Annotated in this window: 50 protein-coding genes (1 of these 50 only partly in view); 37 read left to right on the top strand and 13 right to left on the bottom strand. The window is 53.8% G+C overall.

All coding sequences use genetic code 11. The features are described from left to right. Positions 1 to 13,420, top strand: the 3' portion of a protein-coding gene (locus MKD49_RS05550; protein ID WP_252695696.1) for a hypothetical protein. It extends 4,760 nt beyond the left edge of the window; the window shows 13,420 of its 18,180 coding nt (coding positions 4,761-18,180); its start codon lies beyond the left edge, outside the window; the stop codon is at positions 13,418 to 13,420. Positions 13,421 to 13,781: 361 nt separating this feature from the next. Here MKD49_RS05550 and MKD49_RS05545 read toward each other — a convergent pair. Next, positions 13,782 to 14,881, bottom strand: a protein-coding gene (locus MKD49_RS05545) for an IS3 family transposase (RefSeq protein WP_252695695.1) whose coding sequence is annotated in 2 segments (ribosomal slippage) — positions 13,782 to 14,626 and positions 14,626 to 14,881 — 1,101 coding nt in all. Because the reading frame shifts where the segments join, the coding sequence is not laid out codon by codon here. A 318-nt stretch (positions 14,882 to 15,199) separates the two neighbouring features. Between MKD49_RS05545 and MKD49_RS05540 the strand changes: the two genes are divergently transcribed. Genes MKD49_RS05540 through MKD49_RS05420 form a run of 25 tightly spaced genes read left to right on the top strand, consistent with a single transcriptional unit; the run spans position 15,200 to position 35,434 of the window. Continuing rightward, positions 15,200 to 15,466 carry a flagellar biosynthetic protein FliQ gene (locus tag MKD49_RS05540; RefSeq protein WP_252695694.1) on the top strand — a complete coding sequence of 89 codons (267 nt, stop codon included), beginning with the start codon at positions 15,200 to 15,202 and terminating at the stop codon, positions 15,464 to 15,466. 10 nt (positions 15,467 to 15,476) lie between these two features. Further along, on the top strand, positions 15,477 to 16,286 hold the full coding sequence (locus tag MKD49_RS05535) for a flagellar biosynthetic protein FliR (protein WP_252695693.1): 810 nt from the start codon (positions 15,477 to 15,479) through the stop codon (positions 16,284 to 16,286). Continuing rightward, positions 16,286 to 17,395: a flagellar biosynthesis protein FlhB gene (locus MKD49_RS05530; protein ID WP_252695692.1), complete on the top strand. Its 1,110-nt coding sequence runs from the start codon at positions 16,286 to 16,288 to the stop codon at positions 17,393 to 17,395. The genes MKD49_RS05535 and MKD49_RS05530 overlap by 1 nt, the downstream gene beginning before the upstream one ends. Continuing rightward, positions 17,395 to 19,440: a flagellar biosynthesis protein FlhA gene (flhA, locus tag MKD49_RS05525; protein ID WP_371925438.1), complete on the top strand. Its 2,046-nt coding sequence runs from the start codon at positions 17,395 to 17,397 to the stop codon at positions 19,438 to 19,440. The genes MKD49_RS05530 and flhA overlap by 1 nt, the downstream gene beginning before the upstream one ends. Before the next feature lie 16 nt (positions 19,441 to 19,456). Continuing rightward, the gene (locus MKD49_RS05520) at positions 19,457 to 20,218 is read left to right on the top strand and encodes a flagellar hook-basal body protein (protein WP_252695690.1); all 762 of its coding nucleotides are present in this window, start codon (positions 19,457 to 19,459) and stop codon (positions 20,216 to 20,218) included. Positions 20,219 to 20,275: 57 nt separating this feature from the next. Continuing rightward, the gene (gene flgG / locus MKD49_RS05515; protein WP_252695689.1) at positions 20,276 to 21,073 is read left to right on the top strand and encodes a flagellar basal-body rod protein FlgG; all 798 of its coding nucleotides are present in this window, start codon (positions 20,276 to 20,278) and stop codon (positions 21,071 to 21,073) included. Next, the gene (flgA, locus tag MKD49_RS05510; protein ID WP_252695688.1) at positions 21,073 to 22,053 is read left to right on the top strand and encodes a flagellar basal body P-ring formation chaperone FlgA; all 981 of its coding nucleotides are present in this window, start codon (positions 21,073 to 21,075) and stop codon (positions 22,051 to 22,053) included. Before flgG ends, flgA begins: the two co-directional genes overlap by 1 nt. Before the next feature lie 16 nt (positions 22,054 to 22,069). Continuing rightward, positions 22,070 to 22,666 carry a flagellar basal body L-ring protein FlgH gene (locus tag MKD49_RS05505; protein ID WP_252695687.1) on the top strand — a complete coding sequence of 199 codons (597 nt, stop codon included), beginning with the start codon at positions 22,070 to 22,072 and terminating at the stop codon, positions 22,664 to 22,666. Positions 22,667 to 22,668: 2 nt separating this feature from the next. Then, the gene (locus tag MKD49_RS05500) at positions 22,669 to 23,829 is read left to right on the top strand and encodes a flagellar basal body P-ring protein FlgI (protein ID WP_252695686.1); all 1,161 of its coding nucleotides are present in this window, start codon (positions 22,669 to 22,671) and stop codon (positions 23,827 to 23,829) included. Positions 23,830 to 23,861: 32 nt separating this feature from the next. Continuing rightward, the gene (locus MKD49_RS05495) at positions 23,862 to 24,245 is read left to right on the top strand and encodes a flagellar basal body protein (protein WP_252695685.1); all 384 of its coding nucleotides are present in this window, start codon (positions 23,862 to 23,864) and stop codon (positions 24,243 to 24,245) included. A 9-nt stretch (positions 24,246 to 24,254) separates the two neighbouring features. Then, positions 24,255 to 24,707: a flagellar basal body rod protein FlgC gene (flgC, locus tag MKD49_RS05490; RefSeq protein ID WP_252695684.1), complete on the top strand. Its 453-nt coding sequence runs from the start codon at positions 24,255 to 24,257 to the stop codon at positions 24,705 to 24,707. After that, positions 24,704 to 25,021, top strand: coding sequence for a flagellar hook-basal body complex protein FliE (gene fliE, locus MKD49_RS05485; RefSeq protein WP_252695683.1), 318 nt, complete (start codon positions 24,704 to 24,706; stop codon positions 25,019 to 25,021). Before flgC ends, fliE begins: the two co-directional genes overlap by 4 nt. A 56-nt stretch (positions 25,022 to 25,077) precedes the next feature. Continuing rightward, on the top strand, positions 25,078 to 26,532 hold the full coding sequence (gene fliF / locus MKD49_RS05480; protein WP_252695773.1) for a flagellar basal-body MS-ring/collar protein FliF: 1,455 nt from the start codon (positions 25,078 to 25,080) through the stop codon (positions 26,530 to 26,532). Next, positions 26,532 to 27,119: a hypothetical protein gene (locus tag MKD49_RS05475; RefSeq protein WP_252695682.1), complete on the top strand. Its 588-nt coding sequence runs from the start codon at positions 26,532 to 26,534 to the stop codon at positions 27,117 to 27,119. The genes fliF and MKD49_RS05475 overlap by 1 nt, the downstream gene beginning before the upstream one ends. Further along, entirely contained in the window at positions 27,116 to 27,949 is an 834-nt protein-coding gene (locus tag MKD49_RS05470; RefSeq protein ID WP_252695681.1) for a FliH/SctL family protein, read from the top strand. Before MKD49_RS05475 ends, MKD49_RS05470 begins: the two co-directional genes overlap by 4 nt. Then, positions 27,946 to 29,274 carry a FliI/YscN family ATPase gene (locus MKD49_RS05465; protein ID WP_252695680.1) on the top strand — a complete coding sequence of 443 codons (1,329 nt, stop codon included), beginning with the start codon at positions 27,946 to 27,948 and terminating at the stop codon, positions 29,272 to 29,274. The genes MKD49_RS05470 and MKD49_RS05465 overlap by 4 nt, the downstream gene beginning before the upstream one ends. Further along, positions 29,271 to 29,759: a hypothetical protein gene (locus tag MKD49_RS05460; protein WP_252695679.1), complete on the top strand. Its 489-nt coding sequence runs from the start codon at positions 29,271 to 29,273 to the stop codon at positions 29,757 to 29,759. The genes MKD49_RS05465 and MKD49_RS05460 overlap by 4 nt, the downstream gene beginning before the upstream one ends. Then, the gene (locus tag MKD49_RS05455; RefSeq protein ID WP_252695678.1) at positions 29,756 to 30,481 is read left to right on the top strand and encodes a hypothetical protein; all 726 of its coding nucleotides are present in this window, start codon (positions 29,756 to 29,758) and stop codon (positions 30,479 to 30,481) included. The genes MKD49_RS05460 and MKD49_RS05455 overlap by 4 nt, the downstream gene beginning before the upstream one ends. Next, the gene (locus MKD49_RS05450) at positions 30,481 to 30,879 is read left to right on the top strand and encodes a flagellar hook capping FlgD N-terminal domain-containing protein (RefSeq protein ID WP_252695677.1); all 399 of its coding nucleotides are present in this window, start codon (positions 30,481 to 30,483) and stop codon (positions 30,877 to 30,879) included. The genes MKD49_RS05455 and MKD49_RS05450 overlap by 1 nt, the downstream gene beginning before the upstream one ends. Positions 30,880 to 30,892: 13 nt before the next feature. After that, a complete protein-coding gene (locus tag MKD49_RS05445) occupies positions 30,893 to 32,080 on the top strand; it encodes a flagellar hook-basal body complex protein (RefSeq protein WP_252695676.1) in 1,188 nt (395 codons plus the stop codon). A 2-nt stretch (positions 32,081 to 32,082) separates the two neighbouring features. Then, complete coding sequence (locus tag MKD49_RS05440; protein ID WP_252695675.1) at positions 32,083 to 32,949, top strand: FliM/FliN family flagellar motor switch protein; 867 nt, start codon at positions 32,083 to 32,085, stop codon at positions 32,947 to 32,949. 33 nt (positions 32,950 to 32,982) lie between these two features. Further along, positions 32,983 to 33,351, top strand: coding sequence for a FliM/FliN family flagellar motor switch protein (locus tag MKD49_RS05435; RefSeq protein ID WP_252695674.1), 369 nt, complete (start codon positions 32,983 to 32,985; stop codon positions 33,349 to 33,351). Positions 33,352 to 33,355: 4 nt separating this feature from the next. Beyond that, positions 33,356 to 33,781: a flagellar biosynthetic protein FliO gene (locus MKD49_RS05430; protein ID WP_252695673.1), complete on the top strand. Its 426-nt coding sequence runs from the start codon at positions 33,356 to 33,358 to the stop codon at positions 33,779 to 33,781. Next, a complete protein-coding gene (fliP, locus tag MKD49_RS05425) occupies positions 33,778 to 34,581 on the top strand; it encodes a flagellar type III secretion system pore protein FliP (protein ID WP_252695672.1) in 804 nt (267 codons plus the stop codon). Before MKD49_RS05430 ends, fliP begins: the two co-directional genes overlap by 4 nt. Before the next feature lie 10 nt (positions 34,582 to 34,591). After that, positions 34,592 to 35,434, top strand: coding sequence for a sigma-70 family RNA polymerase sigma factor (locus MKD49_RS05420; RefSeq protein ID WP_252695671.1), 843 nt, complete (start codon positions 34,592 to 34,594; stop codon positions 35,432 to 35,434). A 20-nt stretch (positions 35,435 to 35,454) separates the two neighbouring features. Here the strand turns inward: MKD49_RS05420 and MKD49_RS05415 are convergent, their stop codons facing one another. From MKD49_RS05415 to MKD49_RS05380, 8 genes are all read right to left on the bottom strand, one after another. Continuing rightward, the gene (locus tag MKD49_RS05415) at positions 35,455 to 35,832 is read right to left on the bottom strand and encodes a hypothetical protein (RefSeq protein ID WP_252695670.1); all 378 of its coding nucleotides are present in this window, start codon (positions 35,830 to 35,832) and stop codon (positions 35,455 to 35,457) included. Between the two features lie 48 nt (positions 35,833 to 35,880). Next, on the bottom strand, positions 35,881 to 37,002 hold the full coding sequence (locus MKD49_RS05410) for a hypothetical protein (protein ID WP_252695669.1): 1,122 nt from the start codon (positions 37,000 to 37,002) through the stop codon (positions 35,881 to 35,883). 51 nt (positions 37,003 to 37,053) lie between these two features. Then, positions 37,054 to 37,632, bottom strand: a complete 579-nt coding sequence (locus MKD49_RS05405; RefSeq protein WP_252695668.1) for a M48 family metallopeptidase — start codon at positions 37,630 to 37,632, stop codon at positions 37,054 to 37,056. Between the two features lie 214 nt (positions 37,633 to 37,846). Continuing rightward, positions 37,847 to 39,313 carry a tyrosine-type recombinase/integrase gene (locus tag MKD49_RS05400; RefSeq protein ID WP_252695667.1) on the bottom strand — a complete coding sequence of 489 codons (1,467 nt, stop codon included), beginning with the start codon at positions 39,311 to 39,313 and terminating at the stop codon, positions 37,847 to 37,849. A gap of 6 nt (positions 39,314 to 39,319) precedes the next feature. Further along, positions 39,320 to 39,850 (bottom strand): hypothetical protein, encoded by a 531-nt coding sequence (locus MKD49_RS05395; protein ID WP_252695666.1) that lies wholly within the window; start codon positions 39,848 to 39,850, stop codon positions 39,320 to 39,322. After that, positions 39,847 to 41,961, bottom strand: coding sequence for a hypothetical protein (locus MKD49_RS05390; RefSeq protein WP_252695665.1), 2,115 nt, complete (start codon positions 41,959 to 41,961; stop codon positions 39,847 to 39,849). The genes MKD49_RS05395 and MKD49_RS05390 overlap by 4 nt, the downstream gene beginning before the upstream one ends. Then, positions 41,954 to 44,299: a hypothetical protein gene (locus tag MKD49_RS05385; protein WP_252695664.1), complete on the bottom strand. Its 2,346-nt coding sequence runs from the start codon at positions 44,297 to 44,299 to the stop codon at positions 41,954 to 41,956. Before MKD49_RS05385 ends, MKD49_RS05390 begins: the two co-directional genes overlap by 8 nt. Before the next feature lie 34 nt (positions 44,300 to 44,333). Next, positions 44,334 to 44,849: a type IV pilus twitching motility protein PilT gene (locus tag MKD49_RS05380; protein WP_252695663.1), complete on the bottom strand. Its 516-nt coding sequence runs from the start codon at positions 44,847 to 44,849 to the stop codon at positions 44,334 to 44,336. A gap of 72 nt (positions 44,850 to 44,921) precedes the next feature. On the opposite strand from MKD49_RS05380, the gene MKD49_RS05375 reads away from it, so the two are divergent. The 4 genes from MKD49_RS05375 to MKD49_RS05360 all read left to right on the top strand — a co-directional run bounded on the left by MKD49_RS05375 (position 44,922) and on the right by MKD49_RS05360 (position 47,568). Continuing rightward, complete coding sequence (locus MKD49_RS05375; RefSeq protein ID WP_252695662.1) at positions 44,922 to 45,623, top strand: YggS family pyridoxal phosphate-dependent enzyme; 702 nt, start codon at positions 44,922 to 44,924, stop codon at positions 45,621 to 45,623. 85 nt (positions 45,624 to 45,708) lie between these two features. Beyond that, positions 45,709 to 46,521 (top strand): pyrroline-5-carboxylate reductase, encoded by an 813-nt coding sequence (gene proC / locus MKD49_RS05370; protein ID WP_121043767.1) that lies wholly within the window; start codon positions 45,709 to 45,711, stop codon positions 46,519 to 46,521. Beyond that, positions 46,521 to 47,279 (top strand): peptidoglycan DD-metalloendopeptidase family protein, encoded by a 759-nt coding sequence (locus MKD49_RS05365; RefSeq protein ID WP_252695661.1) that lies wholly within the window; start codon positions 46,521 to 46,523, stop codon positions 47,277 to 47,279. Before proC ends, MKD49_RS05365 begins: the two co-directional genes overlap by 1 nt. Positions 47,280 to 47,340: 61 nt before the next feature. Then, a complete protein-coding gene (locus MKD49_RS05360) occupies positions 47,341 to 47,568 on the top strand; it encodes a hypothetical protein (RefSeq protein WP_134136588.1) in 228 nt (75 codons plus the stop codon). A 7-nt stretch (positions 47,569 to 47,575) separates the two neighbouring features. Here MKD49_RS05360 and MKD49_RS05355 read toward each other — a convergent pair whose 3' ends face one another. Both MKD49_RS05355 and ubiA read right to left on the bottom strand, forming a co-directional pair. Beyond that, positions 47,576 to 48,235 (bottom strand): thiopurine S-methyltransferase, encoded by a 660-nt coding sequence (locus tag MKD49_RS05355; protein WP_252695660.1) that lies wholly within the window; start codon positions 48,233 to 48,235, stop codon positions 47,576 to 47,578. Between the two features lie 64 nt (positions 48,236 to 48,299). Next, positions 48,300 to 49,154 carry a 4-hydroxybenzoate octaprenyltransferase gene (gene ubiA / locus MKD49_RS05350; protein ID WP_252695659.1) on the bottom strand — a complete coding sequence of 285 codons (855 nt, stop codon included), beginning with the start codon at positions 49,152 to 49,154 and terminating at the stop codon, positions 48,300 to 48,302. A 296-nt stretch (positions 49,155 to 49,450) separates the two neighbouring features. Here ubiA and ugpB point away from each other — a divergent pair, with 296 nt between their 5' ends. The 6 genes from ugpB to MKD49_RS05320 all read left to right on the top strand — a co-directional run bounded on the left by ugpB (position 49,451) and on the right by MKD49_RS05320 (position 54,597). After that, positions 49,451 to 50,764: a sn-glycerol-3-phosphate ABC transporter substrate-binding protein UgpB gene (gene ugpB, locus MKD49_RS05345; protein WP_252695658.1), complete on the top strand. Its 1,314-nt coding sequence runs from the start codon at positions 49,451 to 49,453 to the stop codon at positions 50,762 to 50,764. Between the two features lie 175 nt (positions 50,765 to 50,939). Then, complete coding sequence (gene ugpA, locus MKD49_RS05340) at positions 50,940 to 51,824, top strand: sn-glycerol-3-phosphate ABC transporter permease UgpA (protein ID WP_088755676.1); 885 nt, start codon at positions 50,940 to 50,942, stop codon at positions 51,822 to 51,824. Positions 51,825 to 51,876: 52 nt separating this feature from the next. Further along, entirely contained in the window at positions 51,877 to 52,728 is an 852-nt protein-coding gene (gene ugpE / locus MKD49_RS05335; RefSeq protein WP_034341291.1) for a sn-glycerol-3-phosphate ABC transporter permease UgpE, read from the top strand. A 34-nt stretch (positions 52,729 to 52,762) separates the two neighbouring features. Further along, the gene (locus MKD49_RS05330; RefSeq protein ID WP_252695657.1) at positions 52,763 to 53,857 is read left to right on the top strand and encodes a sn-glycerol-3-phosphate import ATP-binding protein UgpC; all 1,095 of its coding nucleotides are present in this window, start codon (positions 52,763 to 52,765) and stop codon (positions 53,855 to 53,857) included. Between the two features lie 90 nt (positions 53,858 to 53,947). Beyond that, positions 53,948 to 54,238, top strand: coding sequence for a nucleotidyltransferase family protein (locus tag MKD49_RS05325; RefSeq protein WP_034341294.1), 291 nt, complete (start codon positions 53,948 to 53,950; stop codon positions 54,236 to 54,238). Positions 54,239 to 54,252: 14 nt separating this feature from the next. Next, a complete protein-coding gene (locus MKD49_RS05320; RefSeq protein ID WP_338033861.1) occupies positions 54,253 to 54,597 on the top strand; it encodes a DUF86 domain-containing protein in 345 nt (114 codons plus the stop codon). A 36-nt stretch (positions 54,598 to 54,633) separates the two neighbouring features. Here the strand turns inward: MKD49_RS05320 and MKD49_RS05315 are convergent, their stop codons facing one another. Beyond that, positions 54,634 to 55,581 (bottom strand): LysR substrate-binding domain-containing protein, encoded by a 948-nt coding sequence (locus MKD49_RS05315; RefSeq protein WP_252695656.1) that lies wholly within the window; start codon positions 55,579 to 55,581, stop codon positions 54,634 to 54,636. Positions 55,582 to 55,825: 244 nt separating this feature from the next. Here MKD49_RS05315 and ppk2 point away from each other — a divergent pair, with 244 nt between their 5' ends. After that, positions 55,826 to 56,737 (top strand): polyphosphate kinase 2, encoded by a 912-nt coding sequence (gene ppk2 / locus MKD49_RS05310; protein ID WP_209534339.1) that lies wholly within the window; start codon positions 55,826 to 55,828, stop codon positions 56,735 to 56,737. 109 nt (positions 56,738 to 56,846) lie between these two features. On the opposite strand, the gene MKD49_RS05305 is transcribed toward ppk2, so the two are convergent. Beyond that, positions 56,847 to 57,389: a hypothetical protein gene (locus tag MKD49_RS05305; protein WP_034341298.1), complete on the bottom strand. Its 543-nt coding sequence runs from the start codon at positions 57,387 to 57,389 to the stop codon at positions 56,847 to 56,849. Positions 57,390 to 57,671 lie beyond the last annotated feature (282 nt).

Below are 57,671 nucleotides of genomic sequence, written 5' to 3'. Positions count from 1 at the left end.
TGTAGTTGAGCGTATCGCCTATAGTAAAAAGCCAGCGGTTACTGATGCAGCAGATGCTGCATTACTTGCGACAGCACTTGCACAAATCATTGACCCCGCCCATGACATGCGCACCCGGATGGTCTACGACGGCGTTGGCAGGCTAGAGTTTGAGATCAATGCACAAGGGGGCGTGACTGAACACCGTTATGATCGTAACGGCAATGCGCAGCAACAGATCGTCTATGCAACCCTCCTTCCAGTCCAAGTATTGCAGGGTGCGCTGACCGAGGGAGCAATCAAGGCTGCCCTGGTCAGCAGTTCTAAAGATAGAGTGACGACCAGCCTCTATGATGCCGCTAATCGGGCCAGCTACCAAATCGATAGTCTTGGTTATGTCACGCAACAGAGCTACGACGCAAATGGAAATGTCAGTAAGACGACCCGCTATGCTACAGCGGGTGTTCTTTCACGCGATGCAGATGGTAATTTGCAACTGAATACGCCGGCTATATCAGCACAAGATGTTACGGAAAGCCGTCTTTATGATGCAGCGAATCGCTTGCGTTTCAAAATCGATGGTATGAGCTATGTCACCGAGAATCGGTATGACAACCTTGGTCATGTCACGGGAATATTCACATACAGTCAGGCTTTAGATGCCGCTGTAGATCGCAATAGCATCGGCGCCATTCAGTTGGCACTTGGTATTTTCATTCCAGCTCCAGTTTCCAGTGCTCAGCCAGACCCTGGAGCGTCATCGCCGTCGACGGGAAATGGATCGAACACCTCGTCATCAGCGCAAAGCGGGGGATCCAGTTCGCCTGTGTCCAGCACGCAGAACGGTAATAGTGATACGCCCCAAGGCTCTCAGCCCAGTACTTCCAATACTCAATCGGCGCAGCCCCAAGTATCGGGAGGAAGCACTAACCCCAGTACTTCCAATACTCAATCGGCGCAGCCTCAAGTATCGGGAGGAAGCACTAACACGAGTCCTACGCAAGCCAGCGTTTCTAGTGGTGGTTCGTCGAGCTCTCAGTCCGCAAGCGCAGGAGCTAGCCAAACCAAAAATTCTAGCGTAGTAGCGCAAGCCAGTAATTCGAATGCCTCGGCACAAGCCGCTGGATCGGCTGATGCTCCACCTCCGGTGGCGGAAGATCCTATTGTCACAGCAATGAAGCCCGGTGACGAATATAAGCTCCAGGGATATGACAACGCCCTGAAACTTACCTATCAGGCTGGAAAACAAAACTATATTCAGCGGGCGTTTGGCAATACTTATTACAAATACATCGTTTCCGCTCAATTCAAAGGGAGTTCAAAAACTAGTGCACATATTGAGATAGTCACCGCCAGCGGGCAGGTTGTTGGGCGATCCGCTACGATCGTTGGTACAAGCCAATGGATTGATCTCAATTACACATTAGATGTAATGAAAGGAACGTCTTATAACGTTCGCTTAGTTGTTGATGGGGCAGATCCAACAAGCAATGCAGATAGTTTTGTACTGTTCGATAACTTCAACATTTCGGCAAAGACGACTGCTGATGGAAAGGCAGGTGAGAACTACAACTATGGAATGGAAGACTCTACGGTTAATGCGCTTGGGAGTCCCGTCTCTATTGAAGTTGTTGAGCGAGAGGCATCGCGCGCTAGTTTGGTCGGGAAAACCATTAGCAATCCTGTAATTAAGTTAAACACCTCATTAATACGTGGGCTTGGTGCGTTTAAGACAGGTGACACGGTAACCGTTAGCATGCGTGTTAAGGCCGCCAATGCCGCCCCATTGCGCACGGCGCTCTTCAATTCTGATACTTATGTATCATCCAACGCCACGTCCGTTGTGGCCGAGAATAGGGGGTTGGCTACAGGCGAATGGAAAACCGTCAAGTTAATTTATACCCTCACTAAAGATCAGAATCTCATGTTGTTGACTGAGGGGGGGCTGTATTATGACGATATTGCTGTGAGCAGCGTACAGCGTGGGGTGATCTTTGATCATCCGGAGGATTCCGCGATGAAATTCACGCAGACACCTCCCTTGTCCAATACAAATAACGCCGTCTTGGCGGATGCTTGGGTCGCTGCGTCCACTATCCAGCGCGTGCAGATAAAGCTTGATGCAGCAGTTACGACTCCGCCTGTTGTTCCCGCGGATCCAGGTGCCTTTGATAACAACGGCATCATCCAGAGCATGAAGCCTGGTGATGAATATCTGGCGCAAAATTTCAACGACGTCCTAAAAATCAACTTCCAGCCAGGTAAGGCAAATTATATCCAACGGGAGTTTGGGAGCCCTGCGACAAAATTTAATATTAGCTTGCAATTCAAGGGAACCGCAAAGACATGGATGCACCTTGAAGTTGTCAATTCAAAGGGAGTCGTTGTTGCCACGACGAATCCAGCGAAAGGCAATGGCAATTGGATGAGCTTGACGTTGAATACAACGCTCGCGGCACCTGTGACATTGTCTCATACCGTACGGCTTGTCTTTGACGATGCTGACGATCAGTCACCAACGGATAGTTTTGTTTTGGTGGATGATTTCAATATTTTAGGGACCCCATATGCAGCCTCCTACAATATGGAGGATGGGATGGCTATGGGGGGGACCGTTTCAACGGAATTCGTACCGCGAGACCCATTGCCATTGACATTGATTGGCTCCCAGATCAGCTCCCCTGTGGTTAAAGCATCTTCTCTTTCGCGCAATCTAGGCGCATTTTCAAATGGAGATACGGTCACTGTTACATTGAAGGTGAAAGGTACAAGTGGGACAGCTATTCGTACCGCGTTGACAAATGCAGATACCGCAGCAGTTATCACTGAGGTTAAGGGAATCGCTACGGGTGATTGGAAGCTAGTTACGCTCACGTATAAGCTAACCAAAGATCAAAATGTTTCGCTGATAACGGAAGGTGGAGGTTACTACGACGATATTGTGGTCAGCAGTGTTCAGCGAGGGACGTTGATCGATCATCCCGAAGACATTGCGATGAAATTCCTCCGCAATGTTGCGACCAACAAGAGTGTGTTGAGCGATTTTTGGACTGTCACCGGAACAGTGCAGCGCGTCCAAATTCGATTGGCTGAAGCAGTTATTGCCCCAACTCCGTCTACGCCAACAACGGCACCCGCGCAAATTGACAACGATGCAGTCGTCGCAGCGATGACATCGGGAGCTGAGTATCTTGTACAGGGTTATAACGATGTTCTGAAGCTGACATACCAGTCGGGTAAAGCGAACTACATACAAAGTGGTATTGGATTTAGAAATCAGAAAATTGACGTTAGTGTTCAAGTAAAAGGCAGCCCCAAGACTTGGATGCATATTGAGGTATTGAATGCGAAGGGGGAGATCGTTGCCAGTACCGCACCAACCAAGGGAACGGACCAGTGGTCATCGCTCTCATTATCTAGCGCGCTTAACGTCGAGAGCGCACACAGCATTCGAGTTGTAGTTGATGATGCAGATAGCGCGAACGTTGACGATAGCTTTGTGCTGATTGACGATTTTGTCGTTCGAGCGACGGGCACCGGTGATGGCTATGGGGGCGGGGTTTGGGCCTACAACATGGAAGACAGCCGCTATCCGGGAAGCACGGTACCGATAGAGATCGTGTCGCGTAATCCGGCGAGCCGCCTTTTGACCGGCGCAGATATCAGTAATCCGGTTATCAAGACCACGGGACCACTTACGCGCAATTTGGGGGCATTTAAGGCCGGCGATACCGTGTCTGTCACGTTGCGCGTGAAGGGGAATTCGGGGGCGCCAATTCGTACTACGCTCTCGGATGCAGATGCTCTTTCCACTATTTATGAGGTTTCGGGTATTGCTACCGGTGAGTGGAAGGCTGTTACGCTGACCTATACGCTAACCAAAGATCAAAATGTTTCACTGACGACGGCTGGTGGAAATTTCTACGACGATATTTCGGTTAGCAGCACGAAAAAGGGAACACTCATCGATCACCCTGAAGATGGGGTGATGAGATTTTCCCGTGCTGCTGCTACGAATAAAGCCGTTCTTAGCGACTTCTGGACTATCTCGGGAAATGTTGAACGCGTCCAAACTAAGCTGGGTGCTTCCGTCATTGACCCTACTCCACCGGTTTCCAATCCGTCTGCGCCTCTAACGCCTGCGGAGAATGATGCGGTCGTCAATAACTTGCGTCCTGAAGAAGAGTATCGGCTTCAGGCTTACAACGACGCAATGAAGCTGACATACCAGTCTGGTAAGCCGAATTACATACAAAGTGGTATTGGATTTAGAAATCAGAAGATTGACGTTAGTGTTCAAGTAAAGGGCAGTCCCAAGACTTGGATGCATATTGAAGTATTGAATGCGAAGGGAGAGATTGTTGCCAGTACCGTACCAACCAAGGGAACCGGCCAGTGGTCTTCACTCTCATTATCTAGCACGCTTAACGTCGAGAGCGCACACAGCATTCGAGTTGTAGTTGATGATGCAGATAGCGCGAACGTTGACGATAGCTTTGTGCTGATTGATGATTTTGTCGTTCGGGCTACGGGTACCGGTGATGGCTATGGGGGCGGGGTTTGGGCTTACACCATGGAGGATGGTGCGAACCGCTTGGGCAGCACCGTACCGGTCGAGTTCGTTCAGCGTGATTCAGTGCGGGCGCCGTTGACAGGGCAAGATGTCAGCAACCCAGTTATTAAAACCGGACAGTTATCTCGACTACTCGGTGCGTTCAAGGCTGGAGATAAAGTCACTATTACCTTGCGTCAAAAGGCCGGAAGCGGTGCGTCGATGCGCACGGCTCTTTATGATGCGGATAAATATGTATCGTCATTCCAAACAGCGCTGATCAGCGAAACCAAAGGACGGGGAAATGGCGATTGGCAAGTCGTCACGCTCGTCTACACCTTCACCAAAGACCAAAATGTCATGCTGGTAACTGAGGGAGGGAATTTCTATGACGACATCTCTGTAAGCAGCCAACAGCGAGGAATCCTCTTCGAACATCCTGAGGATGCATCGATGAAGTTTTCTCGTACATATCCAACAGCTACATCCGATAACCGCCTGTTGAGCGAATACTGGATTCCTGCGAACGTGGTGGAGCGGGTGCAGTTGAAGAAGAGCGCGGTCGTCGACGGATCGGGTAGCAATCCGACCAATCCGACCAATCCGACCAATCCGACCAATCCGACCAATCCGACCAATCCGACTAATCCGACTAATCCGACTAATCCGACTAATCCGACTAATCCGACTAATCCGACTAATCCGACTAATCCAGGCACGCCAGGCACTCCTGGTTCGCCAGGTATTCCGCCCACCTCATTAGAGGTCCTGCCAACAGCTTCGCATCAATTCACCCGCTATGTGTACGATGCGGTCGGGAACCTCATCTGGGGTGTTGATGCGCTGGGTAATGCGGAAAGTTATACCTACGATGCTCTCGGACAACGTACGAGCTTTACCAATAAGCTCGGAGCCACGACAAGTTATTCCTACGACAGTCGCGGAAATATCGTGAGTACTACCGATACGCTTGGAAAATCCGATACCGTTTCTTATGATGCGTTCAACCGGCGTATCAGCGTTACGGACCGCCTGGGAGCTACAACAAATTATTCGTACGACATTCAAGGTAATCTTGTTCGCGTCACAGATGCGCTTAACAATAGCGAGAGCTACGCCTACGATGCCCTTGGTAATCGCATTAGCACAACCAACAAGTTGGGCGGCGTTACTTTGGCAGCCTATGATTCTCTTGGAAGAAAGATAAGCGAGACACTTCCTGTCACAAGTCGTGATTCAGGTGGCGTCAGCCGACCTGTTACCAACGAAATGCGTTATGACGCCTTCGGCAATCGCATTGCTACAATCGAGGCTGTCGGATTGGCTGAAGAGCGCACGACACAGTACACGTTCGACGCTCTCGGACGACCGCTCAATCAGATTGGTCAGGCGACCCAAATTTATGTTGCGGGCGCTGGTTGGCAGACGGTTAATCCGACGGAAACAACGCGCTACGATAGCCGCGGCAATATCGTCGATAAGGGTGATGCCAACGGTAATCACGCTCGCCTGTATTACGACGCAGCGAACCGCGTTATTGCCGAAGTGTCCCCCGGTGGAACACTAACAACCAGGACTTACGATGCGTTCGGCAATGTACTTGGTCAACGCATCTACGGGGATCTTTTGTCTCCGTCAGATATGCAGGCCACAGGAGACTTACCACCAGTTCCCCGTAATGCGGGAAATTATCGAGAAACGCGTTACATCTATGACGCCAATAATCACTTGACCGATACGATTTTGGCGCAGGTTGGTTTCGCAGAACTTAACGACGTTACGGGTAACTTCACCTATGCAGTAGGTGATGTTATTACCCATACAAAGTACAACGCCCAAGGCCAAGCGATCCTGAATCAAGATGGTAGCGGACATAAAAGCTACTTGTATTACAACTCCTTGGGCCAAAAAGTCCTTTCTATTGACGCCGCTGGCTACGTGGTTGCTTGGCAGTACGACGCGGCTGGGAACGTTGTTCTGCAACGAGCTTATGCTCAGCGCTTGCCAGCTAACACGCCTTATACCGAAAGTAGCAATTTCTTGACGCTGCTGGCGCTTTTGCCAGCTGATGCTAAAGATCGTGTCACAAGCTTCACCTATGACGTCTTGGGGCGCATGACCGCGCAGACGGTTCTGAACGTAGCCACTTCAAGCATCAATGGCAATGGGAAATTGTCCAATCAAACCAGTGATGTGGTGACGCGCACTGGCTATGACGCCATGAATAACGTCGTTAGCCAGACAGATGCGTTGGGAAATGTTGTCAATTCGGAGTTCGACTTGCAGGGAAGGAAGACCGGGATATTGCTGCCGGCATTTGTTGACTACAACGGTCAGACTATTCGAAAAACTACGCATTATCAATATAACGGCTTGCATCAAGTCACACGGGAAACGCAAGAAGGAAGCGGGACAGACGTTGCACACGCCACTATCAGTCAATTTGACCGATCTGGGCGTCGAATCAGTCAAACGCTGGCGAACGGTGACGTCATTCGTTACGGTTATGATGCGCAGGGCAATACCACGGCCGAGATTGTTGATCGCCGAGAGGCCAACGGTAATGTCGTCCATGAAATGACGAGCATCACCTACGATGCGAATGGCAAGGAGATACGACGCAATGTCGGGACTGTTGGTCAAGACAACATCTTGGGTATCAACAGTGGCAGTGTTAATAGCGTGCGCTATGACGCTTACGGCAATATCGTCGGGAAGAAGACAGAAAGCGGAAATGTCAACGGGGATGCGCAGCAGTTCACCGACTATGACGCCGCCGGTCGTATTTGGCGTAGCAATGTAGACAATGGCATTACCAAGGTGTACTTCTACGATCGCAACGGTCGACCCACAATGACATTGCAGTCGCAGACACTGGATCTGCGCAGTATGACTCTGGAGCAAATTCAAGCCGAGATGAGTCTGGCTGAGAGTCGCATCGCAACTACCATTACCGTCTATGACGAGCGTGGGCAAGTGGTACGTGTCGTTCAGCCCAAGATGACAAACACCAGGCCGACGGCGAGTCTCATGGCCCAACAGGGGGGTGGAACATTCGAGGGAGTACAACTGACGTCTGGTACGACGTTAGTACGCGGTGCTGATGCGAGTTATTTGCCACAGGCGCCGGCAGTATCCGATTCCGCCTCCGTGAGCGGGACGCTGGGTACGTTCTCTGCGATGACGAAGACTTACATTCCGCCTCGTAACGAATGGGTGGGAAGTGGTACGGATCGAAAGTTAATGAAGACTGATTTCACTTTCACTATCCCTGATCTCACTGCAGTTTATGGAAGGCATCAGATCGAAGTCCGTATCAAGATAACGGGCATCTCCGAAGAAGGGATGTACAAGGATTGGGCGTCGGCCTATACCTGGGATCAAGGGCGTGCACTGGAGTGGTATTACGATAAGAAAGATGACCTCGAACTCGTCTACATCTTTGACAGCCCAGGGACGTACACGATTTCCCAGATGCTGAGTTCGCGAACCAAGAATTACACGATGGACTTCACTGTCAAGCCAAGTAACGGCAGCGACGTGAATGTTGCACATCTATCCCACTATGCATACTGGAATAGCACCGTCCGGACTGGGACGGTGCAACCAACCGGATCAAATCAACTTCGCCTATCTAACCAGACGCTCAAGGGCGCTGCGAATGTCGACTTGTACTATCGTCCGACAGGCAGTACGGGGCCTTATTCCAAACTCAGTACGACTACCTTGGCTAGCCAGCCTGGCACATACATTGCCGACGTTAGTGGCTTGAATGGCATCTACGATATGTTGATGGTGGCGGTAGATCGCGAGGGGAAGCTGCTGCGCACAGATGCTCTTACGGTTAATCGGATAACAAATACGGTTACCCGCAGAAGCGGCGTGCCTAATACCGCCATATATGAGGGCGGGAACATGCGCATGGTGGGCTTGCGCTTAGGAAATGGAAAGCCTGCTACTTCTGTTGTCTATAGGCTTGGTAACGGAACAACAGGACGTATCACTACGCAAATTCCTGGTGTTTTCGGCATTCCCGTAGGTCTTGCTGCGTCCAATATCGAGTTGCAACTGACCGATGCCGATGGTGGAACAGATAGTCTGATTGGTTCTATTAATCCAGCGACCGGGATGACCAACCTGCAGTATCTGAAATACGCAGACTCGTCGCTTGTGTTCAGCAATCTGGATATGAATGCAACACGGCTGGAGATTCGTTATCGCGAAGAAGGCAAGACCGATTGGATCACCAAGGTTCTTACCCGTAATGGTGAAAGCACGACATGGGTATGGGATACCCAAAGCGCGGGTCTTGTACCCGACAGGACCAAAACCTATCGTTACGAAGTGCAGTTCGATGCCTACGACAGTGATGGCACTAAGGTTAATAACGGGAGTGCCACGATTGCTGCCGGCAGTCTTGCTAGCGGAACATATACTACCGGAAGCATCACCGGATCGGCTCGTCCGCGCTGGATTGGTTTCAATCCGAATACGAATACGGCCAATACGATGGCGATTCGCTATCGCCTGAAGGGAAGCGCAGATGCCTTTGCGACTACCGTATTAAATCGACTGCCTAGCGGGACCTTCAAGCTCGACATCTCTGCATTGCCCATCGGCCAAGAGTATGAATTTGCATATGATGCGAAAAATGCCACAGGCGATATCGTTGCAAGCAGCAATGGTTACTTCCGTAGCGAAGCTGATCAGCAGGCCAGCGATGGTACCAACGTCAAATGGATGATTGGCCTTGACAACGATATACATAGTGCGACGCAGATCCGTCGTAGCCAGTCATATGACGCCTTCGGCAACATCATCAGTGAGACTGACGGAAACGGTAATACTGTCAACTTTGAATACAATGCATTGGGTCAACTGACAATCAAGCGCGATGCAGCAACCGACATCACTTTGGAAAATGGCTATGTGGTCAAGGGACAGCGTACTGAAACACGCTATTCCTATGATTCTGCTGGCCGGCTGATTGGGATTCTCGATGCGGGTGGGAATCTGAACACCCAGAGCTGGAATGTTGGTGATGACGTTGCTCACATTGCCTCAGAGTGGCATGCGGATGGCGGCGTCAAAAAGAACTCCTATGATGTCTTTGGAAATTTACGTAGCACGATTAATGAAGATAATTGGAAAACGGATTATCGCTACGATGCAAATAACCGCCTGGTTGCAATGGACCGTCAGGTGTCGGGCGCTGCCAAAACAACAGATAGTTATGAGCTTGACGTAAGAGGCCAACGCATTGCTTCTACCAATGGCTTAGGCTTCCGGTCGAGTACGCGTTACGATAGCGTCGGTCGTGTGATTGAGACTGTAAGTGCAGAAGGCCGCCGCACGGCATACAGCTATAACTACGACAATACAATTGCAGGGCTCGGCACTGGCGCTAACTTATCGCAGGCTGGCGGATGGCGTCGCGTCATGACAGATGCAAACGGTCGCACGATGACGGATGACATGGATGTCACGGGTCGTGTGATGCTTCACGTCGATCTCAGTGGAAGAGTCTTTACCTATCGCTATCATTACAGTGGTCTGGTAGCAAGCCAGAGCAGCTCTAATGGTCAGGATGTTGATTACAGCTACTATGGAAATGGCTATCTGCGCCAAGTTAATGATCGCGGAGTTGGGACTACGGCGACGTATGAGTACGATAATAACGGTAACCGGATCTTTGAAGGTTACATGGCTGAAAACGGTCAGTTCGCCTTCCAGCAGCAGACAGTTACTTATGACGCGAAAAACCGAGTGGTTAGCATTAGCGACCCACGCTATAACATCGTCTACGAGTATGATGCGCTAGGTAATCGGCGTTTCATGCAGAGCACTTACACCAACGGTGTTGGCGGAAAAATTGCAAACCAAATCTATTGGTATAAGTACGATAGCATGAGTCGGTTCACGATCAGCATGGGACAATTGTCCGGTCCGCGTGCAACAACGGCGAACGGTGCTGCAACAATAGTGCGCGGATCGCAAGGTGATGGCGTATTGCTCACCTACACGCAGGCTGGGTTGCGGGCGTCTGCGAACTATGCTGGGAATTCCAGCACTACCGAACATACCGAGGCTTATTACTACGATGGCCGCGGACTATTGACGCAAACTCGTCTATCGGATGGAACTATTATCTCGCGTGATACTGATCTGGCTGGGCGTGTTACCGGAGTGCGTACATTTGATGGCAATAATAAACAGCTCCAAAACGTTACTCGGATCTGGGATAAAGACAACCTTCTTCTGCAAGAGCGTGACAATCTCTTGAGTAAGGGGACGCGCTATGAGTTGATGGCAGACGGAACGGTGCTCGCCAGTCAGACTTATAGCTCGGACCCCGCAGAGACTACGTTGCGTACATCTTTCGATTACGAGTGGTGGGACACTGCCAAGCAAAGCCGTATTACCGTGCAAGCCAGAAATAAGCAGGTCGACGACTGGAATCGAGTGTGGCAGCCGGGATTTAGCTTATTTACTTATGACGTAAATGGTCACAGTAAGTTGGCCTATGACGAGGCTGCCAAGCGAGCGTTCACATATTGGACCGACACTGATGGCCAAGTATTGAAGCGCCAGGAGCTGATTGGGGGAAGCTACGACGCCGGTACTGGTAAGGTCAACGGCGCTAATAAGGCGCGGGAGCATAGCTATTATTATCTCGATAGCCATCGCATCGGTGACGTGGGTAATGATCAGACTGAGCGAACTGACTATGCGCAGGAACTGACCAGCCTACGAGCAAACGATGGCCGCCGTTCCTATGAAAAATTTACTCCTAGTAATGCTGCGGACTTTGATGCAAATTACCAGCCAATTAATAGCGAGTATCCGAGTAGTGCCCCAGGGACTTACACGGTAAGAGCTGGAGATACGCTATTGAGCGTTGCGCGATCTCTTTGGGGGGATGCGACACTTTGGTATTTGCTTGCTGAAGCCAACGGTATTTTGGACGGACAGCCAAGTGATCCACTAGTGGCTAATAGTACCCTCCGGGTACCCAATAAGGTCACTAATTTCCACAATACAAGCGCGACTTTTAAGCCCTACAATCCCGGCAAGGCTTTGGGTGATACTAGCCCGACTTTGCCAGCTGCGCCCCCACCGCCACCGCCGCCATCTCCCACAGAGGGAAGGGATGGCTGTGGTGGCGTTGGGAAAATACTGGCGTTAGTTGTTGTGGCCATCGTTGCCGTGTATACGGCGGGCGCTGCCCTGCAAGCGCTGGCACCGATAATGACAGGAGCGCTGGGGTCTGCAGCTGGGACCGTTGCAGCAGGGGCTCTGGCAGGAGCAGCGGCGAGTGTTGTTAGTCAAGGAGTTGGCATCGCATTAGGTGTCCAAGAGAACTTTAGCTGGAATGCAGTAGGCAAGGGTGCTCTTATGGGGGGTATTTCTGCGGGGCTGGCCAAAGCTGCAGGCTTAGATATAGGTACCTCATCTGGTACGAGTACTTCTAGCGATGGCTGGTTAGCAGCTGCGGGCCGTGGAGCTGCGATGAATACGGCTTCGCAAGGCATCCTGATTGCGATGGGTAAGCAAGACAGCTTTGATTGGCGGGCTGTGGCCGCAAGCGCGGCAGGTGCTGGAGCCGGGCAATACGCTAAGACTAGCGGGTTTGGCAGTTTTGGACAAGGTATCGCCCGCGGCGTCGCAAGCTATGCCGCGACCGGTGGTAATTTCCAGCGCGCTTTGCCAAGTATCGTTGGTAGTGCTATAGGAGACCAACTCGCTAATTCATACAATCGTGCTCCTCAAAAGTCTCAGTTGGAGCAGGTGGTTGAGATGCGTCAGTCAGAAGCCGATTTGGGCAGAGGAGTTCGTCTCTCATCTGAGCAAGCACAAAAGTGGGGGCCACGATTCCCCTCCGAGAATATCTATTCCCTCGACCGCTCGGACTATAGTTTGACTGCAGAGGGAGCGCCCAAATTGCAGCTTCAAATGGGTAATGAGTCAGACGAGATTGCATCCGGAAATGAGCTAAATGCCGCGTTCTATTTGTCTGCGGGAAAAATAGGTCCTGTGCTGACGCGGGAATTGATTAGTAACCCGAAGTTGGATGCTGCCATGAAGGAATTTCAGGCGCAGTCGGAGGCATCGGCAACGGGCGGGAAGTGGCTCTTAAGCAAGGTCGATAAGATGAAAACCGCCGTTACAGGAGATGGTGGTGTGGTAGATAACGCGATCGGGATCTTGAAGTGGGGGGGCAATACTGTTAGTTCAACGCTCAACACGCTTGCATCTGGTAGCTACTATGCGCAGCTGGATAAGGCGGGAATTGATTCCCGGGACGTGCCGGGGCCGCTGGAAATACCTGAGTGGAAGTACAGTAATGCCCGTCAGGCGGGAACGGCTACAGCGGCGGATGCTGCGTTGTTGTTGTCGGGATTTGGTGGGGCAGCTAAACTGCTGGCGACGCCTAAAATACTATCTGTTGCTGAATTTAACCTGGCGTCGGTGCGAGGAGGCTCTGGGGCAGAGAATGCATTCCAGACTGGAGCTCGGCAGGTACTTAATCCGAATACGGTGAAGGGATGGGACGAGGCAGAAGCAGCCTATAACGCCATTCGTGCCAACAGTGCTGACGTTTCAGCTATTGCCAACAATTCAGGGATGTCAGAGGCCAGCATCGCTCGGATCAAAAACCACGTGTTCTTCAATGATCATCAGCTCAATTCTGGGCTGCGTCGCTTTGACGCTGATCCTGACATCGTGAACGCTTGGGACCGTCTAACGACCGGCGATTGGGTAAAATCGGACCTCCGTCTACTGCAACACGAACGTTTCGAATCGAAGTTCGAGGCGATTTACAAAACCGACTATCGTACGGCGCATGATGCCGCCATTCGATCTGGGCGGACTTGGACTCCGGAGTAAGGTCATGGCTTTCTATGTGAAGATTGAGAAATGTGCTGAGGACGAGCTGGCAGCCAGATACAGGTTCTGGAGCGTCATGGATAACTGCGGTGAGCTTGAGATAGACAAGCGGTCAGGTGAAGTGCGACTACTTGTGCAAATCAACGGAGATCAGCAGGGACATCTGTTCAATCGAGCAGCCGTCAAGATAATGCGTGAGTGGAGGGTGGGTAGTTTACCGGACATGACTGAGTGGGCTTCATAACAGTACTTGTGCGGTAGTGCATCGGGGGGGGGCTGATAGCCCCAACGTACTGTTGCGCCAGAGGGGGGCAGCGACGGAAGATGGCGCAGGTGACCTGCGTCGGTAATTTGCAGCCAGTTAGGCAGTGAGTCGGTTGTCGACCATATTCGATTCCAGCCAAGCTTGACGGACCGTAGCTGTTGGTTGGTAGTTAAGTGCGCTATGCGGCCTGCGCTGGTTGTGGAGCTGACGCTGTCTTTCGATCTGCACTTTTGCTTCGGCCCAACTGCGGAACCACTCCCGATTAAACAATTCGTCGCGCAGCTTGCCACTGAACCTTTCCACGAATCCGTTCTGCCATGGACTGCTTGGCGCGATGCCGGCCGGACCAACTGAGGCATCCCGCAGCCATCGCATGACCTTGGTCGCTGTGAACTCAGCGCCGTTGTCCGACCGAACGTAGACCGGCTTTCCATGTAACCGCATCAATCGCGAGAGTGTCAGGATGACATCCTGGGAGCGCAAACTGGCAGCAACTTCTATAGCCAGGCATTCCCTAGTGTATTCATCGATCACGAACAGCATCTTCAATGAGCGTCCATCCACCATCTGGTCATGAACAAAGTCGTAGCTCCAGAGTGAATTAGGCTTGGTTGCTCCAGGTAACCGAATGCCGTTGCCGCATCGACGCCTGCGAGGCCGCTTTCGTGGAATGCCCAGTTTTAGCGCGCTCCAGAGCCGTCGCACTCGGGACTCGCCCAAGGCCAGCCAGGCAGACATACGCCGATAGCCGAATCGAGGGACCTCTTGCGATACCGCGATCAGCTGCTGCGTCAGGCTCCGATCCTTTTCGGGTTGTAGTAACTGATAACCTACTACCCGCCGGCTCAGTTCCAGATAACGACATGCCTTACGTTGCGACAGCCCCCGACGAGTAAGGACTTCCAGCGCTTCGCGCCGGCCCGCGAAGGTCATCATTTTTGTCGGCTTAACTCTTTCAAGCCATCAATCACCAGCAGCTGGTCCGCCACCATGCGTTTGAGCTTGTCGTTCTCGGATTCAAGATCTCTGAGCCGCCGCGCGTCCGAGACATCCATACCGCCAAACTTGTTTCTCCAGCGGTAAAAGGTCTGCTCAGTAATGTTGTGGCGCTTGCACAGATCTACCGTCGCAATCTCCTTGCTCTCTGCTTCTCGCAAGATGCTGATGATCTGTTCGTCCGTAAATCGCTTCTTCATTGAGTTCTCCTTGGCGTTAGCATAAAGAACTCACTTATCCGCTGGCTACAAAATTCGTTTCAGGTCAGCGCAATTCAAATGGGATTGCAAAATAGATAACTAAAATCAAATAAATTGCGTACTTTCTCAAAAAATGATAATCTCGTGCGGTCAACATAAATTACGTAAAGTTTCAGCTATTTACTAATATTTACAGCCGCCACTTCCGATTTGCTAGCCTCGTCATGCCACATCTTTCGGTAGTAAGTGTTAGTTTTCACGCGTAATCCCTGACAAATTCTCTTAAGATCAATTAATTGCTCGCGCTGCGAGGGGATTATGCACGCCGATTTGGCCTTGCAGATGATGGCGGACATGCTATGGACGGGGCTGCTGGTCTGTCTTCCCGTTCTGGCGTTGAGTATGCTCATCGGTATCATCATCAGCGTTCTGCAGGTGGTCACCCAAGTGCAGGAAGCATCGCTCACTTTCGTTCCTAAATTGCTCGCCGCGGGCTTTGCGCTGATCGTTTTTGGGCCGTGGATGCTGCATAAGCTGGCGCAATTTTCTTCCCGCCTGTGGGTCGGTATTCCAGGATTGTTTTGAGAGTACTGCGGTGCCCATCATTTCTACTTTCGCTCTAAGTGCGCTCCCCACCTTGATTGATCCAGCGTGGATTGCCACGGTGTTGCTGGTGGCAACGCGTCTTGCTGCGGTGCTGTTGATGACCCCGGTGCTCTATGCATTTCCGATGCCCAATATCGTGCGGATGTTGTTGGTTTTGGCGTTCTCTGTTCTTTTTGTGCTTACCTTTCCGAACATGCGGGCACAGGAAGTTTTCGAGCCCGGTGCATTGATCGTGTCTATTTTGAGTGAGTTGATGCTGGGCGCCACTCTCGGATTAAGCATCCTTCTTGCTTTTGCTGCCTTCTCGGTGGCGGGTTCCTTGCTTGACGTGCAAATTGGTTATGGCATAGCGCAGGTCATCGATCCAGCGACTCGACGGCAGATACCAATCTTGACGTCGCTCTTTAATCAGGTCGCCGCTGTGGTGTTCTTCCTGGTAAATGGTCACCATGCGCTGCTACGTGGATTGGCGTATAGCTTCGAACGTTTTCCGGCCGGGCAGGCTTGGCCTATAGCTCAGGCGGCGGGGCCATTGGCGCGACAGATCGCCGGGATCTTCTCGATTGGCTTTGCATTGGCGGCCCCTGTGGTCTTTTGCATCTTGTTGGTGGAAGTCGGGGTGGGTGTGTTGGCGCGCAATCTGCCCCAGATGAATATGTTCACCATGGGTATCCCGATCAAAGTCATCGTGGGGCTGGGCGCATTGTCCCTCTGGATGGCAGGTTCTGGAGATGCAATGTCGCGCGTCTACTTTTCTATCTTCAACGCCTGGGAAGGCTTTTTTGCGGGGAGTGTCTGATGGCTGGTCAGGACATGGATCGCAACCAAGCAGCCACACCACATAAGTTGCGTGAGGCACGTAAGCGTGGGCAGGTTGCCAAAAGCCCAGATTTCACCGGAGCCGTCGTGTTTGTTGTCGTACTGGCATACCTTTCTTGGCAGGGATGGGAGAGTGTGCGTGACCAATTTCGCTTCGATCAAGCGGTCTTGGGAATGGCTGGCCGGCTCGAAGGCGGTGCGCCCGTGTTGTGGCAATTACTGTTGAGTGGTATTAAAAGTAGTCTCATCCTGCTCGGACCGTTCTTTATTGCACTAATGATCGCTGCCATCGTGGGCAACCTGGTTCAAATTGGGCCGATACTCTCCTCCAAGCCGTTAGGGCCAGACTGGAGCAAGTTAAATCCTGCGACTGGATTCAAACGGCTGTTTTCTCTGCGCACTTTATTTGATACAGCACGAGCATGTTTGAAGTTGGTGTTGTTGGTCTGGGTCGTTTATTACGCGCTTAAGAAAATGTTGCCGCAATTCGGGGCATTGGGGCAGTACAGTCCGACAGGTTATTTACACGCTTTACTGGACGATATCGCCTCGATGTGCATGAAGATCGCTTTGATGTTGGTGATCATCGCAGCCGTAGATTGGATGTACACTCGACGCGAGTTCGCAAAGAACATGCGTATGAGCCATCGTGATATTCGCGATGAGACAAAGAACCGGGAGGGGGATCCTCGGATTCGGGCGCGTTTACGTGAGCTGCGCCGCGAGATGCTGCAACGTAGTCTCGCCGCAAGCAAAGTTCGTGAGGCCGATGTATTGATTACTAATCCAACGCACTTGGCGATCGCTTTGCGTTACAAGCACGGGGAGATGAATTCGCCTCAAGTCCTGGCCAAAGGCGCGGGTATCCAGGCTGCAGCGATGCGGAAGGTTGCCGCCAAGCACAGGGTGCCGGTTGTTAGGAATCAAACCTTGGCTCGAAAGTTATATAAAGAATTGGATTTTGATGACTACGTGCCGCCGCATTTATATGCGGAGGTGGCACGTATTATCGTCTGGGTTTTCGCGATGCGTAAGGCTTCTGATGCGGCGCATCGTGCTACGGCGTCTGCATCAGGAGCTATAGCATGATGGCCAATTTGCGTTCATTCTTCGGGCGCCATGCAGATATTGCCATGGTGTTGGTTGTGTTAGCAGTGCTGTTAGTACTGTTTGTTCCCATTCCTAGTCCGCTATTGGATTTCCTGATCCTGGCGAATTTCAGCTTTGCATTCCTGATTTTGCTGCTGACTTTCTACATGGCTCGTCCAGTAGAGTTCTCCACATTCCCGTCCCTTTTGTTGCTGGCGACCCTGTTTCGCTTGGCGCTGAATGTGGCTGCTACTCGCTTGATCCTCTCTGATGGTGACGCTGGACGCGTAATCGCTGCAATCGGTTCCTATGTGGTTGGGGGCAACTACGTTATTGGCTTAATTGTGTTCTTCATTCTGATTGTTGTGCAATACGTTGTGATTACCAGCGGCGCACAGCGTGTTTCAGAGGTGGCAGCACGTTTTACCTTGGATAGTATGCCGGGTCAGCAGATGAGTATCGACGCTGATCTGAACATGGGTTTTATCGATCAAGCAGAGGCTCAGCGTCGCCGTAAGAACTTGGAGAAGGAGTCGGGTTTTTACGGTGCCATGGATGGTGCAAGTAAATTCGTCAAGGGTGACGCTATTGCCGGCATCATCATCTTGCTGATCGACATCGTGGGTGGCCTGGTAATCGGCATCATGCAACGGGGCATGCCTTGGGGGCAGGCCTTGCAAACCTATACGCTGCTGACCATTGGTGACGGCATTGTGACGCAGGTGCCTGCACTCGTCATTGCCTTGGGGACGGGCATTATTGTTACCCGCTCCTCATCTGATACCAATTTGAGTCATGCGGCGTTACGCCAGGTAACTTCATTTCCTAAGACGTTACTGTTGGTGGCGGCAGCGCTTGTTGCCTTGATACTGCTGCCTGGCATTCCAGCGTTACCAGCAATGGCGCTTGCCGGAGGCGTGCTTCTAGTGTGGTGGTTCGCGCGCAAGGCCACGGTAGGGGATGATGATAAGGCCAGTGCTACCGTTGATGGGGAGGATGCAGATGCTCAAGCAGATGATCCCTACGCCCAACTGAAAGTTGAGCCAATCGAAATCTTCGTGGGAAGTCATTGGGTGCCATTGGTGCAGCAAGGCAGCCTCTTTATGGACCGTATCGCGACATTCCGTAAGCAGCATGCGCAAGAGTTGGGGCTAGTTCTCCCTAAAGTGCGCTTTCGCGAATTGTCGAAATTGGGAGCTGACCGATATGAAATCCACCTGGATGGCGTGTTGACGGCAAAAGGGGAGGCGCGCGCCGAACGTCTGCTGGCAATTCATCCAGCGGGAGATCTTAAGGCTGTTCCAGGTGAGCCGACCAAAGATCCTACTTATGGGCTTCCCGCGCTGTGGATAGAGGAATCACAGCGTAACGCGGCGGTTGCAGCAAAATTTACCATCGTGGATGCACAGACGGTATTCATGACGCATCTCACGGAGGTATTGCGCCGGGAATCCGCAAGATTGTTGACGCGTGCTGAAACAGAGCGCCTTTTGGCACGAGTACGAGAGTCGAATACCAGTTTGATAGAGGATCTGATTCCCACCTTGCTGAGCATGAATGATGTGCAGAAAGTGCTTCAGAACTTGTTGCGAGAGAAGGTCAGCATACGTCATATCGAAGCAATTCTTGAGGCGCTTAATGATGCTGGTCGAGGTAGCAAGGATGCGCAATATCTTACCGAGGCCGTTCGCCATCGCCTTGGACATGCAATCTGCCAGCAGCTTTTGGGAGAGGCAACTGCGCTGCATGTCATGACGCTCGATCCAAATATCGAAAGTCAATTGATGCAAAATCTCCGTAGCGTAGATGGTTCGCAAGGTTTTGCGTTGGAGCCTCGCTTGGCAGAGCAAATGGTCGCGCGCCTGGTGCAGCAGGCTGAACGCATGATGAAAAGCAATTTGCTGCCGGTGTTGCTGTGTGCGCCCGAGCTACGGAGGCATGTGCGCATGTTGAGCGAACGAGTGATGCCGCATTTGCGCGTTCTTTCAATGACAGAAGTGCCTCAAACAATCGAATTGAAGTCCTATAGCGTGGTCACGTTATAAAGAAGGGAATCTGGAGATGGATGACGTACTTGGAGTAAGCCTTATCAGCATGCATCAAGATATGGCTCGCATGCAACGAGTGGCGATGAATATGAGTAATGCACTAACGCCAGCCTATAAGCGAGAAGTGAGCGTGGCTCGTGCGACCTTGGGAGCGCCAGGTAGCACACCGTTTGGTAGCTTATGGGATGCGGGCATGGCTGCAAGCATCAACGGCAGTGGCACGGTCGATCCCCATGCGGTTGTCTCGCGTAGCGATATGCGTGCCGGGACACTTAAATCGACTGGGCAGCCACTGGATTTGGCATTGTCCGGACCAGGATTTTTCGAGGTACAGACCGAGCATGGTCCCGCCTACACCCGGCAGGGTAATTTCCGTATGGACGAGCGCGGCCGTATTGTCACTGCGCAAGGCTATCCATTGATGGGTAAGGGGGGCGAGCTCTTTGTCTCTACTGCTAACCCGACTATTGATGCAGCAGGTAATATCGTTGAAAACAAGCGTCCATTGGGGCAGCTAAAGGTAGTCCAATTCGAGCAGTCAGAGACACTTCGACGCTTAGGCGAAGGCTTATTTGCCGAGGGCATAGGGATGCGTCAATTGAATGATGCTGAAGTGCAGGTGCGTCAGGGTTATCTGGAAAATGCCAATGTCAGTTCTGTACACGAAATGGTCGAGATGATGCAAACGATGCGTCATTTTGAATCTATGCAAAAAATCACTCAAGCTTATGACGATATGTTGGGCAATGCGATTCGTCGACTGAGCGACGGTTGATGCTGCCTGCAGTGATAGATACCGTCCGAAAGAAAAGTATTCATCGAAAGGCAAAACATGCATGACGCACTTTACATTGGCGCCACCGGCATGCAGGCGCAACAACTCAACGTCGATACCATCGCCAATAATCTGGCCAACATCAACACCACCAGCTACAAAAAGAGTCGGGTGAACTTCTCTGATCTAGTTGTCAGTGGTGGTCAAGCCCCGGTGTCTGCGGGATTGATTGACCCGAATGCAGGGGTGTTTGCTGACGCGTTTCGAACCGGAGCGGGTGTAGGAGTTTCTAATCTTGCAAAAATGTTCGATCTCGGTGATATCAAGAAAACCGACGCTGCTCTTGATGTGGCAATCCAGGGCGATGGTTTTCTGGAAGTGACGATGCCTGATGGTAGCCACGCCTATACACGAGGCGGAACCTTGAAAGTCAATGCAGATGGCCTATTGGCGACGCAAGCTGGCTATCCCTTGAGCCCAGGTATCACTATCCCTTCCAATGTCAAAAGTCTGACGATCGGTACGGACGGTAGGGTGACGCTGGTCACCGCAGATCAGCCAACTGCCGTTGAGGCTGGTGTGCTGGAGATGGTACGTTTTACTAGCCCCGGAATGCTCAGCGCGCAGGGTGATAACTTGTATCGCGCTACAGAGGGGTCTGGCGAGGCCATTGCTGGAAAGCCAGGTGAAGACAGCATGGGACTGGTGCAGCAAGGCTACCTGGAAGGCTCTAACGTGAAAATGGTCGAGGAAATGGTCAACCTGATGGTGGCCCAGCGTGCATATGAGGCCAGCGTCAAAGTCGTGCAGGCTTCCGATGAAATGCTGGGGATGGTGAATAACCTGCGTCGCTGATGAACATCATTCTTCGACACTCGCTTGGCGTGGCACTGCTTTTTAGCGGTGCCGTTTATGCCGGCCAGCTAGTCGAAATCTCCCTTCGCTCGAATGTCCAAGTCAGGCACTCACAGGTGTTGTTGGGTGACATAGCGGACATGAGAAGTGCGGATACAACACTGTTGAGTCAACTGCGAGAAATTCCTCTGGGTTCTCTGCCCAGAACGGGGCTGGCCATATTAAATCGTAGTGAAATCGAGCGCTGGATTCGTACACGTACAGGTAGTCAGAAACCAGATATGCATTGGGCAGGCGCTGAACGAGTTGAGGTTGTTGCACAGTCTCAGCGTATCAATGGCAGTCAGTTGGCGGACGCTGCACATCTGGCCTTGGAGAATTGGCTGTCGGGTCGTAGTGAACGTAGTGAAATTGAATTGCTATCTGTTCCAGCTGATTTTTCAGTGCCCATGGGGATGGCACGAATCGTGGTAAGGGACCCTGGTGATGCGCAACCCTACAGTCGTATGGCGCTCTGGACTGACGTCTACGTAGATGATCTTTTCGTCCGTAGCGTTCCTGTGCGTTTTCGCGTTCGCGCTTATCGCACAGCTTATGTTGCTCGACAAGATATTGGAGTCGGGCGTGCCGCGAACGAAACGCAATTCGAGAGCCGCCAGGTTGATATCGCTCCGGTAAATGGCGCTGCGATCCCAACGAGATCTTCTAGCACAGAGCCTGAAACACAATGGCGAGTTAAGAAGGCCGTAGGGCGTGGGGATGTTCTGGTGAAAAAACAAGTAGATGCCGCACCAATGATGCAACGAGGTCAGATCGCTACATTGCGCGCCGGTGCAGGTGATCTCACGATCGAAGGCGTCGTGGAGGTCCTCCAGGACGGCTACTTAGGGCAGTTGATCCGCGTAAAAGGAGCTGCATCAACAGGTGTCGTAATGGCACGGGTCGTGGGACCAGGTTCGCTGGAAATGACAGAGCGTTGATATTCGAAGACAGCTTATGAAGATTGCGAAGAAAACAAAGTCGGTCATAGTCTTGCTTGCAGCCCTGTGCTCAAACTTTTCGATTGGGGCAGTGCGCGCCGAAAGTCTGTATAGCGAAAGCAGCTTTCGTCCTTTGACGGCTGACAATAAGGCATTTCGTATCGGAGATGCAGTGACGGTTCAGGTGCTGGAAACCTCCAGTGCGAGTACAAACGCAGATACCACGACCCGCCGTAAGAATGGTGTGAATGCCGATTTTAGTCTTACCCGTAACCCAAACATCACTGCAGGTGTCAATGTGGGCGGCGATTTTGATGGCGGAGGGCGCACCCAGCGTGCCAGCAAGCTTTTGACGCAACTGACAGTCAGCGTGATTGCAATCCAACCAAATGGAGATCTGCAATTGGCTGGGGAGCAAATCCTTTATGTCAATGACGAGGAGCAGCGCGTCAAATTAGAAGGCCGAGCGCGTCCGCAGGACATTTCGGACGGCAATATCATTTTGTCCACTCGTTTGGCTGATGCACGCATTACCTATGTTGGCGATGGGGATTTATCGGAGCGTCAGCGGCGTGGGTGGTGGCGTCGTTTTGTTGATTGGCTGGGGTTCTAACGATGATCGAGAACAACAAATTGACCAATCTTTGGCGCTACTTGTTGATCGTAACTGTCAATGGAGTATTGCTCGGGTACACCGCATGCACTTTTGCTGCCGGTGCAGTTGACAGCATTCGTATCAAAGATCTTGGGCGTATGCAGGGGTGGCGTGATAACGCAATCGTTGGCTACGGAGTGGTGACGGGTTTAGCCGGTACTGGCGATTCCTCGACAAATAAGGCTACACGCCAGGCGCTGGCTAATGTTTACTCCCAGTTCAACCTTACAGTCGCACCGGAACAAGTCCAAAGTCGTAACGTAGCGGTGGTGTTGGTGACAGCCGCACTACCTACCTTTTCTCACGAAGGTGACACTCTCGATATAACAGTCACTTCTGCAGGCGATGCACGCAGTCTGGTCGGGGGATCGCTGCTGATGACGCCACTGAAGGCTGCCAACGGAAAGGTATACGCCTTGGCGCAAGGGCCGCTCTCAGTAGGGGGATATCGCTACGACGCCAATGGGAATGTTGTGCAGAAGAACCACCCAACCGTTGGGTCGGTGCCGGGCGGGGCAATTGTGGAAGTTGGTGTCGATGCTCAGGTGCTGAGTGCCCGCCAAGACGTGACATTTTTGTTGGCTGAGCCCGATTACACGACGGCGACGCGAATTGCGGATGCCATCAATGCCCGGTTAGGTGCGGGACTTGCACATGCTCGTGATGCATCAGGCGTGACCATTCAGGTGCCAGAAACACAACGTGCCGATCTCACCAACTATCTGACGCGTATAGAAAACGTGTCAGTTGTTCCGGATCGCCGCGCTAAGGTTGTCATCAATGAGCGGACCGGCACAGTCGTGTCTGGAGGCGACGTTAGGATTTCTAAGGTGGCCATTTCTCACGGTGACCTGAAGATCGCGATCAGCACTCAGAATACTGCGTCACAGCCTCTTTTCATTGGTAGCGCAGGACCAGGGGTACGTACTGAAATCGTGAGTAACACGCGTGTCGATGTAGAGGAACAAAATGGGCCGGGGTTTGTTGGACCAAATAACAACACAGTAGCGGATCTCGTGCAGACGTTGGCGCGCATGAAGACCAATACGCGCGACATCATTTCGATTTTGCGAGCGGTGAAGGCCGCCGGAGCGCTGCATGCAGAACTGGTCGTGCAGTAGAGCGTTGAGATTGTAGATAAAGGGGAAAGTGCATGAGTAATGCTATTGAGTCAATTACGACCACAGCATTGGGCTTGGCATTGGATGCCGCGAGCCAGCGTCAACAAGTTATTGCTACCAATATTGCCAATGCTGGAACGGTGGGATATACGCCGGTGCGGCTAGGGTTTGCGGACCAGATGCAAGATTTGCAGCGCCGCCTGGATGCGGGTCTCCCGTTGGATAGCTATTCATTGGCAGCCTTTCAAACGCGGATGACGCCAGTGTTAGATGCGAATAATCAGCCTGCCAAGGTGCAGCTAGACGAGGAAGTCGTAATGATGTCGCAAAACTCGGTGCAATATCAGGCATTGGTTAGAGGCCTTAGTCGCCATCTGTCCATTTTGGGTATGGCGGCCAGCGACGGAAAGCGCTAAGGAAAGATCATGGATTACACACAAGCATTTGCTATTAGTGCCGCCGGAATGACTGTCGAGCGTACCCGAGTAGATGTGGCCGCGATCAATTTAGCCAATGCCAACACAGTGCAGGATGCCCGAGACGGCGTCTATCGTCCATTGCGCGCGGTCGCGCGCACGACCGGCCCGGCAAGTTTTGCTGGCCTTGTTGACGCTGGTGTTTCGGATGCGCCGGGATTGTCTTTACCCGCGCTACCTAACGTCACAGTTGAAGCTGCAGATGTCGCTCCGCGCATGGTATACGAGCCGGGTCATCCGTTCGCCAATACAAAAGGATTTGTGGCCTATCCAGGCGTAGATAGCGCAGTGGAGATGGTCACCATGATGAGCGCGACACGTGCTTATGAGGCCAACGTGTCCGCGATGAACACGGCGCGAACGATGGCTCTAAAGGCGCTTGATATCGGAGGAACAACATGAGCGTGGACAGTATTGCAGCGGTCGCTGCATTAGAACCATCCCAATTGCTGGCAGTAAACCCGGCCAACACGGGCTCTTTATCGCCTGCGGTGCAGAACGATTTTACGCACATGGTGAGCCGAGGGCTTGATGAGGTCAATACGCAACTATTGGCTTCCCAAGTTGATCTTCAGCAGCTCGCCGCCGGTAATGTGCAGAATTTGCATCAGGTGATGATTCGTATGGAGGATGCGCGCATGTCCTTCCAATTGCTGCTGCAGATGCGAAATCGAGCATTGGAAGCCTATCAGGATCTGATGAAGATGCCTGTATAGACCGGTGTGACTAGCGTATTGATAAAAAGACTGAGCTGGGGCTGACTGTGAAGCAGATGTGGGAAAAATTAGGAAGAGGGGCGCGTATTGGCTTGATCATTGGTGTTCTGGTGATCTTGGGCGCGACCGTAGCGGCCATGTGGTTGGTACGTACGGACTATCAGGTGCTTTTCTCCGATCTGTCACCCCAGGATGCGGGAGCGATGGTTGGTGAGCTGGACAAGATGAAGCAGCCTTATAAGCTTGCTGACGGAGGTCGAACAATTCTCATAGATAAGGATGTCGTTCATCAGACTCGCATCAAATTGATGAGTAAAGAATTACCTCTGCACGGCACGATCGGTTTTGAGCTATTCAACAATACCGACTTCGGGATGACCGAGTTCGCGCAAAAGATCAACTACCAGCGTGCATTGCAAGGAGAAATCACGCGAACCATCCTATCGCTGTCCGAAATTCAATCAGCGCGCGTTCATCTTGCTCTTCCTGAAGAGGGTTTGTTCAAACGAGCCGGCAGTGTACCAAAGGCATCTATCACCTTAACGATGAAACAGGGCGAGAAGCTGCGTCCTGAACAAGTGAGTGGCATACAGCGCTTGGTTGCTGCAGCTGTTCCTGGAATCAGTCAGGCCGAGGTTACTATCATTGACCAACACGGCGTGGCGTTGACGCGCGCGATGCAAGGTGATGGTGATGGCAGTTCGGCGCGATTGGACCTTAAAAAGGAGATGGAGGCCTATCTAGCGAAAAAAGTCGGCGTCGTTTTGGATCGCACCTTCGGCGTAGGCCAAGCAATGGCCACGGTTGATGTGAGTCTTAACATGGATCAGATTCGCACAACGACCGAGGATGTCCTGGCGCCGCCGGCCAAGGATGGTATGCAACCTGCAGGTACCTTGGTACGGGAGCGTGAAACGGTGCGGGAAGGCAGTGCGCCCCTGGATGCAAAGGGAGCAGCGGGTGGAAGCTCTCAGCGCGAGTCTGAATATAGCGTGGGTCGGCGTGTTGAAAACATTGTGGCGGCACCTGGCTCAGTGCGTCGGATTAATGTGGTTGCGGTTGTGCGCAAACCATTGGATACGGCTCAACAAGAGCGTATAAAAAGTGTTGTTGCAGCTGCGGTCGGTGCATCGTTAGAGCGTGGTGACACTGTCATCGTGCAGCCGTTGACGGCCTTGGTTTCGTCAGAAGGTCTTGTGGCAGAAGGAGTTGTTTCTCCCGAAGTTCGCGCAATTGCCGATAGTGCCGTCACACAGGAGAGCGGTTTGCAAGGAAAGCAAAACGATCCATCTCTTGGCGCTGCAAGTTGGTATTCCAACATCAGTGGAAATTCGTTGTTGATTGTTGTTTTGACTTTATTGATCTTAGCGATTACCGCGTTAGCAGGTGTACTTTTCGTTCGCAATCGGGACGCATCGACGCTGACTGATGAACAACGGCGCGCGCTGTTGATTCAATTGCAGTCGTGGATGCAAGAGTCCGAGGCACCTGCAACGCAAGGGAGACGGTAATGGAGGTAAGTTCCGGTATACGTCGTGCGGCGTTGCTTTTGCATACATTGCCGTTGCGCGAACGTCAGCTGCTGTTGAATGCCTTCACCGAAGATCAACGTAGCTCGTTACAAGAACTGCTTACGGAGCTGGATTCATTGGGTATTCCTCATGACCGTGTATTGTTGGATCAGACCCTGGCAACGTTGCAAATCTTGCCTTCTGCGGGAGCGCATCAGCACGATCGGATTTGGTTGCAGGCAATTTCCGGGGACCGAGTAGGCCAATTAGCTCAGATCCTTATGGACGAGCCTGCTGAACTGATAGCACGCCTGCTAGCCGCGGGGCCATGGCACTGGAGCGGCGATTTAATGGCAGCACTCGAATTACCCAAACGACGTCAAGTGCAATCCATGGCCTATGAGATGCGCCAACCGTCTGGGAGATTGACCAACGTTCTTTTGAGATCAGTGCGTATTGCGCTTGAAGAACGAGGAAATGAACAACTAGTTACAGGCAGACCAGCTCTTTATTCTCTAACGGGCTGGTTTGGCCGGTGGATTCCGACCAGTATGCTGAGGATAAAAGCGAAAGGAATACAACGATGAGCACGCCGCTTACGACTGTTTCTCCTATCTTGTCGCAAGCCTCGGTTCAGCGCCATCCAAGGTTGCTCGGGCGGCCGCAGTCCAGTAAGGCTGTTATAGCGGATGAAACTTCGTTGCAGGCTATGTTGCCAGTAGCCCAAGTCGCCACACCCGATGTGCGGTCAGAGGCGTCACTGAATACCTTAGATCTTGTCGAATTGCGCGAGCAAGCATGGAGCGCCGGCTTTAAACAAGGCGAAGCAGCCGGCAAAGAAGAGGGGCTTCAGCGAGGACGAGAGGAGGCATACCAGGACGGGCTGCTGGAAGGGAGGGAGGCGGGGCTTCGCCAAGGATTAGAAGAGGCTCAGTTGCGAATCAAGCGTGAGCTGGATGAACATGCAAAGGCTTTACGCGAGAAAGAGCAGCAGCTTGAACATTTGCTTCAAGCGATTCCTGCACAGTTGGCCCGTCGGTTTGAATCTTCTGAGGAAGATATGGTGGCGCTGTCACATGCCGTTGTATTGCAAATCCTTGGTTCTGCCTTTGCTTCTCATGAGGGAACCAGGCTGGTACTCACGGAACAACTAAAGAAGCTTGCGCAGAATCAATTGGTGGCTGTGCGGGTACATCCTCGGGATTTATCACTTCTTGATGAGACGTCCCAGATCTCTGAGTTGGTCAAGCAAGGAGTGCGCTGGGAAGCGGATGATCAAGTTGCTCTGGGCGGCTGCATTATTGACACCCGCGAAGGTAGCTTGGATGTGCGTCTTGAAACTCAATTGCGGCTGTTTGCCGAATTGTTGATACAGACAAGGCATAGCTCCGTAGATCTCCATAGGGCCGACAAGTGAATTCCGCTTATCTCCAGGCAGTTCGGGATGCTTCGCTGGTACGCCGACTAGGGCAAGTGTCCCGCTTGTCTGGCCTCGCGATCGAGGCGAGCGGTCCCGATGTCGCGATCGGTGAGTTGTGTCGAGTCATCCCGAGGATGGGGGGGGCGGCGATCTTGGCCGAAGTGGTGGGGCTGCGACCTGGCAATGTGACGCTGATGCCATATGGTTCGGTGCAAGGACTTGCCGCGGGTTGCGATATTGAAGCGGTGGGGATGCATTCTGAAATTGGGGTGGGACCGGCGCTGCTGGGGCGTGTTATTGATTGCTTCGGGAGTCCTTTGGATGATCTCCCTATGCCCCGCGTCGACCAGCAATGGCCTTTGCGTCCTCAGGCCCCCAGTCCCATGCGACGCCCACGCATCGAGCACGTTCTGGAAACGGGAATCCGTGCCATCGATGGTCTGCTGACCTTGGGCAAGGGCCAGAGAGTGGGAATATTTGCAGGTAGTGGAGTGGGGAAGAGTACCTTGCTTGGGATGATTGCACGTCATGTGACTGCGGACGTGAACGTGATTGCTCTAATCGGCGAGCGCGGGCGTGAAGTCCTTGAATTCATTGACAAGCAACTAGGAGAAGATGGTCTACGTCGTTCCGTGGTGATCGTGGCTACGGCGGATCAGCCTGCCGCCGCGCGAGTCCGCGCCACGCATGCAGCCATCGCGATATCCGACTATTTCCGCGCTCAAGGCAAGCAAGTACTGCTGACGATGGATTCGGTTACTCGCTTTGCGATGGCTCGTCGTGAAATCGGACTATCAGCGGGCGAGCCTCCAACGGCGCGCGGTTATACACCTTCTGTATTTGCTGAGTTGCCTGAATTATGTGAGCGTTGCGGTACGGCTCCCTCCGGTGGATCCATTACTGCGCTCTTGACAGTGTTGGTTGAAGGTGACGATTTCAATGAGCCAATTTCCGACAGCTTGCGCGCTATCTTGGACGGACATCTGGTACTTAGCCGTGACCAAGCACATCGGGGGCAATATCCAGCCTTAGATGTACTTAAGAGCGCCAGCCGCTTAATGCCTGACCTCTGTGATAACGCCGATCGTTCGTTAGCGCAAGAAGCAATACGTGTCTTGGCTTTGCTGGAGCGTAGTCGTCAAATGATTGATTTGGGCGCTTACGAGACTGGCAGCAACCTAGAATTGGATCTCGCGTTAGAGAAGCAAGCCGGCCTATTGGCCATATTACGTCAGCAAGAAGGTGGCGTTGCCCGTGCTGAAGCGATACGGCAGTTGCGATCAGCTTTGGGCATATCGGCCGAGCAAGGGTGGCAAACATGAGTATGGCGGATGTTGATTTACGCGGCTTTGAATATCCCTTGGCTCCTTTGCTGTTGCGGCATAAATGGGCGTTAGAAGCGTTGCAGGTGAGCATGGCGCGAGTCCTGAGAAAACTGAATGATTTGCGTAGTGAAGTTCACAACGCCGAGCAGGCACGCAATGCTCAGCAGGAACACCTCAAGCAGTTTCCTCAGCGTTATCTGGATCCTTTCTTGCGTCGCCGCGCCCTGGACTATCTGACGCACACGCGAGAGGCGATATCGGCACTTCAAGAACGTGTTGAAGCGGCCCAGAGCGAGCACAAGGCGTTGCTTTCTCAATGCCAAAAGGAGCAAGTGCAAATTGATTTGCTGGAGCAGCATCAAAAGCAGCAATTGTATGACTACGCGTTGCGGCAACGCGCGAAGACCGCGGCTGCCATGAACCATGAGTGGATTGCACGTAGCTTATGGGAAGACCTCCAGCGCGGGGAGGCCGTATCGTGAATGTGATGATGCCTAGTGTCGGTCTTGACCACATGCAATCAAGTGGGGATTTGACGGATATGCCGGCGCCTGAGGCAGCGCAAGCATGGCAGCGCGAGATGGAACGCGCACAAATGCAGGGATGGCTTGAGCATGGCCTGGCCAATCGGGCTCGCCAAGCTCCCGATCTGACTGATCAATATGCGCAAATAAATGATCTGATGGGGGAGTCAGGTGGCAGTCGCGTCGCAGTGAGCACCATGGCTGCGCGTCTAGCACTGAGCCACGAAGTGCCTAAATTCTCATCGATAAATGAAGACGTAACAATATCTGACAGGATCGCCTTCGTAGCGAAAGCAGATGAGCGAGAGATGGCATCGCCGATAATGATTGAAAAGTACTTGAATTCTCTTTTTATCTATGGAAATACCAATAGCACGGACCAAGGCCAGATATCTGTAGGGGGGCGCGGCGCGACGGGGAAAACGATGGTGTTGCCTCGAATTACGTTGGAGCGAATGGGACTCGGTATGCGAGTTTGGTTGGGATTAGATTCGCACGATGCGCAAGATCCTGTGGTTCTGAATAGGTTGGTGCAGACCATTCAGGAGGCGCTTGGCGCAGCTGGTATTCGCTTAGATAGCGTGATATGCAATGGGCGTCCGTTGGCATCGTCCCTAATATCGGGAAGCCGAGATCGACCGGCTTCCCCTTTATTTATGAATTACCTTGAGGAGATGTGATGGTGATCGACTCCGTCAACAATGCAACCATGAGCCAAGCAAATAGCTTGAACATGCAGGATTTTCTGAAAATTCTTCTCACGCAGCTGAATTATCAAGATCCGATGAAACCGGTGGACAATCAGCAATTCATGGCTCAGTTGGCTCAGTTCACTTCGTTGGAGCAAACTCAGAAGCTCAACACCAAAATCGATCAATTGATTTCTACGCAAGCTGCGCTCCAGTCGGTGGGGCTGATCGGCCGTATGGTAGATATTACTGACACTAGTGGAAGTACGGTGACTGGCACGGTAAAGGCCCTGTCGTTGAGTGGTGACTCGCCGCAATTGACAGTGTTAAGCAGTAGCGGGGAGACCTTAACCGGTATTAGTCTGGCTCAGATTGCCGCAGTGCGCTAACCAGGAGATCGATATGCTTGATTCTATCTATACCGGTATGACTGGGCTGCTTGGTTTTTCCAGTGGCTTGCGCACCATTTCCAACAACACTGCCAACATGAATACGCCGGGTTTCAAAGGCTCGACCGTGCAATTTGCAGATCTGTTCTACTCGGATGGGAATCTCAATGGCGGACATAATGGTGGACAAATTGGATTCGGTCTAGGAACCAGAGGAACGTCCATTAATTTCAAACAAGGAGAATTGCGTAATAGTGATAATGACCTTGATCTGGCTATCGATGGACTAGGTATGTTCGTAGTGAGAGATTCAGCAGGCCAGCTTCATCACACACGTGCGGGGCAATTCGAGTTTGATTCCACGGGCATTTTGGTCGACAAGCTAGACCGCGCCAAAGTATTGGGCCTAGACGGTGGCGGAAACTTGGTCGAGATTAGTGTTGCTGGGCTTCGCACCAATTCGGCACAGGCCACCGGCTCTGTTAAATTCACCGGTAACCTCTCTAGTACGGCGACTACTCAAAACGCCACTGCCACGGTGCTGGACGCCGCGGGTGCGGCGCACTCACTTTCCCTTGCTTTTACGAATATCACCGGCAGTAGCAGTGCGACCAACAGCATCTGGAGCCTAAGTGTCACCGATGGATCCACTCCAGTAGGCAGCGGTCTGCTCACTTTTACAAACGGCAACCTCAATTTGGCGACGGGGCGAGTAACATTTTCCTACGCACCGGCTGGTGTAGCATCGAAAGTGGTCACATTCGATTTTAGTAGTGATGTCACTTCGTTTGCATCGGGAAATGTAACGAACTTGGCGATGGCCAGTCGCGACGGGCATACAGCTGGTGGATTGGTCAAATCTACCTTTGATGCTGACGGCGTCCTCACACTGACCTATTCCAATGGGCAGACGGTGCAAGGTGCGTCGCTAGCAGTCAGTCACTTCGATACGATTGATGCTGTGCGCGCAATTGGTGGCAGCCGTTTTGATGCTATCGACCCCAAAGCTTGGCACATCGGCCGGGCAAACAAGGATATCTTTGGCTCAATTAGAAGTGCGACATTGGAGGCATCGAATGTCGATCTATCCTCGGAATTTAGCGAATTGGTGATTATGCAGCGCGGTTATCAATCATCCTCTCAGGTTATTTCGACAGCTAACGAGATGCTACAAGAGCTCTTCACCATGCGAGGTAAGTAAAAATGGTGAATGCGGTGCAGTCACGAAATGAAGTGGTAGAAGATGGGGTGGTGAAAGCGTTGCGTTGGCCCGGAGCAAGCCGATTGGAAAGACTGGGAAAGCTAGCTCAAATTGCGCTCGAAAAATGGTGTTTGGAATGGCGGGACGATTCTGTGTCGGCTGACGTGAAGGCCCGCTGCATGATGGCGCACGAAGAAGAAAATGCCGTCGAGGAGCCTCGTCATCAGCGTCTACTCTATTCAGGCGATAGCGATGACGACTGCATTTGGCTAGAACGTATATCTTCCGTGCGTGAAATGGCTGAATTATTGGGCCTGGTGGGGCGATCTGGCTCGGCTTCTGGCCAGTTATTGCTGGACACTGCTGGCGAGGCGCTTGATGACTGTTTGAATACGATTCTGGAAGCCCTTGTGGGTCATAAAGTAGCTCAGGACAGATCGTGCCTAACACAAAGCCTCTATCCAGGTGGAATCCCCGTCTCTCAAAAGAGGCCGTGGTCTGGAGCTGTGCGTCTGGACCTTAATATTGAACACGTCGTCATCAGGCTGCATATAGGACCGCAGCGAGCAGAGTCGCTCGCTGCCTTGAAGGCAGAGAAGAACTACGAGAGAGTCACTCTCGTTCCTTTGCAAGATGCATTGGAAGGTCGTCTGACAAAACTTCGAGTTGAGTTGACCGAGGTCGAGTTGACGTTAGGTCAGCTGCAGGCTTTGCGTGAAGGTGATGTGCTCATCCTTCCACATTTGCTGACGCAGGCACTTCATGTTTCAACGTCACAAGGTCACCCAGTTTGTGGTGCCTATTTAGGGCAGGCGCATGGCAACAAAGCGATTGAATTCACGAGAGAGACTGCTCATACAGCTCTCTAAGAATCGCGGAATATCATTCTATTGGAATAAAACATGAGTAAGTTGACACCTCTTTCCCCTACGCTGGCCGTTGCAAGTGAGGAGCAAGCGCAACCGACGGCGCAGATGTTGGCGTTTTCGGAGTTATCTGGTACTGGCCAAGAAGGCAGAAAGGTCCTGGATAACGTTAATCCTTTGCATCAAATTAAGACGCGACTGTCTGTTTCCGTTGGAGAGGTCGAATTGACTGTTGGCGAACTATTGTCGGCGCGTGAGCAACAAGTCGTACGTCTTGATCGAACAATTGAGCAGCCAGTTGATCTCTTGCTGGATGGCCGAGTGGTGGCGCGAGGCCAGCTTGTCGCTGTAGATGAGCATTTTGCGGTACGTATTACCGAGCTGCCGGTTTCGCTGAAAGTTTGACGCCATGTCGGTTTTGTTTTTGCGCTTTATCGCTGCACTGGTCTGTATATTACCGATGACCGACATATCGTTGGCGGCAGATACATCGTTGCAGTTTAAATCCGAAGAAAGTACTGCGTTGCCTTGGAGCGCGGTGGCAACGTTATCGGTATTAGTGCTTATCTTGCTGGGCGTGCTGAGCTTAGCGGCGCGTCGCCGCCGAGCGCTCGGCGGTAGAGTACTGGCAGATCGCTTCAAGTGGCTGACTATTCCATCTGAACAGAACGAAATTACTGTCGTCGCTTCTCGACGCTTGGGTGGACGAGTTTCTTTGCATGTCGTGGAGTGGGAGGGCGGCCGAATACTTCTTGGCGTAAACGAGCATCAGTTGGTGCATTTAGGCGAACATCTTGTTCCCTCGAAAGGCGCTATCGAGGAGCCGCCGCAATGAGGGGATATGTGGCGCGTTTTGCCAATTTGCTGTCGGTGGCACTAGTTATTCTCGCATGTTGGGCCAGTGCACCTGCGGTAGCGGCAACTGCTACCCCGTCGGAATCGACCGTGGCGAGAGCGGAGCAGCTACGACCTTCTGACTTTCTGCCTGGCGCTCAGTCGAAAGACGGGCAAACTGCACTGGCGCTACGTATTGTTGTCGGATTGACACTCATGGCATTGATTCCTGCCATGCTGATGTCTCTGACGGCGTTTTTGCGCATCGTTATCGTTCTTTCGATGTTGAGGCATGCTGTTGGCATGCAAGAGACTCCTCCAAACGCAGTGCTGATCGGACTAGCGCTATTCTTGACGATGATTACCATGTCGCCAGTGCTTCAAAAAGTCAATCAGGATGCATTCCAGCCATTCATGGCAGGAAGGATGTCGCTGGATAGCGCTTATGAGAAAGGTATTCGGCCGGTACGAGAATTTATGGTCAAGCAAACACGTGAGCAAGATCTGGCGCTCATGGTGGAATTGTCGAAGGCAACCAAGCCAGCAAATATCGATGAAGTTAGCAACGTACAGCTGATTCCTGCATTTATGCTCTCTGAGCTTCGTGCAGCTTTTCAGATTGGCTTCGTGATCTTTATTCCTTTCCTATTGATTGACCTGATTGTATCCAGCATCTTGATGGCGCTGGGTATGATGATGATGCCGCCAACTACCATCGCACTTCCTCTGAAGATTTTGATGTTTATTATTATCGACGGATGGAGCCTGGTATTGAAGGCACTAGTCGGATCGTTCCATTGACTGCTGATCAATGCAGATGCGCGGCCCTCTTTATTCTTCGATCGACGACGTGGAGTTGCCGTCGGATATCTCTGCATTCGAACCGACCGGCTTGCTGGAAGAGGGCGATGGCCTGGGGCCAACGCTTAGCGGAGAAAAATTGCTCTGGGGCGCTTGGCGAATGAGGCAGGACGCTAGCGCTCGCGCACGTCTGGTAGAGCACTACCTCCCTTATGCACGTATTGTAGCGGCGTCATACTATCGACGCCGTTTTCATGACGAAATTGAGTTCGCGGAGTATCTGCAGTTCGCTTCAGTTGGCTTGCTGGAGTCTATTGATCGCTATGATCCCGGACTCGGTGCCGGTTTTAAGACGTTTGCGGCGCGTAGGATGCACGGTGCCATTCTCAATGGATTGGAGCTCGTCACAGAAAAACAGCAGCAGATTTCTGTTCGGAAGAAATTGCAGGCTGAACGCCAAGAGTCGCTTAAGTCATCAGAAAAGAAGCAAGGTAAAGACACTACTGACACACTGTTTCGAGAATTGGCAGATGTCGGTATTGGGCTGGCTTTGGCGTATCTTCTCGATGGCACCGGCATGATCGAGGGATCGACCGAGCTCGATGAACGTCATGGGTATTACCAGCATGTAGAGTTGAAGCAGTTACGACTGCGTGTACGTGCCTTGGTCGATGATTTATCGGAGCAGGAACGAACCGTCGTACATTGTCATTACATGCAAGAAATGCCGTTCATCGATATCGCGGCAATGTTAGGTCTATCTAAAGGCCGTATTGCTCAAATCCATAAACAGGCACTTGAGCGATTGCGACATTCAGTCCAGGGCAGTGGAGGGCTCGACCTATTACTATGAATTACTCGGGCATAAGCCGATTAGATCTTCTCTCCGAGAAGAATACGGCAGGCTTTTCGAATTGACACCGCAAGACTCTCGTCACTTTCCATTTGGCGTTGTACTTGCTCAACCATGACGTAAAAAGCCGGGTCGTTGGCTAGCTCGTCTCCCAGCTCTGCGATTAGCACGGATTCCAGAAAAATCTTAAATGCCTTGCGTTCGCGTTGGGGATCATTTGCATCAATAACATTCACTCGCTTTGCGACCAAGCTGGCGATGTCTTGATGTTGTGCATCTTTGGCATGTGGGCGTGCACCAGTAGGTGTGCGCCGTGATTGCGAGGCAGGGCGGCGCAGCGCTGCAACTTGGCCGCGAATAAGTCCTGCCAGCTGATTTATGGAGTCAACCGATGTCATGGCAATATCATTGGGAGCCTAGCGTAGTGACGAGCATTCAGACGCACCTTAGGTTGCGCCGCTTTGCTGCATCATTTTTCGAGCTAAGGCATGCACCGATTGCTCGTCCTTGAGGGTGCCGTCCAAGATGGCACGAGCGTATTGAGCAGTCATGCACTGAGGATCCAAGCCAAATGCTCTGCGAAGATGCTCTTCCGCAGCCGCGCGCTGCTTGTTGACGGCAGCAAGCACAGCTAAGCCGCCATGGGTCTCGCTGAAATTATGGCTGCGGGCCAATGCCTCCTCAAAGGCACCTTGTGCGGCGACATAGTCTTTTGCCAAGAAGCATGACCATGCAAGGCCGTGCCAAGTACCGATATGGCTTGGCATGAACTCAACGGACTTTTGCAAGCTGACACGCGCTGCAGGCAGATCAAATGCTAGCATTTGCGCTAGGCCAAGGATGGACCAAGCACGCCCGCTTCCTGGGGTGCGTGACAGAATATCTCGCGCGGTTTGCTGGGCTGTATTGCTGTCGCGGTCCCCGAGTGCCACGGTTGCATAAGACAATTGCGCTTCATGCAATCGGGGAAGGGTCGCGAGAGCGTTTTCTGCCCAGCGTTTGGCGGAAGGAATCTGTTCGCTATCGATAGCAATCAGGCTAGCGACGCCCATGGCTTCTGCAGCGAGAGTACCTGCCTCCTCGCGCTTCAGCGCCCACACCATCGCGCGTTCAAGTTCCCCAAGATGATGAAGGCAGCGTAACCACATCGATTGCAATCCCGCAGGGACATCTGCAGTCGCTTCTACGTCGGCCCATTGGGAAATCAGAGTTTGGCAAGCATGATGGTCACTCCGCAAACCCGCAATAAAGCCGAGATTCTGGGAAATAGCAGGATGTTGGCCATATATTTGTTCAAGCTTCTGCAGTATGCCCTCAGCCTCATCGAGCCGAGATTGTGCAATGGCGAGATTGGCCTCACGCATCTGCCATTCGGCATGGTCGCCAGCCTGCTTTGCCACGGCAAGCTGTTTATCAGCAAGAACAAGATTTCCTTCTTGTAGCGCCGTATCGAAAACCTCTCCCCGCAAAGTCATATTGCTTGGATCGTTCGAAAGGAAGTTTAATAAACGCTCCAGACGAACAGAAGGAGACTGGTCAACGGTCGTGGCAGCAGAAAGATTGGTCATATCTTGGCGTAGAGGCAAGCATTGGCGCGATAGCTGTGATGCAACCGTCCGTTAATGTACGTTTTTGCCGTAGCTTGAAAGAAGGAAGTGTTCAGTAGCGCCCTCGGCAACTGGTCGGTTCGGCAGATCCCTAGGGGCTTGTTCGGTGCCGTCCGATAACAAGCGAATACGCTCCGTGAGTAGCCGAATGTTGCCGTTAAGTGGCTCATTGTCGGAATTAGCAGCGATACCCCTTTCGAAACGCATAAGCGCTTCAGCAAAATTATCGACTGCTAAAGCGGCATATCCTAGAACAAATTGCTTCAAATAGTGATCGTCGGGTAACGTGAGCAGCGGCTGCCAGGACAGCATAGCCGCAGGCGCACGGCCAGAGGTGAATTGTAATGTGCCTAATTCGTAGCGAGCTATCACCATCTCTGGATCCAGAAGTACTGCGTTTATGTATTGCTCTTCAGCTTCTGTGTAGCGTTTGGCCTGCGCGAGGTGTCCTCCTAAGAGAAAGCAGGCCCATGCGGACTCTGGCTCTTCGCTACGCGCTTGGAATAACAGGTTTAACGCTGTCTCTGAATCGTTCTCATTGCTGGCGCTAATGGCCCGTTGTAGTAACGGGGGTAGGGCAGATTGCGACATGACTCAACTCACTGTGGTAGTTTCTAGATTATATCCGCGGTTAGAAGTGAAAGTTTAGTGGATTATCAAAACGATAATTAATGTGTGAGCCTGTTTGTCCGTCGAGCCTAGCTGGAATCGAATATGATCGACAACCGACTCACTGCCTGACTGGCTACAAATTACCGACGCAGGTCAATCCAATAGCGTAGTAGTATCAGATATAAAGCCCATATTATCGATCTCCACTGCGAATCGCTTCTAGGTCGCTACATGCGCTGTTCAACAGAGAACTAAACGACTGAATACATTTCTTTAATGTTGATTTGGTCGTAACCTTTTTTAATTCTTCTTGAGTCTCGGAAATAGAGCGCAGCACATTCTTTATGACACTTGCTGCCACTAATGTGTCGATCGCGGAGGAGTGGTCGCTCGTTCCTTCAAATGCCAAGTGGAGATAGATTTCAAGAGATTGCAGATTGCTATGGCCAGTCCATTCCGCGATCTCTCTTTTCAATTTCTCTCCGTCGAAAAGATAATTACGTAATTCTTCTGTTCTTCCAAAGTTGTGCTGTTCTACGAGCGCTTTGAACAGTCGCGTAATGAATGTGTGCCTGAACATGTGCGGATGAGCGCGACCTACGAGCCCAGCTGCTTTGCGCAAGAGGTAAATCTCTGTGGTTATCGTGTTTGCCGTTAAACGAGACCCGTCTGTTTCACTGACTAGAACTACACCGGGATCATCTCGCGTCTTTCCGAGGCGGCGCATCAGTGGTTTCCGATTTTTTTCAACAAACTCTACAATTTGGTTGAATACGCTTCGTTGAATAGGTACGAATCTTGTTGGTGGTGCGGATGCGCCTTTCTTTTTGGTTGGAAGTTCAAGAAAAGGTTGTTCCATAGAGGCTGCTTTTTGTACGCTTTCAATCGTAAGCGAAGCGATTTCTGAACGACGGCCACCTGTTGCTTCGAGTAACGTAAGCATCAAGTATCGGCGCTTTCTCAGATAGGTTGTTGAGCTAATTTTATAAACGACTTGGTGAAGACTATCGATTGCGTCAGCCGAAATAGGTAGCCTTCGCTTCATCGGGCCTGCTACAGGGAGTGCGCGGTGATGCCAATAAAACCGGCTGCGAATAGCTATCTTGCCTGCAGTGCGTATGTGTGTAACTTTTTTCTCGGCTACTATCTGCCCGCCAGGGCCAATAAAATTTTCTATACGATGGAATTCTCCCACGAACTCCAGGAATTCCAGACAGCGTCGGCCGATATTGATATTCGAATTTGATTGTCGTTTTGCCGCACCGGATTCACTTTTTTTCTCTGCGATTAAAGTTGATATGAAGGTCGAAAAGTCATTATCTGTCAATTCATGGAGGCAGATTTTGGTGCCGGAGAAGCTGCTTTCACTCGAAAAATATGGCTTCTTGCTTTTAAGACCGAAACAGAACCGGAGCAGGTGACTAATTTGAGTTGCATAAGTATGTAAAGTGCCACCACGTTCATCTCTGGATAAGCCCGCATCAAAAAGTTTGGCCATATATAAATTAGCCTCCAAGCACCATCTGCCATCCGGCCAGAAAATCATAGGAATGTTATCTGCTGGCGTGGTTAGAATTTTTCCATCATGTGTTAGCGAGGAGTACGCTTTGAACTCCGAGTCGGTCAAAGAATAGAGTTTTGGAAAAGATTTAGTGGACATGATTTCCTATTTTTCCGGGCGAGTCACGAGAGAGAACATTGCCTTCAATTCCTTTTGTTCTTTTAGACAAAGCGCGATGATGGTTTTATCGCCACTGCTATATGCATACCTACGGCCTTGATTCATGGCTTTATTGAATGCGACCGTTAGTCGCCAACAATCTTGTTGGCTTTGTTGGAGTTTTTCTAAAAGTCTCGATTTCTCTTCAGCTAGTTGTTCTCGTGTATTCCGCCTCTGAATTTTGGTAGTCTCCTTTAATTCACTAATTGCTCGTTTTGCGCTAATTCTTAAAGCATCCAATGTGGAAAATCCGCCCTCGATTTCGCTGTCAGATATCCGTTTTAGTGTGTTGGTCGATGTAGAGAAGATTCCTTCCTCAGCTATACATAATTTAGACAGAGCTCCTTGAGAGGAAAGGGCGCTAATAACTCTGTCGTCGTGCGCATACTTTTGAGGATTCTCAGAAACTGAATCAAGAAATTGTTTTAATTTTTTTATAGACTTGGTATTTTTTAGCAGGCGTGAATCCGTCCTCATTTTTCTATCCTTTTTACGTGTGTTATTACATTAAAGTCAGTGCCTTCGGATGTTCTGAAAAACTGGGGTTCAATGGTAACTGTGCTATCTTCGATGAGATCGTGAATGTATTCCTCAAGCTCTTCAAAATCGAGAACAGAAAAATTTCTTGTGCCAAAATGTTCTTCGATAAGGTCAGCTAGATCTTCGCTGTAAGAAGGATCCTCTTGCAGCATCTGAGCACCGTATTTTGCTTTGCTCCATTTAAGTACGTCCCCTGGCGTGGAATCGAGGACATATCTGTATATCTGCTCAGAATCGCTTTGTCCAAGGAACCAAGTCAATGTGTCGAGCCCCTTATATGAGCGATGCCAGAAGAAGAGCATGGGAAAGCCGCGGCGTAATTGATGTTGCCGAATGTAGTATCTTCGGCCTTCTTCATCAAGGGGCGCTTCGAAGTAGTCGCAGAACAGATCTGTAGCGTCTACATATGTACGTGGGGAGTGGTCAAATTCGAAGTTAAATCGGCTTGGTCGGGCGAAGAGTGGTCGGGTGGATTCATATACGCCATGCTTACGTAACTCTTCCTGGAATCGCTCTAGCATTCCTATCATCGTATCGACGATGGGAGGTGCCGGCCGTGCGGTCATTTCTCGCATTCCATCGGCGCCGGTTTTCATATTGCCAAAAACCAAGTTCTGCCGTGTCTTATCTAACGCCAGCCCAGGTAACAGATTCAAAAGCTCAGAAATTCGCCTCGCACATAGGAGACCGACGCAAATCTCAATACATCCATACAAAACTTGTATCAATTCATACAATCCCTCGTTTTTCCGAACACGCTCAAAATACGCACTTTTTGATCCAGATGGAAAGTCTCCCGCCTTCGAAAACGGTGGACGAATTAGCCCCTCACTACTTCCAACATCCCAGACCTTGACTCCCAATTCCCTGAGCTTGGGTGTTAGGTGCGCTTCAATTCCATGCTGCTGAACAAATTTGAGAAGGCTGAGGCCACTCTTAATTGCGGTAGAGACGAGGTTGACGTAGCTATTCAAGAGATCTTCACCGTAGGCTAGGGTGAATTCAATAGACTCTCGCAAGGAGTCAAGGTACCACTCAGCTGGCAAGGTTCGGAAGCGACCTGGTGACCCGAGGTTCAGATGCTTGATTGCACCTGATTGCCATCCTTCCGAGATAGGCTCGCGAGGCACTTGATGGCCGAGTTCGGAGAGCGGGAGCAGGGAGAAGACAGTATCTCTCCAATAGTCGACAGTTTGCGAGGACGGTAGCTCTCGATCATACGTAGCAACGGGGACTCCAGCATATTCGCGGAAATAGCAATTCGAGGCCAAGAGCCACAGTTCGTCGGGGCGTGAGTTTATCGAGCGGGTGGCCCAAAGTGCGTTCGGATAGAGCTTTTGTATTAGGCGTTTGAAATTCCTGAATGCTATGAACCTCTGTTGGGTATGGGGGTGGTAATGGCCACTTAGTTGTAAATAGCATCGAGCGCTGATCAACTCATTATCGTCCGGAAAGAGAAGCCGGTCGCTGGCTGGAACACAAAGTTCCTCAACTAACGGTTGATCGGAAATCGCTTGACTTATCTGATCGGCGGAAAGTTTTCGACCTTCCTCAAGAAGGTATTTGCGTAGGGTTTCATTGAAGTCATAAATTGACTCTGAGGTTTCGCATGAGGAGGCAAGGGTGACGTAAAGTGTACGGACGTCGGAGCTCGTGACTAGTGAAAGGCCGTGCTGGCCAAGCTGAAAGTACTCTGTCCTAATTAAAAAATAATCTATGATTCGGCCGACACGTCCCACTTTCTTAGCAATAGTGCCCCGAGAATATATGCTTCCGCCAGTCAGAGAGGTGTGACCTTGGATGCACATCCAGAGTTTGAATAGCTCAAGTAGCGAGTGATTTTTTGAATCGGTCAGTCGACTGCCATCTTCTAGGGGGACGTTCCAGTCCAGTGCAATCTTCTTACTGCCTAAGGCAAGTTCCCACAGCGGAGCATCAAACTCCGATATAAGCCAATATGGTCGCTTATAGTCGATGGTAGTTGTCCCCGATAGCCATTTTTGTAGTTCGTCGTCAACGGGGGATTGAGTGCGCGAGTATTTACTCATGGATGATTTTGCAGAAAGTGTCGGGACTTGCTGCGGCCCTTGCGCGCGAAAGAAAGTCTCTAAGGTCTGAGCGATGGCATTCCTTGCTCTCAATGAAGGCAACAAGCCTTCGAGTGACATTCGCCCAGTATTCAGCAAGCAGATTTGGGGGCCGTACTGCGGCAGAAACTGCGGATTCGAGACTGACTAGGGCGGTAAGAATCGCTGTATTAACGCTGATGATTACTTCATCAGCGGTTGGTGTAGTGATTCGACTTGCTTTGCGCGTGGTGCTGTGTCCGCGCATATTTAGAGCATGGTTGGAAAGGAATTCATTGAGTTCATTCATGTTTGAAAAGCGTGTGGCCTTCAGAACATATTCGCTGTCTTGTAGCGCCTCAACGACCAACGCTTGTTGAAATACTCTGATCCATCGTTCTTGAAAAAAGTCTCGGATAGGGCGAGGAAGATAATGATCGAGCAGGTTGGCGGACAGTTTTTTGTGGCCTAATGCTTCCGCCATCTTCCGCATGTCCCCAGTTCTCAAAAAAACTAACAATCCAGAGCTCGCTCGTACTTTGGCTACAGAGAAGTGCTCTAATAGTTCGTTTGCATATTCGCGACTTGCACCGGTTGAAGTCATGAAGCTGTCGAGTAATGGTTCATGGCGCTCAGGCCTGCTAGCGTAGGCACTCAAGGGAGGTACTGAGCATGGCCGTCCAAATCCCTCTCCGCAGCTCAGGAGAAGAAAGCGCCATTCATCTTTTCCCTTTTTCTTTAAATATGTTCTAAGTGGCATGGTCAATTCGATAATTTGTCGGACGACCTCATTGCTCTCTGCAGTAAGTTCTATTCGTTGTTCTTTGAGAGTGTCATCACGAATTCTCGGCTTGACGGAGACTAGATAATGCGTGTCGTTGGTGTGTTCATGACCAATCATTTGTCCTGATGGCGAATACAGCTCGAGCCTCTCCAGAAAGCTCGATGTTATTTTGGGGTGCAAGGCCGTCAAGAGAGTGCAATGCGGGAAAAGCGCTATTGTCGTTGGTAGCGCAAATAGTCGGGCCATTTCGGATGAGCCTAGCGGATAGATGCGATGTAGAGCGGCTATATCGTCGATGTGAAGGTACCCATGCTTCTCAAAAGTGGCGCAAGCATTGGCTAAGTGCATTGGATTCTCCAGCGCAACAAGAGATTCCTCGCTTTCAACTATCTTGTATCGCTTGTCCAGATTGATCGTTCTGGCAGTACCTAACTTGGCAAGTTGGATTCTGTTGGTGTATCTAGCCCATATGTCCGATATTTCGTGCCTTGCCCATTGAATGACAGTGTTGAGGTCCTTTTCGATTCTCTGGAACAGAATCTCCATGGCTTGTGTATCCGTCACATGCAATGGGACCGGGGTTAGTAGCTTTGTTTTAACTTCCGCGCCAGATGGATCTATTTTGATATGTGTATGGGCGGGGACGGGATGTCGCTTTGGGGGGCAGGGAAAATCACCCAAAGTGCGGGCAACAATCCCAGGGGCTTCCAAATAGTTTTTCGCGAATGAAACAAATCGGCGACGCCAGGTGGAAATGGCAACTACGACGCTTTGGCCCTTTTCGGCAACTTCACTGACAAAAAACAGTGCAAATTTCCTCCAAAATTCCGTCATGAAACTAGGAGACTTGAAGTGAGCAGGGGTAAGTTCGCCTTCGTAGGTTGAGATAAAACGAGCGAGTTCCTTAACCAAGAGCGGAGGGCTGTCACGACGTCCGCTGACAAAAAGTCGGTAGGCCGAATGCAACTGATCCGTGAACTCGCGTCCAAGTCTAAGATATATGGGGTGAAATTGAAAAAATGAGAGACGGCCGTTTCCATTCTGCGCCGCCCATCCATGCCAAACATACGCCCTTTCCTCAACCCACTCTATTTCTTCAAATTTCGCAACACACTCGATGAGGGACTGAGTAAGTGGGGCACGATATGTTCTCTTTATTTTCAGCGTTGGAATCGTCGGATATTGCTCTCGTAGCGCGTCAACATACCGTTCGAAGATCCGAAAAATAGCCGTACTTCGGCTGATTCGTACGCTTAAGAATCGCTCCGAATAGAGGGCTCCTGCGAATAAAACATAGATGCGCGCGAAATCTGGTGTCTGGAGTCGCGCAAGCGAGAGTTGACCACTTCCTGTTACCTGCAAAAAGCAGTCTAGAAGTCGAAGTACAACCTCGCACTCTAGAAGCCTATTGGGGTCTAGGCGTTTTGCGCAATCGTGGAATGCTGATGCCACTTCGTCATCAATGTTGCATCTTGGCATGTCTTTGGATGCGGGAATGAAACGGATGAGAGGGTGATAATTATTCATATTATCCATTGTGAAAAATCCATATTCCATAAGGATATTAAAGCTATGGACAAGTTATATCACAAAGCAAAAAGTATGGATCTTCGAGGGTGAGGATGTGTACCGGGCGGGTTTCATTGATGAGCCTGGCCATGGCCGCCAGCGTGCTGCTCTTGCCCGACCCGGTCGGTCCGCTCACCAGCACCAGGCCATGCGGGCGGGTGGCCAGTTCGGCACAGGCGGGCGGTGCGTGCAACTCGGGCAGTGCCGGCGGCTGCTGGCCCAGCGGGCGGATGGCGGCGGCCGGGCCGCGTTGCTGGTGGAAGGCGTGGATGCGGAAGCGGCCCAGTCCCGGCAGCGCCAGGGCGAAGTCGCAATCGGTCCCGGCGCGGTAGTGCGGCTGCAGGGGCGCGGGCATCACCGCCAGCAGGGATTGCTGCAGGTGAGCGCCGTCCAGCGGCTGCAGGTTGATGCGGCGAATGGCCCCGTGGACCCGCAGCAAGGGCGCGAGCCCCGCACAAAGATGCAGATCGGAAGCCTGATTCCTGACGGCAAATGCCAGTAGGGTGGCAATGTCCATTTATAATCCCGGCAAGGTTGGACCAACAATATCGTTATCTCCCTGCAGGCTGCCCCTTCCGGCTCCCGGATTATGTCGTCAATCGCTCAACACTTGCAACACGTGCAACAACAGATCGCCCAGGCTGCCGGCCAGGCCGGGCGGGCTCCATCCTCGGTGCAACTGCTGGCCGTTTCCAAGACCTTTGGACCGGAGGCGGTGGCCGAAGCAGTGGCCGCCGGCCAGCGCGCCTTTGGCGAAAATTATTTGCAGGAAGCGCTCGACAAGATCGCCGCGCTGCCCGCCCTGGTGCCGGATACGCCACTGCAATGGCATTTCATCGGCCCCATCCAGAGCAACAAGACCCGGCCCATCGCCGAGCACTTCGACTGGGTGCATTCGGTGGACCGTCTCAAGATCGCCCAGCGCCTGTCGGAACAGCGGCCTGAGGAACTGGGCGCACTTAACATTTGTCTGCAGGTCAACATCAGCGCCGAAGCCAGCAAGAGCGGCCTGACCCCGGAGGAATTGCCCGAGGTCGCGGCCCAGGTGGCGCAATTGCCCCGGCTGCGCCTGCGTGGCCTGATGGCGATCCCGGCCCCCAGCGACGATATGAAGCAACAGCGCGCCGCCTTTGCGGCGGTTCGCGGCCTGTATGAACAATTGCGCACAGTCGGACTGCCGTTGGACACTCTGTCCATGGGCATGTCGGCCGACCTGGAGGCAGCGGTAGCCGAAGGGGCCACCATCGTGCGGGTCGGCAGCGCCATCTTCGGGGCGCGGCATTACGCGTGACGGCCCGTGAGGGGCCGCGCGATTTGGCCCCTGTGAAGTTTTTTACCCAATCATCAAGCCTCAACACAAGACACAAGGAGCGGAAGTGAAGATAGCGTTCATCGGCGGCGGCAACATGGCAGCGGCATTGATCGGCGGACTGGCCGGCAAGGTCGCGGCGGCAGAAGACATCCACGTGGTCGATCTCAATGCCGATGCGCTGCAGGCGCTCAAGGACAAGTTCGGTGTGACGACCGCGCAGTCCATCGATGGCACCCTCGCCAACGCGGACGTGGTGGTGCTGGCGGTCAAGCCGCAGCAGATGCGCGAGGTGGTGGCCAGCTTGAAGCCCTTCATCGGTGCCCAACTGATCGTCTCGATTGCCGCCGGCATCCGCATGGTGGACCTGTCGCGCTGGCTGGACGGCCACCAGGCCATCGTGCGCGCGATGCCCAATACCCCGGCCCTGATCGGCAAGGGCATCTCGGGCGTGGTACCGCATGCGCAGGTCTCGACCCTGCAGCGCGCGCAGGCCGATTCCATCCTCAAGGCCGTGGGCGAGACCCTGTGGCTGGACAGCGAAGAAAAGCTCGACGCCGTCACCGCCGTCTCCGGCAGCGGTCCGGCCTACGTGTTCTACTTCCTCGAAGCGATGGAGCAGGCGGCAGCGCAATTGGGCCTGTCGCCGGAAGACGGCCTGCAACTGGCCAAGGCGACCTTCGCCGGCGCCACCGAACTGGCGCGCCGCTCCGATGAATCCGTGGCCACGCTGCGCGAGCGCGTGACCTCCAAGGGCGGCACCACCTATGCCGCGCTGACCAGCCTGGAGCAATCGGGCGTGAAGGGGGCCATCGTGCAGGCCCTGCAAGCCGCCGCCCATCGCAGCAAAGAGCTGGGCGACGAGTTCGGCAAGGCCTGATGGGACAGGCTGACCGCTTCCTGGGCCTGCTGGCGGCCTTGCCGCTGGCGTCCGTGCTGCTGCTGTCCGGCTGCGCCTCCACGGCCGACAGCGAGGGCTATTACACGGTCAAGCGCGGCGACACGCTCTACAGCATCGGCCGCGACTTCGACCAGAGCCCGGCCAACCTGCGCACCTGGAACCGCCTGCGCAATCCGGATGACCTCGAAGTCGGCCAGCGCATCCTGGTGCGCCCGCCGGCTGGAGTGGTGGCCCGTACCGGTGCCGGGCAGACGCCGCGTGCGTCCGCCTCTTCCGGTGCGGAGAGTACACCGCGCAAGAATGCCGGCAAGCCCGCCGCCAAACCAGCGCCCAAGTCGCAAGATGATGACGATGCCCCGGCCCCGGCCGATGCCAAGCTGGACTGGATGTGGCCGACGCAGGGCAAGTCCGCGCCCAGTGCTGACAGCTACAAGAAGGGCATCGACATCGCCGGCACCCAGGGCCAGACGGTGGTGGCCGCTGCGGCGGGCAAGGTGACGTATGCCGGGCATGGCATTCGCGGCTACGGCAACATGGTGATCATCAAGCACACGCCGCAGCTGCTGTCGGTGTATGCGCACAATGCGACGATCACGGTCAAGGAAGGCCAGATGGTCACGCGCGGCCAGCAGATCGCCACCATGGGCAACAGCGATACCAACAAGGTCAAGCTGTATTTCGAAATCCGCCGCAACGGCAAGCCGGTCAACGTGATGGCGCTGCTGCCGGCGCGTTGAGGCAGCGGCCGCGCATCTGCGCGTGCCGCCCTTGACGCCATCTCAAGAATCAGGAATTCACATGGCCAAACTGGAAGACATCGTGCGCCGGCAGAAGACCGGCGCCACCTTCGTCATCAGCGCACAGATGCTGCAGATGACTCCGCGCGAATTCGACGCCTTGGCCCAGGTCTGGGACGACGAGGGCGGCCCCGGCTTCAACGTGGCCGGGGTGCCGTTTCGGGTAGTGGTGGAGGGGGAGTTCCTCATCAGCCGGGTGACGGTGGTGAGGACGACGGCTGAGGTGTGAGGGGACGTCAGCCCTTGCGCTGCAAGCGATAAACCACCGTATCCAGCGCCCGCAATCCGCGCTCCAGGAACTTGGGTTCCTTCTCCAGGATATCGCGCCGGTCGATGGCCACTGCCTCGCTGTGCGATGCGTAGAGGCGCAACACTTCTTCTTCGGCCACCGAGAACGGCGGGCCTTCCATTTTTTCCTGATCGTATTCCAGCGTGATCAGGAGGCTGCGTGCCTGGGCTGGCAGCCGTCCATAGATTTCTTCCACGTAGCGCGCACGCATGTCCGGGGGCAGGGCGATGAGGGCGGCGCGGTCGTAGGCACCCGCACAGCTGGCCAGGGTGGCATCCTCCAGCGCGAAGATGTCGCCGCAGATCAGTTCGATCTGTCCCGCCACGTAATGGCGGCCCTGCGCGCTGTCATGCACCAGCGGGGACAGTTGATGTTCGCTGAAGAACTGGGTAATGGCCAGTTCCGACAACTCCACCCCCAGCACGCGATGGCCCTGTTCGGCCAGCCACAGCATGTCCAGCGACTTGCCGCACAAGGGCACCAGCACCGTGCTACTGGCCGGCAGCGCCAGTTGCGGCCAGTATTTCTGCAGCAGCGGCGTCACCCGCGACTGGTGAAAATGCGTGCGTCCGTCGCGCCAGCGTTCCAGCCAAAATTCCGCTTTCATCCCGTTTCCTTTGAATTTTCGCCAGGCAGCCGCAGGGCCTGCCTGGCATCAATGCATCAGCACATCAGCGCATCAGGTAATCGAGCGCGACACCGGCGAAGATCGCCGCACCCAGCCAGTTGTTGTTGTTGAAGGCCGCGAAGCAGCGCATGCGGTCGCGTTCGCGGATCAGGGTGTAGTGATACACGGCAAAGCCGCAGGCCACCAGCATGCCTGTCGTGAACCACAGGCCCAGTCCGTATTGCAGGCCGACCACCCAGATCAGCGCCAGCGCCGCCACGTAGCACAGCATGATGGCTGCGACATCGTAGCGGCCAAAGGTGATGGCCGAGGTCTTGATGCCGATCTTCAGGTCGTCGTCCCGGTCCACCATCGCATACTCGGTGTCATAGGCCACTGCCCAGAAGATGTTGGCCACCAGCAGCACCCAGGCCGCCAGCGGCACGCTGCCGGTCACGCTGGCAAATCCCATGGGAATGCCGAAGCCGAAGGCGATGCCCAGGTAAGCCTGGGGGATGGCGAAGAAACGCTTGAAGTACGGATAGCTGCCCGCAATGATCACGGCTGCCACCGACAGTTGCAGCGTCAGCGCATTGAGCGGCAGGATCAGCAGGAAGGACACCAGCGCCAGCACCCCGGCCACCATCAGCGCTTCCCACGATTTGATCTTGCCGGAGGTGAGGGGGCGCTGTTCGGTGCGCTTGACGTGCCGGTCGAAGTCGCGGTCGGCATAGTCGTTGATGGCGCAGCCGGCCGAACGCATCAGCACCGTACCCAGCACGTAAATCACCAGAATGCGCCAGTCGGGAACGCCGCCCGAGGCCAGCCACAGTGCAATGAGCGTGGGCCACAGCAAGAGCAGGATGCCGATGGGTTTGTGGGCGCGCACCAGCAGCGCGTAAAGCCTGAGCCTGTCCATGGAATGTCCGCAAAATCGAAAGTCCGCATTATAATTCGCGTCGCCGTTTCCGCACTGTCGTGCTTTTCAAGGCTTGTTTGCTGATGAGCTGACAAAGTGCTGACAGTGGATGCGGTGTGCTACACATCAGCAGAACTTATAAAAACGAATTCTTATTTTCCAAGACATCCCCCGGGTTTCGTGCTGCACGGCCACATGCATTTCTTTTGCCCAAAGCCGGCAGTACGGCTAATGTAACGCGGCTGTCATGGAGCGTTGTTAGCATCAAAACCCCTTTTTTCGAGAGGTCCCCTCTGATGAACATGATGAAAACGCTGATCGCGACCGGTGTCCTGGCGACGATCACTTCCTCTGCCTTCGCTGCAACCGAGATCACCTGGTGGCATTCCATGACCGGCGCCCTGGGCGAACGCGTCAATGCCCTGGCCGACGACTTCAACAAGACCCAGGGCGATTACAAGATCGTGCCGGTCTACAAGGGGACCTACGACGAATCGATGTCGGCTGCCATCGCCGCCTATCGTGCCGGCAATGCGCCCAGCATCCTGCAGGTGTTCGAAGTGGGCACCGCCACCATGATCTACGCCAAGGGCGCGGTCAAGCCGGTGTATGAAGTGATGCAGCAGGCTGGCGAGAAGTTCGACCAGAACGCCTACGTGCCTGCGGTGGCCGGTTACTACTCGACCCCGAAGGGCATGATGTCCTTCCCCTTCAACAGCTCCACCACCATCATGTTCTACAACAAGGACATGTTCGCCAAGGCCGGTCTGGATCCTGAAAAGCCGCCCGTCACCTGGCAGGAATTCGTCGGCATGGCCGCCAAGATCAAGGCCAGCGGTGCCTCGTGTGCTTACACCACGACCTGGCAATCCTGGGTGCATTTGGAATCGTTTTCAACCTGGCACAACGTTGAGCTGGCCACCAAGAACAACGGCTTCGGCGGCCTCGATGCCCGTCTGAAGATGAACAGCCCGCTGCACGTGCGCCACATCGAGAACCTGTCGAACTGGGCCAAGCAGGGCTACTTCACCTACGCCGGCCGCAAGGACGAGGCCAATGCCAAGTTCAATGCGGGCGAGTGCGCCATCATCACCGGTTCGTCCTCGGCCTATGCGGATATCCGCAAGAACGCCAAGTTCAAGTTCGGCGTGGCCACCCTGCCGTATTACAACGACGTGCAGGGCGCACCGCAGAACACCGTCATCGGCGGTGCCTCGCTGTGGGTCATGAACGGCAAGAAGGGCGAAGAGTACAAGGGCGTGGCCAAGTTCTTCAGCTACCTGTCCAAGCCGGAAGTGGCCGCCAAGTGGCACCAGGACACCGGCTACCTGCCGGTCACCAAGGCCGCCTACGAGCTGACCAAGAGCTCCGGTTTCTATGAGCGCAACCCGGGCACCGATGTTGCCGTCAAGCAGATGATCGTCAAGACCACCGAGAAGTCGCGCGGCCTGCGTCTGGGCAATTACGCCCAGGTCCGTACCGTCTTCGACGAGGAACTGGAAAACGTCTGGACCGGCAAGAAGACCGCCAAGGAAGCCCTGGACTCCGCCGTCAAGCGCGGCGACGAACTGCTGGCCCGCTTCGAGAAGGCCAACAAGGGCAACCAGTAAGTCTCATCAGCAACACCTCCCGTCCCGCCTGAACGCGGTGACGGGGCAGGAACCGGCGGTGTGCTCCGTGATCGCGGAGGGCAGCGCCGGCTTCCGTTTTGGGATGTCGGCAAGCTGACATCCGTTTCCGATTCATTCAACTTCTGCGGCCAGGCGATCCCTGGCTGGAACGATCGTGGAAAAACGCGCGCGATTCACTTCGAAGTGGTTGCCTTATCTGCTGGTGGCACCGCAGATCATCATCACTTTGCTGTTCTTTTTCTGGCCGGCCATCCAGGCTTTGTATCAGTCCATGCTGCTGCAGGATGCCTTCGGCGGCTATTCCGAATTCGTCTGGTTCGACAATTTCAAGACGCTCTTTGCCGATCCGACCTATCTCGAATCCTTCCGCACCACTGCGCTCTTCTCGGCGCTGGTGGCCTTCTTCGGGCTGGCGCTCTCGCTGCTGCTGGCGGTCTTCGCCGACCGCGTGCGCCGGGGCGCTTCGGTCTACAAGACCTTCCTGATCTGGCCCTATGCGGTCTCGCCGGTGGTGGTGGGGGTGCTGTGGATGTTCCTGCTGAGTCCCTCGCTGGGCATCCTCTCTCACGTGCTGGCCTGGCTGGGTTTGCCGTGGGATTACATGATCAATGGCACGCACGCCATGATCCTCATCGTCATTGCCGCCATCTGGAAGCAGATCAGCTACAACTTCCTGTTCTTCCTGGCCGGCCTGCAATCGATTCCCAAGTCGCTCATCGAAGCGGCCGCCATCGATGGTGCGGGTCCGGTCAAGCGCTTCTTCACCATCGTCTTCCCGCTGATCTCGCCGACCACCTTCTTCCTGTTCGTGGTCAACGTGGTCTATGCCTTCTTCGATACTTTCGTCATCGTCGACGCCACTACCCACGGCGGTCCCGGCAAGGATACCGAGATCCTGGTCTACAAGGTCTTCACCGATGGCTTCAAGGGCGGCGACCTGGGCGGCTCGGCGGCGCAATCGGTGGTACTCATGGCACTGGTGATCCTGCTGACCGTGGTGCAGTTCAAGTACGTTGAAAAGAAGGTGCAATACGCATGATGCCCATCCTCAACAACGCTTTCCTGATCTTCCTCACTGCAGAGGTGGCCGCATGATCGAACGCCGTCCCGTCCTCGATTTCCTCAGCCACGTGGTCCTGGTGCTGGGTGTGCTGATCGTGTTCTTCCCGCTGTATGTCGCCTTCGTGGCCAGCACGCAGACTGCCGAGCAGTCGGCCCTGTCGCCGCTGTCGCTGGTGCCGGGCGGTGAATTCATCAACAACTACAGCGCCGTGCTCTTCAAGGGCGCGGCCGGGCAGGTGACCGCACCGCCCGTGCTCAACATGCTGTGGGTGAGCCTGGCCACGGCGCTCATCATCGCCATCGGCAAGATCTCCATCTCCATGCTGTCAGCCTTTGCCATCGTGTATTTCCGTTTTCCGGGGCGCGGGCTGTTCTTCTGGATGATCTTCGTCACGCTGATGCTGCCGGTGGAAGTGCGTATTACGCCGACCTACCAGGTGGTGTCCGATCTGGGCATGCTCAACAGCTATGCAGGCCTGAGTGTGCCGCTGATCGCATCGGCCACAGCCACCTTCCTGTTCCGCCAGTTTTTCCTGACGGTGCCCGATGAACTGGCCGAAGCTGCGCGCATCGACGGGGCCGGGCCGCTGCGCTTCCTCAAGGATGTGCTGTGGCCGCTGTCGCGCACCAACGTCATCGCGCTGTTTGTGATCATGTTCATCTATGGCTGGAACCAGTACCTGTGGCCGCTCATCATCGCCACCGACACCAGCATGTATCCCATCGGCATCGGCATCAAGACGCTGATCTCCGGCGGTGATTCGGCGGTGGAGTGGAACCTGGTGATGGCCACCATGATCCTGGCCATGCTCCCGCCCGGGCTGGTGGTGGTGGTGATGCAGAAATGGTTCGTCAAGGGCCTGGTTGATTCCGAGAAATAATTTATATCATTCCGAGAGTTAGAGACTGACAATCATGGCAGCAATCCATCTCAAGCAAGTCCGCAAGACTTATGGCGCCGGCACCAAGGCCGTCGACGTGATCCATGGCATCGATGCCGACATCGCCGATGGCGAATTCATCGTCATGGTCGGGCCCTCGGGCTGCGGCAAATCCACGCTGCTGCGCATGGTCGCCGGGCTGGAAGAAGTCAGCAGCGGGCAGATCGTCATCGGCAAGCGCGTGGTCAATGACCTGGAACCCAAGGAGCGCGACATCGCCATGGTGTTCCAGAACTATGCGCTGTATCCGCACATGACGGTGTACCAGAACATGGCGTATGGCCTGAAGATCCAGGGCCTGTCCAAGACCGAGATCGACGAGCGCGTGCAGCGTGCCGCCGCCATCCTGGAACTGGGCGCGCTGCTGGAACGCACGCCGCGCCAGCTTTCCGGTGGCCAGCGCCAGCGCGTGGCGATGGGCCGCGCCATCGTGCGCAAGCCCGCCGTGTTCCTCTTCGACGAACCGCTCTCCAACCTGGACGCCAAGCTGCGCGTGCAGATGCGGCTGGAAATCCAGAAGCTGCATGCCAGCCTGCGCACCACCAGCCTCTATGTGACCCACGACCAGGTCGAGGCCATGACCCTGGGCCAGCGGATGATCGTGATGAATCGCGGCGTGGCCGAACAGATCGGCACCCCGGCTGAAGTCTATGCCCGTCCGGCCACCACCTTCGTGGCCAGTTTCATCGGTTCACCGCCGATGAATTTGCTGCAGGGCAGCCTGTCGGCCGACGGGGCCAGCTTCGAGGCCAGCAAGGGCGAGGCCACCGCTACCGTGCGCCTGCCGCAGCCGGTGACCGGTGCGGCCGGCCAGGAGCGCATCCTGGGCGTGCGCCCGGAACACCTGCTGCCCATCCTCGACGGCTCGGCTGCGCAGCTGTCATTGGAGGTGGAGCTGGTCGAAGCGCTGGGTGCGGAATTGCTGGTGCATGCGCGCTGCGGCGGACAATCGCTGGTGCTGCGTTGCCCGGCCAATGTGCCGGTCAGCACCGGTCAGCGCATCGGGGCGTCGTTTGGGGCGGGGGATGTGCATTGGTTTGATGTGACGACGACCAAGCGTTTGGGTTGAGCTGCTGGGGCGTTGTGGCGCAGAGCAGGGCCGGTTGCCTCTGCTCCGGGCTTCACCTATGATGAACGCCTTACCGAGGAAGATCACACCATGAAACCTTCTGAAGCCCTTGCCTCTCATCGCGCTGCCATCCGGCAAGTCGTGGAAGCGCATCACGCGCGCAACGCCAGGATATTTGGTTCGGTCCTGCATGGAGAGGATACCCAGAGCAGTGATCTCGATCTCCTCATCGATCCGACGCCGGAGACGACGCTCATGGACGTCGCCGCCATTCAGGTAGAACTGCAGCGCTTGTTGGGGGTGACGGTCGACGTACTGACGCCCAAGGCACTGCCCGAGGCTGCCCGCAGCCGGATTCTGGCGGAGGCCCGGCCGGTATGAACAGGTCCGGGCGTGTGCCCGATTATCTCGACCACATTCTTGAGGCCATAGCGCGCATCGAGCGCTATACGGCCGATATGGTGGAAACGGTCTTCCTCGACAGCGAGCTGGTACAGGATGCCGTCATCCGCAATATCGAAATCATCGGCGAGGCCGCCAACAACGTCATGCGGGTCGATCCGGAGTTCGCCACCCGCAACGACCATATTCCGTGGATGATCATGTACACGATGCGCAACCGTGTCGCGCATGGATATGACAAAGTGGATGTTGGTGTCGTCTGGAAAACCATACAGCGCGATCTACCCCCGCTGTATCGTGACGTCCATGCCTTGAGGACGGCGTTGTCAGCGCCCTGATGGCGCTGACATCTGATGGCGTGTGCGTGACAGCTCCTAGTTGGCCGCCGCCGCTTCGCCCACCAGCATCTCCACGCCATTGAGATCGCACGCCAGCACCGCCTGATGCACGGCATCGATGGCCGCCTGCCGCGTAAAGCTCTTGCGCCAGGCGATGACCACGCGGCGCGAGGGGGCCGGCGCCACGAAGGGCACATAGCGCACCATGCCTTCGCGCGTATCGGTATCGGGAATGGAGGCTCGTGGCAGCACGGTCACGCCGATGCCGGAAGACACCATGTGACGGATGGTCTCCAGTGACGAGCCTTCGAAGGTGCGGGCGATGCCATCGCCATTGGTGGAGAAGCGCGACATCTCCGGACACACTTCCAGCACCTGGTCGCGGAAGCAGTGGCCATTGCCCAGCAACAGCATGGTCTCGCTCTTGAGTTCACGGGCATCGATTTCCTTGCGCTCGGCCCACTTGTGCTGGCGCGGCAATGCCACCATGAATTCTTCATCGTAGAGCGGCAGCACATTCAGTCCGTGCTCGGGGAAGGGCAGGGCCATGATGGCCGCATCGAGTTCACCCTGGCGCAGCAGTTCGATCAGGCGCGTGGTGAAATTTTCCTGCAGGATCAGCGGCATCTGCGGCACGCGCTCGATCATGGTCTTGACCAGCGAAGGCAGCAGGTAGGGGCCGATCGTGTAGATGATGCCCAGGCGCAAGGGACCGGAAAGCGGGTCCTTGTTCTGGTTGGCGATTTCCTTGATGGCAGCAGTCTGCTCCAGCACGCGCTCGGCCTGGGCCACGATCTGCGCGCCCAGCGGCGTGACCGAGACCTCGGTGCCGCCGCGTTCGAAGATGACCACGCCCAACTCATCTTCCAGTTTCTTGATGGCCACCGACAGCGTGGGCTGGGCGACGAAACAAGCTTCTGCTGCATGGCCGAAATGCTTTTCCCGCGCGACGGCCACGATGTATTTGAGTTCTGTAAGTGTCATGCTGTTATGCCGGAATCGTTTTCGGGACTATAGCGTATTTTCGCCCGGCTGGTTCTGTGCGGCATCATGGCGCTTTCCCGCCAGATGGCGCAGGATGGAGGCGCATGCGCCAGCGCAGGCAGGCTTTGATTTTGATGTTATCGGCCTGTCATGTCTTGGTCACAATGGGCAGGTATGTTGTCACGCACTTTTCAGGCGAAGGGGAGTGCAGCGTTCGCCACTTTATCTTGGATACGAGGACATGATGGATAAGGAAGAACTGGTCAAGCGCGTCCACCGCGAACTGGCCGACAGCTACGATGAAGAAATGGAACTGGAGCTGGAAGACCGCACCGTCGATCCGGTCACCGGCGAATTTTCCAGCGCCCACGGCAGCGAGGAAAAAGAATACCGCCGCCTGTATTTCCGCGAACTGTTCCGCCTGCAGGGCGAACTGGTCAAGCTGCAGGACTGGGTGGTGCAGACCGGCCACAAGGTGGTGATCGTCTTCGAGGGACGCGATGCGGCTGGCAAGGGCGGTGTCATCAAGCGCATCACCCAGCGCCTGAACCCGCGCGTGGCCCGCGTGGCGGCGCTGCCGGCACCCAATGACCGCGAACGCACGCAATGGTACTTCCAGCGCTATGTATCGCACCTGCCGGCAGCCGGCGAGATCGTGCTGTTTGACCGCAGCTGGTACAACCGTGCGGGCGTGGAGCGCGTGATGGGTTTCTGTACCGACGAGCAATACGAGGAATTCTTCCGCTCGGTGCCCGAGTTCGAACGCATGCTCACGCGTGCCGGCATCCAGGTCATCAAGTACTGGTTCTCGATCACCGATGAAGAACAGCACCTGCGCTTCCTCTCGCGCATCCACGATCCGCTCAAGCAATGGAAGCTGAGCCCCATGGACCTGGAATCGCGCCGCCGCTGGGAGGAATACACCAAGGCCAAGGAAGTGATGCTGGAACGCACCCACATTCCGGAAGCGCCATGGTGGATCGTGCAGGCGGTGGACAAGAAGAAGGCCCGCCTGAATTGCATCAGCCATCTGCTGCAGCAGATGCCTTACGCGGAAGTGCCGCATCCGACCGTGCAGTTGCCCGAGCGTGAACGCCATGAGGATTACGAGCGCCATCCCGTGCCCGATTCCATGATCGTGCCGGAAATCTACTGATCGGCAGAGCAGGGCGCCGCAACGAAAATGGCCGGAGACTGAGCTCCGGCCATTTTCATTTGGAGAGTGCGGCGGGTTGCGCCGCGACTATCCCGAAGTGCGATCAGTCTCAGTCGAAGTACTTGGAAATGACTTCACCGAAGGCCTGTTCCGCCGACATGCCATTGAGCATCAGCTTGCTGATCTCATCGGAATGCTGGTTGATTTCATCGGGCAGCATGTGGCGGTTGGCCTTGAAGTAGGCGTACTTCTCGCCATCGACCGCTTCGCGCGCACGGGCGGCGGCAGTGGTCGGGCGGGCGCTGCCGGCGGCGCTGCGGGCCGAGGAGGCACGCGCCGAACGCGGCGTGCTGCGGGTGCCGCTGCCGCCGGTGGCGACGATGCGCTTGATCTGGTCGAGGGTGAAGATGGGCGTCACGTTGCCGGGACCGAATTCGGTTTCCTCGGCGCGGTGCAGGTGATGGTTGCCATCGAAGGCCATCTTCTTGTCGAAGCTGTTGATGACTTCATAGTGCGGCTTCTGCACCGAACCGAACATGCTGAAATGGACGCGGTCGCCGTAGGAGCTCATCTGGGTAATCACGCCGTTGAGGAATTCGGCCTTGATCGCCTCGACATTGCCATGCCAGCGTTTGGTTTTGCTTGAACTCAAAATAACTCTTCCAATGATGCAGGCGCGGCCTGGTGTCGATGCTCTTGCCATCGATGCGGCTGTCGCCGCCAAGGTCGCGCGAATTAAAAACGGGGGGATAGAGGCAATATTATCCTCCTCTGCGCGTCTTATTGCATACCCGCGGCGGACTTTTTCTTCATCTGACCATTTCTGCTGCCTGCCGATGAGCCATTTTGGGCAGGATTTACGAGGTTTTTCGCAGAAATTGCTTGAAAAGCATGTCTCAAGCCTTCATATGCTTGCTTTCCGGCAAGTTTGGTC

Source organism: Herbaspirillum sp. WGmk3 (genome assembly GCF_023952535.1).
Classification (GTDB): Bacteria; Pseudomonadota; Gammaproteobacteria; order Burkholderiales; family Burkholderiaceae_D; genus Herbaspirillum; species Herbaspirillum huttiense.
The sequence above is the reverse complement of the archived record's forward strand: the minus strand, read 5'-3'. Positions and strand labels throughout refer to the sequence as shown.

Excerpts from the sequence above, each read along its gene's own strand:
- MKD49_RS05530 (WP_252695692.1), top strand. The coding sequence starts at position 16,286 with ATGGCTGGTCAGGACATGGATCGCAACCAAGCAGCCACACCACATAAG.
- ugpE (WP_034341291.1), top strand. The coding sequence starts at position 51,877 with ATGATCGAACGCCGTCCCGTCCTCGATTTCCTCAGCCACGTGGTCCTG.
- MKD49_RS05420 (WP_252695671.1), top strand. The coding sequence starts at position 34,592 with ATGCAGATGCGCGGCCCTCTTTATTCTTCGATCGACGACGTGGAGTTG.
- flhA (WP_371925438.1), top strand. The coding sequence starts at position 17,395 with ATGGCCAATTTGCGTTCATTCTTCGGGCGCCATGCAGATATTGCCATG.
- MKD49_RS05395 (WP_252695666.1), bottom strand. The coding sequence starts at position 39,850 with ATGAGGACGGATTCACGCCTGCTAAAAAATACCAAGTCTATAAAAAAA.
- MKD49_RS05380 (WP_252695663.1), bottom strand. The coding sequence starts at position 44,849 with ATGGACATTGCCACCCTACTGGCATTTGCCGTCAGGAATCAGGCTTCC.
- MKD49_RS05315 (WP_252695656.1), bottom strand. The coding sequence starts at position 55,581 with ATGACACTTACAGAACTCAAATACATCGTGGCCGTCGCGCGGGAAAAG.
- MKD49_RS05415 (WP_252695670.1), bottom strand. The coding sequence starts at position 35,832 with ATGACATCGGTTGACTCCATAAATCAGCTGGCAGGACTTATTCGCGGC.
- MKD49_RS05360 (WP_134136588.1), top strand. The coding sequence starts at position 47,341 with ATGGCCAAACTGGAAGACATCGTGCGCCGGCAGAAGACCGGCGCCACC.
- ppk2 (WP_209534339.1), top strand. The coding sequence starts at position 55,826 with ATGGATAAGGAAGAACTGGTCAAGCGCGTCCACCGCGAACTGGCCGAC.
- MKD49_RS05505 (WP_252695687.1), top strand. The coding sequence starts at position 22,070 with ATGAAGATTGCGAAGAAAACAAAGTCGGTCATAGTCTTGCTTGCAGCC.
- flgC (WP_252695684.1), top strand. The coding sequence starts at position 24,255 with ATGGATTACACACAAGCATTTGCTATTAGTGCCGCCGGAATGACTGTC.
- MKD49_RS05500 (WP_252695686.1), top strand. The coding sequence starts at position 22,669 with ATGATCGAGAACAACAAATTGACCAATCTTTGGCGCTACTTGTTGATC.
- MKD49_RS05385 (WP_252695664.1), bottom strand. The coding sequence starts at position 44,299 with ATGGATAATATGAATAATTATCACCCTCTCATCCGTTTCATTCCCGCA.
- MKD49_RS05430 (WP_252695673.1), top strand. The coding sequence starts at position 33,356 with ATGTCGGTTTTGTTTTTGCGCTTTATCGCTGCACTGGTCTGTATATTA.
- MKD49_RS05325 (WP_034341294.1), top strand. The coding sequence starts at position 53,948 with ATGAAACCTTCTGAAGCCCTTGCCTCTCATCGCGCTGCCATCCGGCAA.
- MKD49_RS05520 (WP_252695690.1), top strand. The coding sequence starts at position 19,457 with ATGGATGACGTACTTGGAGTAAGCCTTATCAGCATGCATCAAGATATG.
- MKD49_RS05445 (WP_252695676.1), top strand. The coding sequence starts at position 30,893 with ATGCTTGATTCTATCTATACCGGTATGACTGGGCTGCTTGGTTTTTCC.
- MKD49_RS05475 (WP_252695682.1), top strand. The coding sequence starts at position 26,532 with ATGGAGGTAAGTTCCGGTATACGTCGTGCGGCGTTGCTTTTGCATACA.
- MKD49_RS05375 (WP_252695662.1), top strand. The coding sequence starts at position 44,922 with ATGTCGTCAATCGCTCAACACTTGCAACACGTGCAACAACAGATCGCC.
- MKD49_RS05435 (WP_252695674.1), top strand. The coding sequence starts at position 32,983 with ATGAGTAAGTTGACACCTCTTTCCCCTACGCTGGCCGTTGCAAGTGAG.
- fliF (WP_252695773.1), top strand. The coding sequence starts at position 25,078 with ATGTGGGAAAAATTAGGAAGAGGGGCGCGTATTGGCTTGATCATTGGT.
- MKD49_RS05330 (WP_252695657.1), top strand. The coding sequence starts at position 52,763 with ATGGCAGCAATCCATCTCAAGCAAGTCCGCAAGACTTATGGCGCCGGC.
- MKD49_RS05440 (WP_252695675.1), top strand. The coding sequence starts at position 32,083 with ATGGTGAATGCGGTGCAGTCACGAAATGAAGTGGTAGAAGATGGGGTG.
- MKD49_RS05410 (WP_252695669.1), bottom strand. The coding sequence starts at position 37,002 with ATGACCAATCTTTCTGCTGCCACGACCGTTGACCAGTCTCCTTCTGTT.
- MKD49_RS05405 (WP_252695668.1), bottom strand. The coding sequence starts at position 37,632 with ATGTCGCAATCTGCCCTACCCCCGTTACTACAACGGGCCATTAGCGCC.
- fliP (WP_252695672.1), top strand. The coding sequence starts at position 33,778 with ATGAGGGGATATGTGGCGCGTTTTGCCAATTTGCTGTCGGTGGCACTA.
- MKD49_RS05355 (WP_252695660.1), bottom strand. The coding sequence starts at position 48,235 with ATGAAAGCGGAATTTTGGCTGGAACGCTGGCGCGACGGACGCACGCAT.
- MKD49_RS05365 (WP_252695661.1), top strand. The coding sequence starts at position 46,521 with ATGGGACAGGCTGACCGCTTCCTGGGCCTGCTGGCGGCCTTGCCGCTG.
- MKD49_RS05540 (WP_252695694.1), top strand. The coding sequence starts at position 15,200 with ATGCACGCCGATTTGGCCTTGCAGATGATGGCGGACATGCTATGGACG.
- MKD49_RS05390 (WP_252695665.1), bottom strand. The coding sequence starts at position 41,961 with ATGAGTAAATACTCGCGCACTCAATCCCCCGTTGACGACGAACTACAA.
- ugpB (WP_252695658.1), top strand. The coding sequence starts at position 49,451 with ATGAACATGATGAAAACGCTGATCGCGACCGGTGTCCTGGCGACGATC.
- MKD49_RS05450 (WP_252695677.1), top strand. The coding sequence starts at position 30,481 with ATGGTGATCGACTCCGTCAACAATGCAACCATGAGCCAAGCAAATAGC.
- MKD49_RS05400 (WP_252695667.1), bottom strand. The coding sequence starts at position 39,313 with ATGTCCACTAAATCTTTTCCAAAACTCTATTCTTTGACCGACTCGGAG.
- MKD49_RS05495 (WP_252695685.1), top strand. The coding sequence starts at position 23,862 with ATGAGTAATGCTATTGAGTCAATTACGACCACAGCATTGGGCTTGGCA.
- flgA (WP_252695688.1), top strand. The coding sequence starts at position 21,073 with ATGAACATCATTCTTCGACACTCGCTTGGCGTGGCACTGCTTTTTAGC.
- MKD49_RS05460 (WP_252695679.1), top strand. The coding sequence starts at position 29,271 with ATGAGTATGGCGGATGTTGATTTACGCGGCTTTGAATATCCCTTGGCT.
- fliE (WP_252695683.1), top strand. The coding sequence starts at position 24,704 with ATGAGCGTGGACAGTATTGCAGCGGTCGCTGCATTAGAACCATCCCAA.
- MKD49_RS05470 (WP_252695681.1), top strand. The coding sequence starts at position 27,116 with ATGAGCACGCCGCTTACGACTGTTTCTCCTATCTTGTCGCAAGCCTCG.
- ubiA (WP_252695659.1), bottom strand. The coding sequence starts at position 49,154 with ATGGACAGGCTCAGGCTTTACGCGCTGCTGGTGCGCGCCCACAAACCC.
- flgG (WP_252695689.1), top strand. The coding sequence starts at position 20,276 with ATGCATGACGCACTTTACATTGGCGCCACCGGCATGCAGGCGCAACAA.